Here is a 57234-nt window from a genome sequence, read left to right as displayed (position 1 = left end):
TACCCAGGGCGGGGCTCTCCGAGGACTTCGCCTAACCGCGCGCCCCATGTCAACGAGCATTTTTTCAAGATCGACGTGGTTAGCTGCTAGGCGTTCGTTTAGTTCTAGCCAAGACTTAGGCGCTTGCCAGGGAGGGGCTACTGGCATCTCAGGCAAGACAAGCCACAGGGCATCTGATGTACGTTCTTTGCTCAGCATCGAAGGCGACCATTCAGTGGTCCTGAAGATCTCGCCGTCGGCCAGTTGATATGCCGTTATGACCCGGGTGCCATCGGTCCCTTTCAACGGGCTTGTGCTTGCGTACCCCCAACTCCCTTGGCGAGGCATCCACTGCGAAAGGCCGCCGGCGATTTCTCGAAACCCCAACAGTGGAAAGAGGGTTTGTCCGGGTAGGGGCGGAAGCTCAAGTGGGTCTCCCTCAACGCTAAGGGAATCGCTTGCCGCCGCGTCAATCCAGTTCAATAAGCGCTGCAGCAACCAGGACAAGCGTTCGGCCAGGTTGCGAGGTTCGTTCGACCAGCTAGTGCGATTGAAAACTCCGATAGGTTTTTCCAAGCAAGGTTTGCCGAGCCTCCAATGACGCGGTGGATACGCTTCGCCGTTGTAATCCTGGTGAGGGAATGTGGCGGTGATGCCGTGAGTAGCATCTGGATAAACGTGAGCTGTTTCCCCGTTATGGGTTGTCCAGACCACTAGCTGCCAGATCGATTCGCTTGGCACAAAGTCAGTCGGCGGTACGGAAAGACGCGCTACGAACCGGAGCGACCATTCTCCTTCCGGATGCAGCACCCAGCTACTGTCTGTATGGGTGCGTGCACCGCTGTTGATGGCATCAACAACCGACAACAGAATGTGGGGCGTTATCACCTGACGAACAGTCAAGCGAACCGCTCAGTCTTGTCAGGCTGGGCAGAGTGGTTCGGTGCGGTAAAGCCCCCATTCGACCTGTCACCACCTTGCGGGCCGGGCAGTGGGAACTTGCGCCCCAACAAGTCTTGCCACAACTGACCGCTCTCCTGGGCATCGGTGCTGTCGAGCGCTTTCCTGGCCAGCTTGGCCGCTTCGCATACTGCCGCGTAAAAGGCCTTGAAGTCTTCTACCGACAAGCGTGCGAGAACGTTGTGCTCTGGGACACCGTGGTCGGCAAGTGTTGGGACTGAATTGAGCCGGTCATAATAGGACCAGGTATCCCTGAAACTCTCCAAGGCCTGAACCAGGCCCGTCGCCATGGAGGTGGTACCGTCGACCAGGACATGCCCGATCATGTGCTCCAGTGGGTAGCCTTTCGGGTACTTAGGAAGACTTTTTGCATTCTCCTGGCGCCACCACTTCATTGCTCGCACCAGGTTCACGTAGTGGCCATTGCACGCTCGATTCTTTGCCGCCGTCCATTGAATCTGTGCGAGTGGGTGAGTGCGCCCCCACTTGCCGGCATCCCGATCCGGAAGAAACAATGGATGGGGCTTCCACTCTTCCTGAGGCGCGTCCTGAAGAGGCGTCGCGTTGCCGAGCAGACCGCTAGGTGGTGTCCAACTGCTGTTCAATCGCCAGCTGGTCTCTTCTTCGAGCGAGTTAGTGGTCAACACGGACTGCGACCGGTAGAGCTGTTCTAGGAGACTGCGACGCGGGCCGTCGGTGGGCAGAGCCGTAATTACCAGGTCGAGATCCACATAGGAAAGCTCAATCCCGAATGAGCGCCCCTGGGGGCGCCATTTCCCCTTGTAGTAACGCTCCAGAAATGGCTCGAAGAGAACCATAGCCTCCTTCGGCGTCAGTCGGTTGTAATCCAGATTCGTCACCACCACGACATCGACGTCTGGACGTTTGTCACCCAGGGGGCGGATGGCTGTTGACCTGCGAACGCTGCCTTGCAGGAAGGTAGCTACGACGATGCCCTTGAGTTTCTCATCGGACTCGAGCCGGCTTCGCAAGGTCTTCGACCCGACTTTCCAATCTTCCTGCTGTGAAGGCGTTGGCCGAATTCCCGCTAGGAACTCCGCGAATTGAGGTTTGAGTTCCATGTCATTGAACCTTGAAGGTGGGGTGGTAGCTACCGTCGACGCGGCGGTTGAAATCGAACTCGTAGAAAACGCATGTGCCCATAGCTTCGGCGTGTTGACCCACAAAGAAATTGACCGCATTCGGTGCCGCGCTAAATACGTGGATTTGAGCGCCGAATGGAACCCGAGCCTTGGCCACTGCCTTGGCAACGTCGTCCGCCAGGCGGGCGGCATGGGCCCCTCCCGCTACGGCGTTTTGGCCTGGCCCCTCTGTAGGCGTGATGTGCAAAATCTTGCCTATCGTCGGCTGCTTGGCGACGTAGTCCCGCACATCGTCCACAGCATCTCGAGATATGCTCAACACAAGCGCAATGTCTGGACCAGCATGGAGTTGTTCAACAGTGACATCGGTTGCGCTCTTATCTTTGCCGTCATCTGCCCGCCAAACAGATGTCCCTGAGCGCCCCTTCTGAACGAGCTCAACCTCCATGCCGGATTTCAGCCCGAGGCATCGTCCTGCCAGGAATGCGATTGAGGTATGAACGTCCAGAAACAATCGAATACGGCGTTCCGATTGCTTTATTCGCGCCAGGAACGACTCAACCGCGGGTTGAACTACAGATGCCCAATCCTCGCCTGGTCTGAGGTGACGGCCGTCAAAGTGCTGCAATAGTGAAAGAGTGTTTTCCGGTAGCGCGTCTATACGGTCGGTTGGACCATCTGCAAACGAGCGAAGGGCTACGTTGAGGAGATTCTCAGGAGGATCGGAACGAACCCAACCTTCCTCTTGGCAGAGGGTTTCGAACTGCTGGCGCGTAAACTGGTACAGGCCTTTGCTCTTGAGGGACCTTGCAGCAGCGTCGAAACGGAATTCGGAACTGTCATGGCAACTGATCAGGCCAACTACTCGGAAGCGAAGGTTCACTTCTTCGCGCAGCTGAGTCAGAGACCGCTGGGCGGTTGCAATATGAAGTCCCTCCAGCACCTTCTTCAGTTCGTCGTCCGATGCGAGCTTGAGATGTTCGCGCCACAGCTTGCGAACCTTGCCCATTTTACTGGTGTCCGTTTTGCCAACCGATAGCTTGTCAAGGCGCAGGGAATAGTCCACGGCTGAAATGATCTCACCCAGTGGATCGCCATCTTTAACGCTGTCGATCGTAACAAGGTGATAAGCAGAGTTCTGAGGTGCGCTCTTTTTTGCCTGCTTCAATCTTTCCAGGAGAGACACCGATTCGGCGCCGATGAAGGCTGGATTGATGAGATCTGCGTAGCCGAATCGACCTGCGCCAGTGACATGAAACTTGATCTGGTGGTAGTCAACCGAGATGCGCACCGGCCCAGTGCTCGCCCGCGGCGGGTCATAGCGAATAATCACGTCGTCGAACGCTTTAGGACCGTCAGCCTCGTAGGAGACTTCAATGACATGTGACTGATCAGGGTCCCTTAATGCAGATGCATGAATCCAGAAAAATCGGGCTTGATAATCATGCCCGTGCCATCCGGCCGAAACCGCGTTTGCCATGCTCAATTCCTTATGCAGCGTTATGGCGAAACGCTATCGCCTCTTCAATCTGGATTCAAGCCGAAACGCTGGTTACGTGATCTCTCGATCGGCAGGCGGGAGGATGCGAAACAATCAGGGGGGCTACGAAATGATGTTGGCGCGAGAAATATAGCCTCGTTCGGTTGGCTGTAACTGACTGCTTTTGGCCGAAGTCGGTCACCGGTCTTAGTTAGCCAGGCGCGCCCGAGACTGATTTCTTAAACTGAAGCATAAAAGCCATCGCTGTTGAGGCTAAAGAACCCGCGCAGATGCTCAATGAAGAAAGACACCTTCGCAGACAGGTTTAGGCGCTCAAGGTAAACGGCGTAAATATCTGCAGGCGGGGTTTCGTAGTCTGTCAGCACTTCCACCAGGCGGCCGCTGCTCAGGTGGTTGGCGAGATTCCATTCAGCGCGCATCAAAATACCGTGTCCCTCCAATGCCCAGTTCAAAGCCACCTCCCCATCGTTTGTGCTGAGGTTGCCTCGAACCTTTATCGCTTCGCTCTGTTTCCCCCGACTGAGTCGCCACACGCCAAAAGCTGAATCATTCTGGCGCAGCACGATGCAGTTGTGCTGCATCAGATCTTTTGGGGTTAGAGGGCGACCATGGGTAGCTAGGTAAGACGGAGCAGCACACAGCTTGCGCCGGTTCGCCGCAATCTTTCGTGCGATTAGCCGGGAGTCAGGCAAGTCACCGAAGCGAATAGCGACGTCGATGGCGTCGTCCGGCAAGTTAATTGGCCGATCGCTCAAGTGGAGTTGCACCTCAACCTCCGGATAGCGCCGGACAAACGAAGAAATGGCTGGGCAGACATGCGTGCGCCCGAAACCTAGAGGTGCATTAACGCGCAGAAGGCCCTTGGGAAGGGCACGGCTGCTGGACACTTGGCGCTCCATTTCCTCGATCTCTCGAAGGATGCGCTGAGCGCTGTCCAGATACAGCTCGCCTTCAGCTGTGAGGCTAATGCTACGCGTGGTGCGATTCAGCAGCCGGACACCGAGGCGCTGCTCCAACTGTGCCAGTCGCTTTGATACCGCCGGGGGCGTCAGATTGAGCTCGCGCGCGGTTGCCGCAAGGCTGCCCAAACGGACGAGCTGTGAAAAGAAGGCGAGCTCGGATACAGGGTTCATAGTTAACTCTAAAGAAACAATGAAGTTAATTTCATTGTATTACACGCCTCAAAGAAAACCATTACTTTGTCCCCCACGCACCAGTGCTCAGCTCAATCGTTCTGCGAGCGAGGTGGGTCTCGACGTGCAGCAGGCAGTTATCGGTGCTGCCCCATTCTTGCTCAAAACAATAATTTTGGAGGAAGAGCATGGCCAGACGACTTCATGCGAATCATGCGTCCGCAGTTTCTGGGCGCGGACCGCAGATATGGAGCTTGTACGCCTTGTGAGGCCAGCCTCAACCGCGCTCCGGTGAGCTCGCCGAGCTTGCCTACTCCGAGCACGCGTTCATGGCTACGGCAAGAAGTCACACCGCGCCCCGTGCGGCGCACCACCCAGCCTTCGTGTCTAGTCCAGGCAATTCGCTTCGGATTTGTTTTGCCTAGCTACGCAACGATGCAAGCCCATTAGCCTTTGATGCAGATGAGGAAAACAAAAAATGGATAACGAATTAGCTGTCCAGTCGCTGACTGACGTGATGGCAAAGTTTACCGCTTACATTGGTAAGCGGCTGCCGACTGATGTTAAAGAAAAGACTGCCAAATTGCGTTCAGCGGAGACCAATTCGCTGGCCATCGAAATCTACGACTCGATGGCCGAGAACCAAGACTATGCGGACAAGCTAGACCGTCCCAGCTGTCAGGATACCGGGGTAATCCAATACTTCATCTCTGCCGGTGCGAAGTTCCCACTCCTTGGCGAGCTGGAGGACATCCTTCAGAACGCTACCCTGGAGGCGACGAAGAAAGGGCCGCTGCGTCACAACGCCGTAGAGACTTTCGACGAGAAGAACACCGGCACGAATACCGGCTCGAAGATTCCATGGCTAGATTGGGAAATCATCCCCGACGCCGATTACGCGCTGATTGACGTGTATATGGCAGGTGGCGGTTGCACTCTTCCAGGTTCAGCCAAGGTATTGATGCCCGGTCAGGGCTATGAGGGCGTGACCGAGTTTGTATTCGATGTAATTACCTCTCGCGGTATCAATGCTTGTCCTCCGCTGCTAGTGGGAGTCGGGGTGTCCACCTCGGTAGAGACAGCGGCTCGCCTGTCCAAGCGCGCAATTCTGCGCCCGGTTGATTCCAGCCACCCGAATGAAAATGCCGCAATGATGGAGAAGCTCCTTGAGGAAGGCCTCAATGAGATCGGCATTGGCCCGCAGGGGCTGAGTGGTAACAGCAGCGTGATGGGCGTCAACATCGAGTCCTCTGCGCGTCACCCCTCCACAATTGGCGTCGCTGTCTCAACCGGGTGCTGGGCGCATCGGCGCGGCAAGATCCGCATTAATGCCGACCTGTCTTACGACATCCTTTCTCATGAAGGAGTAGTTCTGTGAAAAAGATTCTTTCCACTCCGATCAAGGATGAAGACCTGGCGGCGCTCACCGTTGGCGACATCGTTTACCTGACAGGCCAGCTGGTAACTTGCCGCGATGTGGCGCATCGGCGACTGATCGAGCTCAAGCGCGAGCTGCCAGTCGATCTGCGTGGCGGAGCGATCTTTCACGCCGGGCCGATTGTGCGTAAGAAGGACGATGGCAGTTTTGAAATGGTATCCATCGGCCCTACCACCAGTATGCGCATGGAGAAGTTCGAGAAGGCCTTCATCGAACAGACCGGAGTCAAGCTGATTATTGGCAAAGGGGGTATGGGCCCGGAAACCACAACTGGTTGCCTGGAGAACAAGGCGGTTCATGCGGTTTTCCCTGGCGGCTGCGCGGTGCTGGCAGCAACCAAGGTGGAAGAGATCGAGCGTGCCGAATGGCAGGATCTTGGCATGCCAGAAACCCTGTGGGTAAATCGCGTGCGGGAGTTCGGCCCACTGATCATCTCTATCGACACCAAGGGCAACAACCTGTTTGAACAGAACAAGGTGCGCTTCAACGAGCGCAAGAGTTCGGTGATCGAGAAGATCAACAGCCAGGTTCGATTCATCAAGTAAACCACCCTGGCAGGGGCTTTCACGGCTGTCAGGCCGTGAAAGCCCTGGCGCCAGACCGCCGAACAGCGAATTTCATCTTCACTTATTCGTGGCATAGCCGACGGCGAACCGTTCCGGCTGCCCACACCCTTGGGCACAAGTCCTGAGGACAGTTGCCCAGCATTCGATCTGGGAAATATGACCATGAGCACCTCCAGTCACCACGAGCTGCGCAATGCGTTTCGCACGCTGCTTGCTACTCCAACATGTCATCACACTGCCTCGGTGTTCGATCCATTGTCGGCGCGTATCGCCGCTGATCTTGGTTTCGAGGTGGGAATTCTCGGTGGCTCGGTCGCGTCCCTTCAGGTTCTAGGCGCGCCTGACATCGCACTGATCAGCCTAAGCGAGTTCGCAGAGCAGGCGACGCGCATCGGCCGAGTCACACGCCTTCCAGTAATTGCCGATGCTGACCATGGCTACGGCAACGCCCTCAACACCATGCGCACGGTTGCAGAACTGGAGCGTGCGGGCGTGTCGGCGCTGACAATCGAAGACACGCTGCTACCTGCCCACTTCGGCCGCAAATCGTATGATCTGATTAGCGTTGAGGAAGGCATCGGCAAGTTGCGCGCAGCCCTGGCTGCGCGTGTGGATAGTGCTCTTGCGATAATCGGACGCACGAATGCCGATGCCCAGACGCAGGAAGAGGTAATTCATCGAACTCGCGCTTATCAAGACGCTGGCGTTGACGCCATATGCTTGGTGGGCGTGAAGGATTTCGATCAACTCGAAATGATCTCCGATGGCTTGCGTATACCTTTGATGCTGGTCACCTATGGCAATCCGGATCTACGAGACGACCGGCGCTTGGCCGAGCTAGGTGTACGTATCATCGTAAATGGCCACGCTGCATTTTTCTCGGCAGTAAAGGCGACCTATGACAGCCTTCGCGAACAACGCGGCATTGCTGTCGACAGCAACCTCACCGCTTCGCAGTTGGTGGCTCGATACACCAACCCAGATAACTACGTGACCTGGGCGCGCGAGTACCTCAACCTCAACGAATAGACTTGTGCCGGCATATACGGCCTTTGCATGCCGCGCAGTTGATCCACCAGCGCCGCACCTCGTGCGGTGCATCGTCGCCCATCTTTCAGCAAAGCCCCCGGTACAGGCCGTCTCGGTCATTGTTCTCCTGACGCTGGTTCTGCTCATCGCTGGATTCCAGCTGACTTTCCCTGCTCAACGGCATCGCCGCGCTGCTAGCCAATCCAGCGGCTGGATTCCGTCATTGCTCCTCAGTTATTGATAACCTGGATTCACTAAAGTTGTGATTTTAAGGCGATCAATCTGTTTGTTTTCACTGCTTATACTCGGCTCGTCGCAGCATCGCGGTCATCCTTCTTAATAAAAACAAGTGGAGCGCAGCATGAAGACTTACAACATCGCAGCCATCCCTGGCGATGGCATCGGCACGGAAGTAATTGCCGCTGGCTTGGAAATCCTCGAAAGCTTGGCCCAGCACTTGGGTGGCTTCAGTTTTAACTTTACGCATTATCCTTGGGACTCTGAGTTCTATATCGAGCACGGCCACTACATTCCCGAAGGTGGGCTGGCCGAAATCCGAAAGGCTGATGCGATCTTCTTCGGCGCCGTCGGTAGCCTAAAGGTTGCTGATCATGTTTCGCTTTGGGGGCTCCGTCTGCCCATCTGCCAAGGCTTCGATCAGTACGCCAATGTGCGTCCGGCGCGCGTGCTACCTGGTGTAAAGAGCCCGCTTAGCAATGGCCAGGCTATTGATTGGGTAATCGTGCGCGAGAACTCGGAGGGCGAGTACTCCGGCAGTGGCGGCCGGGTTCACCAGGGCCTGCCGATCGAGGTTGCCACTGAGGTTTCCACTTTCACCCGCGTAGGGGTCGAGCGCATCCATCGCTTTGCCTTTGAACTGGCGCGCAGTCGTCCCGCAAAGCATCTGACTCTCGTGACCAAGTCGAATGCCCAGCGTCACGGAATGGTGCTCTGGGACGAGGTATTCGCTGAAGTGGCGAAGGACTATCCGGATGTGCATACCAACCGCGAACTAGTGGATGCGGTAACTACCACAATGGTGCTGAAGCCTGAAAAGCTTGACGTCATCGTGGCCACAAACCTTCATGCCGACATCCTCTCGGATCTGGCCGCAGCCCTTTCTGGCAGCCTGGGGATAGCGCCAACGGCCAATCTCAACCCCGACCGAACCTTCCCGTCGATGTTCGAGCCCATCCACGGCTCGGCCTTCGATATCACTGGAAAGGGCATTGCCAACCCCATCGCGACTTTCTGGACTGCGGTGATGATGCTCGAGTATCTCGGTGAGAAGGAGGCCGGTGAGCACCTGATGCGCGCCATCGAAAAGGTTACTGCCAGTGGCCTGCATACCCCCGACCTGGGTGGTACTGCCACGACTCGACAGGTGACCGATGCAGTTCTAGCGGCAATAGCACGCTAATACCGCGTCCAAACGCGGCCCTTCGCCGCGCGCGAAAGTTGCCTGAAGTACTCGCTGCTCTGCTTGGCGCTTAGATGCGCCAGGCATCCATTACAAAAATAAACATATGGAGCCTCCTAACGAGGAGGGAACCGAATGAGCCCTATCGAAATAACCCTGTTCCTACTGCTTTTCGCAACCGTCATGTTCGTCTGGGAGCGAATTCCCTTAGCGCTAACCGCCATCATTGTCTGCTTGGCGCTAGTGTTGACCGGTGTGCTTGATGCGAAATCAGCGTTCAATGGTTTCATCAACACTAACGTGATTCTATTTGTCGGCATGTTTATTGTCGGTGGCGCCTTGTTTGAAACAGGAATGGCGAACCGTATCGGAGGCTTAGTTACACGTTTTGCCAAGACCGAACGGCAGCTGATCGTTGCGATCATGGTTATTGTCGGCATGCTCTCGGGCGTCCTTTCAAACACTGGCACTGCGGCCATTTTGATTCCAGTTGTCATCGGCATTGCGGCGAAATCTGGATTTTCCCGCTCGCGGCTGCTGATGCCGCTAGTGTTCGCAGCGGCGATGGGCGGCAATCTGTCGTTGATCGGCGCACCAGGTAACTTGATCGCACAGAGTGCCCTTCAAAAAGTTGGCCTGGAGTTCAGTTTCTTTGAATACGCCAAAGTCGGTTTGCCCCTCCTGGCCGGCGGCATTATCTACTTCGCCTTTTTTGGTTATCGTCTGCTGCCTGCTGGTTCGTCCAAAGCAATCGCTGGCGAAACAGAGGTTAGTCATGATTTCAGCTCGGTACCAAAATGGAAGCAAATCACCTCGCTGGTCGTGATGATTGCAGCAATACTTGGCATGGTGTTTGAAAGTGCTATAGGCGTACCGCTGCATATTACCGCCTGCGTCGGCGCGGCGTTTCTGGTGCTGGTGGGGGTGTTGACCGAAAAGCAGGCGTACCGGGCTATTGATACTCAGACGATCTTCATCTTCGGCGGCACGCTGGCCTTGGCCAGTGCTCTGGAGCAGACCGGTGCTGGCGCGGCAGTAGCCTCGACTATCATGAACTTGCTCGGCACGGAGCCGTCGCCAGTTCTGTTGCTGGTGGTGATCTTCTTTATTTCCTGCGCTCTCACTAATTTCATGTCCAACACGGCCACCACCGCGCTGCTTGTGCCGATCGGAATGTCTATCGCTGCCAATTTAGGCGCTGACCCACGCGCCGTGCTGATGGCCATTGTCATCGGCGGATCGTGCGCCTATGCCACGCCGATCGGCATGCCGGCGAATCTCATGGTTCTGTCAGCTGGGGGTTACAAGTTCGCTGATTACGTGAAGTGCGGTCTGCCATTGATCTTCGTGGCTGGGGCTATCGCGATTCCTCTGTTACTTCTGTTCTTTCCCTTCTTCCCTTCGTAAGCCGACTTTTGCCGCGCTCGTATTAACCAAGCAATGTACGGAAGCTTTAGACAGCATGGATGCTCGCTGGTCGGAGACTGATATGAAAATCGTCGTTGCCCCTGACTCGTTCAAAGATAGCCTGAGTGCAGCAGAGGTCGCTGATGCAATTCAGGCAGGCTTGGAGGAGGTATTTCCCAAGGCACAGATAATCAAGTGTCCGATGGCCGATGGCGGCGAAGGTACCCTGGATGCCGTTCTCGCTTCGGTCGACGGCGAGCGGTGCAACAGTCTGGTAACCGGGCCTCTCGGCGACATCGTAGACGCGAGCTGGGCCTGGCTTCCGGAGTCGCATACCGCGGTCATCGAAATGGCCGAGGCGAGCGGTCTGCAGCTTGTACCGACTGCAAAGCGCAATGCCGCCCGGAGCAGCAGTCGCGGTACCGGCGAGCTGATTCTGGAGGCCCTGGATATCGGTGCGCGAAACATCGTGCTCACCCTGGGTGGTAGCGCCACCAACGATGCTGGTGTCGGCATGTTGGAGGCACTCGGCGCACGGTTTCTGAACTCTGATCTATCGCCGCTGCCGCCAGGTGGGAAGGCCTTGGCAGCGTTAAGCAAAATCGATCTGAGCGGTTTGGACCCCCGCCTGGCTGAGGTGACTTTCCAGGCGATGGTCGACGTTGACAACCCGCTATGCGGTCCCTTCGGCGCTTCGCATACCTACGGACTGCAGAAAGGTGCAACTCAAACGGAGTTAGCCGCGCTGGACGCCGCTCTTGCTCACTTTGCTGATTGTTGCCAAGCGCTGCTCGGTAAGGACGAGCGTGATTATCCGGGCTCCGGCGCAGCAGGTGGCCTAGGTTTCGCAGCGCGCACGTTTCTCCAAGCTAGATTTCGTCCTGGTATCGAGATGGTGGCAGATCTGGTTCAACTAGCACGGCACATTGAGGATGCGGATTTAGTTATCACCGGAGAGGGCTGCTGTGACGCGCAGTCCCTGCGTGGGAAGACGCCCTTTGGGGTGGCGCGGATTGCGCGCCAATATCATGTTCCAGTTTTCGTTCTCGCCGGCACGCTGGGTGAGAGGTACGCCGATCTCTACTCACACGGTATCGATGCCGCTTTTTCAATTGCCTCCGGTCCTATGACCCTCGATGAAGCCTGTCAGCAAGCTCCGGTGCTTTTACAAGCGTTAGCGCGAGACATTGGCAGAGTGTTTCGGTTAACCATAGAACTGCACAAATAAAGCTTACGTTATTCAATGCTCGCTTCTGGCCGTAAGCGGAAGCGGTGCTATCTGCCCCTAAGAGGTGTGTTCAAGCTCGTCGTTTGAGCTTTAGCGAATTTCCCTAGCTCACTTTTCTAAACTGACGAGTCACCGTCGCGCGAGCCCATACAGTGGCGGGCCTGAAAGTAAAGCTCGCACTTGATTTGGGTTGTCACCAACGGTCATTGAAGCGAAATGCCTTTATACCAGCGGGCTGGGCGATCCTATTGATAAGTTCCGGCCCATCATTCCGGACGTTCCCGACGTTCTGACCCACCGGATGCCACTCGAATTCCTCTACGCATAAACCATGCGCCAGTGCGAGCTCCTCAGCCTTGAGCGGCAAAAGCTCCTGCTGCATCCAGAGCGCAGCGTACTCTGGCGATAGAACCAGAGGACGCCGATCGTGAATATCGAGCATGCCGGCAGCGCTAGATGACGTAATGACAACAAAGCCGTCGCCGTCTCGGGGTTCCAGCGAGGCGCCTCGCTGAAACCGCCCGAGCGCAGCGAAAAACATCGGCTCGCCGCTACGGAGCGTGATGTAGTAGGGCTGCTTGATCTTCGGGTTGGCCGCGTCCTTCTTCCACTCGTACCAACCATCAGCGGGCACTATTGCGCGGCCGGTTTGCCAGATATCGCGAAAGAACTTGCTAGTCGCGGCCGTTTCCACCCTGGCATTTATCGCTGGTGGTCGCTTCCCCTGTGCCCACAATGGGGCGTAACCCCACTTGACCGGCTCCATGCGCAGGCCATCATCGTCCTGGTGCAGGAGCTGAACCAGTGATTGCGGACACACGTTGTAGCGTCCGATTGGCTCAGGATTCACGCTGCCACGCAATGGCAAGGGCAGCTGCATCGCGATCTTGTCCAGGTACTCATAGGCGATTCGGTACTGAGCGAAACGTCCACACATGGGTGCCCCCGCACATCTGGTTCAATTGACCGGACTCTAGCTTCAGAATACTGTGTATGCATACAGTTATGAGGTCTGTGCCATGCCCGTCCATATGTTGGGACCTGCTGCTCCCGCCACAATTGCACTGCCGTTTTTCAGTTTCTGCGTGCCCGCCGGATTCCCGAGCCCAGCGCAGGACCACATGGAGGGGAGCATCTCGCTCGACGAGCTGATGAACATCCGAGCTCCGCATACCTACCTGGCGCGCGCAGACGGGGAGAGCATGATCCAGGTCGGCATTTTCGACCGAGACATTCTGATCATCGACCGGGGACGGGAGGCAGAAAAAGGGGAGGTGATCATCGCAGCGCTGAATAACGAGCCTCTGGTCAAGATTTTCGACCGAGCCGGCAGCCAGGTCATTCTGCGCTCGGCTAATCCGAAGTTCCCGCCGCGGTACCTCCTCGAAAGCGAAGAACTCTACGTATGGGGCGTGGTGTCATACAGCATCCGAATCCATGGCAAGTACTGAGCGGGCCATCGCCCTCATTGATTGCAACTCGTTCTACGCCAGCTGCGAGCGTGTCTTTCGACCAGACTTGCGCCGTACGCCTATCGTCGTGCTTTCGAACAATGACGGCTGCGTGATCGCGCGCTCGGCCGAGGCAAAGCAGCTCGGTATCAAAATGGGCGTGCCGTATTTTCAGATCCGGCGCGACCTGGAGCGTTGGGGCGTTGTGGTGTTTTCCAGCAATTACGCGCTGTACGGCGACATGAGCGAGCGCGTCATGACGGTCATCGAGAGCCTGGTGCCTGCGGTTGAGGTGTACTCAATCGACGAGTCGTTTGCCGACCTTACCGGTGTGCCAGACGTCGAAGTGCTCGGCAGGCGGATCCGCGCTGAGGTACTGCGCAGCACAGGTATCCCGGTCGGGGTGGGCATTGGGGGGACCAAGACGCTCGCCAAGTTGGCGAACCATTCAGCGAAGCGCTGGCAGAAGCAGACGGGTGGGGTAGTGGACCTTCTCGACCCGGTGCGGCGCGACAAGGTGCTGCGCGTGACTGACGTCGGCGATGTATGGGGTGTCGGTCGCCGGATGACCGAGCACCTGAACAGGTTGGGCATACGTACTGCTTGGGATCTAGCTAGCGCGGATGCCTGGACCCTGCGCAAAAAATTCAGCGTGGTCATCGAGAAAACCGCACGCGAACTGCGCGGGACGCCGTGCCTCGATCTGGAGGAGGTCGCGTCACCCAAACAGGAGATCTGCTGCTCGCGGATGTTCGGCAAGCGCCTGCGCGAGCTTGAGCCAATCAAGGACGCAGTGGCGGCATATGCCGCTCGGGCCAGCGAGAAGCTGAGGGCACAGCAGTCCATGTGCAAGCGCGTCCGAATCAGCATCCGTACCGGCATGTTTAATCCCGACGAGCCCAAGTTCGCGAAAGGCGTCGTGTGTGAGCTGCCGTATCCCACCAACGACACCCGCTACATCATCCGGGCGGCGATCGCTGGGTTGGAACACATCTATCGCGATGGCTTTTCGTTCAGCAAGGCAGAGGTCCTGCTGATGGACCTCTGCCAGCGCGGCGAGTACACCGACGATCTATTCGCCCAAACCCAGCCCGCCGCGTCGGAGCGCGTTATGGGCGTGCTCGATGCAATCAACGCCAAGTGGGGCCGCAATACCCTCCGGCCCGGCCGCGTAACCACCGCGCCGGACTGGGGCATGCGACGGGAGATGATGAGCCAAAGTTTCACGACCAGGCTGGATCAGTTGTGGGTGGTGCGGTGCAACTAGGCGAGTGCATGCGAGGACCGATGAATTCCAGGTACTGGTTGTAGTGCGATCGCTTGCATCCGTTGACCGCTGAAAGCGTAAAGAAAAAGCCAGGCAGTGCCTGGCTCTTGTGTTGGTCGGATAGCTTACTGAAGCCAACCCTCTACCTTTTCGGCGCCGTGCTTTTCTTTCCAAGCTTTCAAAATCTTATGATTGCCACCCTTCGTCTCTACCACCTCTCCAGTTTCTGGGTTTTTGTAAACCTTAACTTGGCGCTGCCGACGAGGCGCTTGAGACGTCGGGGTGGCGCTGATGCTGGTGCGGCTGGGCTGCGGATCCAATATTGAAATAATTTCGCGCAGGCCTACGTCATATTGCCCCATCAAATTGCGGAGTTTTTCCTCGAACTCGATTTCGCGCTTGAGTTTGTCGTCATTCTTAAGAGCATCAAGCTGCTTGAGCTGGGCTGCGAGCTGGGCTTCTAGAGCTTTGAATTCGGCGAGTTTGGACATGGGTAACCTTCGGAGAACGAAACTGCTTTGTGTGTCTCAGTCTACCGCTTGGGCACGGAGGGAGAAAACTAAGGACCGACCGATTTCGTGAGTAATTCAGTCATCGAGAAGGCTGGTACAGGGATGGCGCTGCGGAGTGTTTGTCAGCCAGAGAGGTGCGTACTTCCTGACATATGAAGTGGTGGGTTAGCAAAATGGGAGGTGACCAAGCGGCGGCCGTTGCATAGAAACGTCGCGCATCCCGTAGAGGAAGCGGACGTGAGCAGGCTTCTTCTGCTTTAGCAGAGGTAGCCATGCATAGCATCGAAATTGGAGCTAGCCATTTACCTGCGGCAAATGAAGAAAGCTGCCTTTTTTGACAACAATGGCAGCCGCTTCGCGAAGGCAGTTGATCATTTTGGTCTTATTGCTCGGTCTCGCTCCACATTCGTTTCGCTTACCTGCAAACGCCCAAAATGCTCAACTGCCCCATACTTGAAGGTTTCAAGTATGGGGCGCGGGGGCATACTTGAAGGAACGCTTCGCTGCTTCAAGTATGCCCCCGCAATTTTGTTGTCAAATCATAGCCGCCAGGCGTTGCCTGGCCGAAATGGCGATTGTGCACAGACGTGAGCTGCGCCATTCGCGGGCGCTGCCGCCCCGGCCTCAATCATAAGCCCGATCACTGCGGCACACTTGTCTTACGACCGCCATGTCACATGACTCGAGTGCTGCAGTCTCGCCGTGTCACTCGTAGGGCTTGCGGCAGTTAGTGAGTGTCGATGCGCCGGGTGACCGTGCCGTGTGTCTGTCACAGTGGCGTTATGAAGCGGTGTCCGGTCTGATGCCAAAGCGCCCACGCTTCAACTGAAATTTGTGTGGCAGCAGCCGACTGTCACGGAATTCTCGTCGCAGCGGATGCAAGTTCTTCGATGGTGGACTGTGCTCAGCGATAGGGCGTGCCAACCGTCGCCGCAAGCGATGCCCGGAGTTGCGTGAAAATTCGGTTTCTTTCCTGTTGTGTTCAGAACGAAAAAGGCCGCAGATTGGCTGCGGCCTTTTATTCATCCTGTCTCATAATCATCTCCAGGCGATGATTGTTTTGAACGCTACGCGCTAGCAAGGCTTTTGCTTAGTTCTCCTTCCTCGCTTTCCGCGTCCGGCTTGGTTTGCGAGCAGCTTTTTAAAATGCTCCCAGCGGATCTGCTCGGTCTGTGCGTTGTATGTCAGTCCCCGTTCCATCTGCTCCAGTAATCTCAGACTCAGTGGCTGCTCCAGGTAATGGTCTGCTGTGACTTCTGGTGCACCACCCTCATGGCCGAGCAGATAGGCGATCGTGGATGGAGATATGCCTGACCGTTCCAGCCGAACGGCAAACGAGCGACGGAGACTTTTAAAATTGAGCCCGCCATTAACCGCCGGCGGACAGTGCTGACCGATGTATCCTGTACCCGTGCACGGCCCGCAGAAAAACCGACTTGGGTCGCGGGAGTATAGGTGCTTTGGATCGAAGCTCAGCTCGTTGAAAAGCAGAGCGTCATTGCCATCGGCCTGGCGCCGTTCTTCTACGAAATTTAGAAAGCCCATCTCCACTAGCTTCGAGCAGATTGGAATCTGCCGAGCCGACGGCCCCGTCTTCAACGACTTGTTGTAGCCATTATCGTTGATATCGATAAGGTCTACGCCGTGGACATCCTGGATCACATCATGCACACGTAGCTGGCAGAGCTCGTTAAGCCGCGCGCCGGTATAGAGCCCAAGCGGGAGCAACCAAAACCGATAGGGCTTGGCGTCCTGGTTGATTTTCGGCAGGTCGCCTGCGAGATACTTTCTGTAGGGCCAGCCTGAGAACATCTGATTCAGATTGCTATCCAGAAATGGCTTGGTGATTTCGGCGTGTTTTGTATTGCAGGTCGCGACTTTGATCGCCTCGGTAATCAGCTTGCTCTCAAGTGCTTCGTCTAGCATTCGATTGAACAACTGATAGTAGGTCGTGAGGTTTGCGCCTTTGCTACCCGACGCAGCGTTCTGCTTGAGTAACGACGGTAGCTGATCCTTCAGACGCTGTACGTCGGCCCGATCAAGCTCAGCAACTCGGCGGGTAGGATTATCTTGCGTCAGAGCGATTTTTAGTTTCTCCATCCGCGCTCGAAGCATGTGCTCGGATTTCCCTGCGTAATTGTTTTCTCGCAGAAAGCGGGACAGCGTTATGTCCATGAACTCGGTAAGCAAAGGAGAAGACTGAAAGCGGTTTATCGCATCCGTAATCGCTGAAATGTTTGCCAACGCGATTCGCAAGTGTTCTTCATGGCCGGGTTCGACGATAAGACTCAGGCCTTTGTAAAAAGGAATGGAGAGGGGGGCAGTTACATTCATATATACCTCACAGTGGGTGAGGCTTGAGATTATTACTGGATGGATAAACAGTCAAGATAATCTATTAGGATTTACCATGCGATAGTTTTTATTGACAACTTGTCAATAATCGCAAGATGAGCAAAAGGTAAGAGCGAGCCCCTACCTTTTATTAGCTGAATATTATGCGTACGTTTTCCAGTGTCGCTTAGCAACCCGCACGCTGGGGAAGGGGGTGCCAACCGGGCGACCGACATTGAAAACGCCCTGGCGTTCTCGTAACTCTTGATAGTGCCGGTAATGGATGTGTCCCAGCCCTAGCCCGAAATCGAGCTTGTCGAGCTCGTCTTTGAGCACGTCAGACGGATAGCAGTCGCCGTACCCACCGGTGGTACTTTTATCCGAGTGGCCTACAAGCGCTTTGGCTTTCGCCAGGTCAAGGTTCTGTCTGCGAAATTGATTGATAAAGGTGTGGCGCAGACCGTGGTACGTCAGGCCGTCATCTCCCAGGCCGCAAAGCCCAAGGTAACCCCGGCTAATCTGGCTTGAGCCGAGAAACCAACGGCTCGCAACATGCCCGGGAGAAAGGTCGCCGTATACCCGAATATTGTCGAAAAGCGGAGCCTTGCCGTCTCGCTCGACAGCTTCCAGGCGTGCTTGATGAAACTCCAGGAAGCCCGACTCGATAAGCTGCCGGTGAATCGGCACCAACCTTTCCGAATCGGACGTCTTCAGCTGTTTCGACCCGCTTCGATTGATGCTGATGAGCCAGACGCCGAGTTCTTGCCGAATGTCTTCGAGCCGTAGCTGGCACAGCTCACTTAGCCTTGCGCCTGTAAAAAGGCCAAGCAGCGGCAGCCAAAACTTGTAGTCATCCAAGCGCCAGCGCGGCGGCGTGGTCAGTGTGTAGGCCGGACCGTGAAGAAGTTTCTCGATCTGGCTTGGGCTATACGTGCGCTTCCTCGGCGCCTCGGCTCCTTTGGTGCTGAATGCCAATCCGGCCGCGATATTTTCGGTGATGTAACCCTGATCATGAGCGTAGGTGACAAGGGCCCTTGCCAGCTCAAAAAACTTTTTCGCAGTGCGAGGGTTGATTGGCTCGAACTTACCGTCGCTAATGATCTTACTTAGCGGCTGGTTACGCGTGGCACGGAGGCGATGCCGGTTCTTCGGATAGCTACGCAGATGATCGCGTAGCGTGTTGAATTCAGCGCGAGTCAGCGTCTCGACTTGCCGGTGCCCGCCAAGCAGCTCGCACAGGCCTTCCAGGCGGGCCTTTGCGGTAATGCGAGTCCGCGGGTTAGCCCAGGCGCCTTCACGAATTTGCCGTTCTTCGTATTCCTTTACCAAAGCTGCGAGGCTCAACCCTGCGTTTGAACCACGCGCCGGCGAGACAATGCGATCGTTGACGGAGGGTTGCGTAAAGAGGGTTTCAAGCTTGGCTTTCTGCGCGTCGGGCAGAACGCTCCCGAGCGCATTCAGCAACGCGAGCGTGCCTGGATCCTGTGGCGGTGCCACAGCATCTGTCGGCGAGTTCAGCTCCGGAATCGTCTGCATAGGCTCGGCGGTTGCAGCAGAACCCAACATCCGCCGAACCAGGTCACCGATTTCCTGCATGGCTTGGGCGTAAGGATCTTGGTGATCGTCTTCCTGAAAGTAACGCAACAGCACCTTATCAACCTTCTGCAGCGTATACGTCAGCATGAGGACCGCAATGATGATGGAGCTAGTGAGCAGCTCAACCCGAAAGCTTTTCTTTTCTCTCAGATGCGCTTTCATGCACAGCGGATCGAGTTCGATAAGCATCACATAAAGCCCCGATCCCTCCTGCACCAAGAGCGCTCGATCAATGATGCGGAGCTTCAGATGCATCGCGTTGGCTTGCTGAAGATGAAAATGCAAAGCTTGCCGAGATTGCGGTAGTGCTGGGGGGATGTGCATGAGATTCCGACCCTGGTCTGGGCGGGCATGGCACAGGTATTCATAAAGCGTCATCGCTGCAAATGCAGGAGATTCTTTCGAATAGCGCCCTGGGGAGGGTGGGACAGTCTCAAGCACATCAAGGGCCGCATAAATGTAACGGGCAGCGTCGCTGGCGACGTTCTGGTTGCTGGTTCCGAGGGGCCAGTCAAAGCGTACGAACCCGACCCCAAGCGCTTTTACCAATGCGGGTGTTGGCGTGAGGGCGAAAAAGATTTCGCCGCCTGGCTCATGGCTATAAAGCACCACACGCTCGGCACTCTCTTTCATCATGCGAGCGTGGGCGACCGAGAGGTCTTGGTTCGCGAGCTTCATTGGCGACGGGCGTACTTTCCAAACTCGGTCGGCGAATTTGAGTGCTTCCGCTACCGCCAAGTGAAACCTTTGGAGGTCAGCCAGCAGGCGGTCAGAAAAGAGCTCGACATAGTGCTCGGTTGCCTTGGCAAGGAACTGCTCGAAAGAAGCATTCAGGTACTTAGCGAGATCGCGGGCCAGGGCTTCGTCGTGGCTGAGCGACCACCGGATTTGCGCAGGCAGTTTCGGGTTGGCCGCGAAATGCTTAGGGAATGTGAGGTAGTACTGGAAGCCAGTGTTGGCTTGATAGACCAGGTGGGGGACACCCGTTTTGCTTTGGCGCTTGGACATGATGGCATACCTTTTGGATTCACAGACGGACTGTGAGTAATCCAATGCCATCAAATCTGGGCTGAAACCCGCGTTCTAGACGGGTTTCAGTGTTGAATTGGTGGAGCCGGGGGGATTTGAACCCCCGTCCGCCAGCTCTCCGCTATCGGTTCTACATGCTTAGCCAGATCTACTGAGTTAACTCCGCGCCGCCCGATTGGCAGGGTGCTTGGAGCGAGCTGTATGAGTTTTAGCCGTTACGTCTACAGCGAACTTGGCGGCGATCCTGTTCTATCTGACGGTCATTTCGGGTTTACAGGCATCCCCTAGTGACCGCTGGCGCCGAAGCGACCAGATGAAGGTTAGGCGGCTAGCGCGTACCCTTCGTAGTTGTCGTCGTTGGCAACTATAGGTTTGCAACAGTTTATTTACGAGTTCTGTTACCAACTCGGCATGCCCCTCAAGTTTCGTTACCGGCGTCGAATCCTAATCGGCCCCTGGTGTCGCTTGTGGTGCTGGGCGCGACTATACGGCGAAGCGTTTACCGTGTCGATCACTTTTTAGCCATGCTGGTTACAAAATGTACAGTGATGGGGTGGCGGGCCGGCGTTCGCCGATCCCACCACCGATGGCTCAGTTGCCGGCGCCTGAACCCGAGCCGCTGGAGCCGCCGCTACCGGAGCTGCCGGGGCCTTTGAGTTCCTGCAGGGCCTTGGTGGAGTGAGCGATGCAACCCTCGGTGTCGCCCGCTTGCTGGGCCTGCTTGGCCTGCATGACATGTTCCTCGACCTGGCTCTTGGCCGGTTCGCCGAGTGTGGTGCTCTGGGTGGCCATGTTGTCTTCGATCTCCTGAAGATTGGTCTGGCACAGGTCCTGAGCGGCGAAGACGGCGGGGCTGGCGAGCAGTACGGCGGATGCGAGCAGTGCGTGAATTTTCATGGTGGGTCCTCCAGTCTTGTGGACTTCCCGGGCCTGCCTGAAAACTGCGGAAACGGCGGCGCCGAGTCGAATCGAACCCGTCAGGGGCTCTGAAATTCCGACTGCGATTGCGCTTGAGCGTTCATCGAAATGCCACAAACGAAACGGCCCCGGCATTGCGCACGGGGCCGTTTCGTCATTCAGACGGGCGTGGCTGCCTTGGGCCGAGTTACGCGGTCGACCAGATAGACCAGGCCGTGATAGTCGATCTCGCCATGACGCGACAGGCCGATCTCGCAGGTGCGGCTGGTGGAGATGCCTTCCTCGCAGATCTGCACGGCGTTCTTCAGGCTGCGCAGTGCGTGCTCGTTCAGCTCCGGCGTGGTGAAGCCCTTGTCCCCGGCGAAGCCGCAGCAGTGGATGCCTTCGGGCACCACGACTTCCCTGGCGCAGCGCCGGGCTATATCGATCAGAGACTGCGCCTCACCCAGGTGCTGGGTGCTGCAGGTGACGTGCACGGCGATCGGCTTATCCTGCGGGACGAAGTCCAGCCGGTCGAGCAGGTGCGTGCGGATGAAGCGCACCGGGTCGTACAGGTCGAGACGCTGATCGGTCAGGCCCTGAACCAGGCGCAGGGTGCAGGGGCTGGTGTCGCAGTAGATCGGGTCCAGCCCGCCGCGACTGGCCTTGAGCAGCGCATCGAGCATCTCCTGGCGCTTGCGTTCGCCTTGTTCGGCATAGCCCTTGGAGGCGAACGGCTGGCCGCAGCACAGGTCGTTCAGCTCATCGGGGAAGACCACCAGGTAGCCGGCCTTCTCCAGCAGGCTGCGGGTCTTGTCGAGCAGCGGCTCCTGTTCCTGATCGCGCGCCGCCGGGCCCATGGCGCGGGAGACGCAGGCGGCGAGATAGACCACGCGCGGGCGCTCGTCGCCCGTAGGCGGCTTAGGCAGGTGCAGGCGTTGCAGGGGCTGCGGTGTTGCGGGCGTCCACTGCGGCACGCGCCCTTTGCTGGCATTGGTCATGGTCGCCGACAGCTTGGCCAGATTCTTAGTGCCCATGATCAGGTGCGCGCCGTTGGCCACATGCAGCATGAAGCGGGTGCCCTGCACGGCGGTGGCGAAGTGCTCGGCCAGCCAGTTGGCGGTGCCGGTTCGGTTCGCCTCACGGCCGCGCAGCTTGCGCACCAGGTCGCCAGTGTTGATGCCCACCGGGCAGCGCTGGGCGCAGAGACCGGTGGCGGCGCAGGTTTCCACGCCATGGTAGTGGTAGAGGCGCTCGATTTCCGTGGTGTCGACGCCGGCGCGCTTGCGGGCCTGGATGTCGCGCCAGATGACGATGCGCTGGCGCGGCGTCAGGGTCAGTCCGTTGGAGGGGCAGACCGGCTCGCAGAAACCGCACTCGATGCACTTGTCGACGATTTCGTCGGCGGCCGGCATCGGTTTGAGGTTCTTCAGGTGGATGTCCGGGTCTTCGGAGAGCACTACGTCCGGGTTGAGGATGCCGGTGGGGTCGAGCAGACGCTTGATCTTCCACATCAGCGCGTAGGCTTCACTGCCCCATTCCAACTCGACGAAGGGCGCCATGTTGCGCCCGGTGCCGTGCTCGGCCTTGAGCGCGCCGCCGAATTCGACGGCAACCAGCTGCGCCACTTCGCCCATGAAGGCTTCGTAGCGGGCGACCTGTGCCGGGTCATCGAAGCCCTGGGTGAAGACGAAGTGCAGGTTGCCCTCCAGCGCGTGGCCGAAGAGGATCGCCTCGTCGTAGCGGTGCTTGTCGAGCAGCTCGATCAGCCGATTGACGCCCTCGGCCAGGCGCTCGACGGGGAACGTCACGTCTTCGATGATCACCGTGGTGCCGGTCTGGCGCACCGCGCCGACTGCCGGGAAGGTGTCCTTGCGGATCTTCCACAGCTGGTTGTAGACCACCGGGTCTTCGCTGAAGTCGACCTGCTTCTCCACCGGGAAATGCGCGATGGAGGTCATGATCAGGTTGATCTGCTCGTGCAGCAGCGACTGACTGGCTGCGCGGGATTCGATCAAGAGTGCGCAGGCGGTCGGCGACAGCTCTTTTACCCACTCGGGCATGCCGGCCTTGTGCTCGACCGAGCGCAGACTGCGGCGGTCGAGCAGCTCCACCGCCGACACCGGTTGCTGCTTGAGCACCGGCACGGCCAGGCAGCAGTTCTCCACATCGGGGAACACCACCAGCGCGCTGGCCTTGTGCGGATGATCCGGCACGGTGTCGTAGGTCACCGCGCTGATGAAGCCCAGCGTGCCTTCGGAACCGACCATCAGGTGGTTGAGGATGTCCAGCGGCTCGTCGTAGTCGACCAGCGCATTGAGCGAAAAGCCGGTGGTGTTCTTCAGCCGATACTTGTGGCGGATCTTCGCCGCCAGCTCGGCATTGGCGTGGGTCTCGCGACCCAGTTCGGCCAGCTGCTCAAGCAGCGCTGCATGGCTCTGGCGGAACGCGGCGACGCTGGCCGTATCCTCGCTGTCGACCACGGTGCCGTCGGCCAGCACCACGCGCAGGCCGGCAAGGGTCTTGTAGCTGTTCTGCGCGGTGCCGCAGCACATGCCGCTGGAATTGTTGGCGACGATGCCGCCGATCTTCGCCGCGTTGATCGAGGCCGGATCGGGGCCGATCTTGCGCTGGAAGGGTGCCAGCACGGCGTTGGCGTTGGCGCCGATTACGCCCGGTTGCAAGCGGATCTGCTCGCCGCCGTTGCGTATCTCGCGGCCGTTCCAGTTGTCGCCGAGGACGATCAACACCGAGTCGCTGATCGCCTGGCCGGAGAGGCTGGTGCCGGCGGCGCGGAAGGTCACCGGGACGTTGTCCGCGTGAGCCTGTTTGAGCAGGGCAATCACTTCGGCTTCGGATTCGACGCGCACCACCAGTTTGGGAATCAGCCGGTAGAAGCTGGCGTCAGTGCCGAAGGCGAGGGTGGAAACCGGGTCGTCGAAGCGGCGCTCGGCGGGGATCAGGCGTTCGACTTCACGGAGGAACGCGGCCGGCAGCGGCGCACGTTCGAGCTGGGCGGCCGCGTTCATGCGTCCTCCAGGATCAACACGATCAGATCCTTCGGGCCATGGGCGCCGTAGGCCAGCACCTGTTCGATGTCGGCGGTTTTCGACGGGCCGGAAACCAGCAGCGCATTGGTCGGCATGCCGGCGGCCCACTGGAACTTCTGCTGGATCTCGTAGAAGTTGTCGTGGATTTCGCTGGCCTTGAGGATGGCGAAGTGCACCGGCGGCACCAGACTCATCAGGCGCGGCTCCTCGCGGGTCGGCCACATGATCAGGCTGCCGGTGGAGGCGATGGCGCCGAGGGTGCCGGTGAGGCTGGCCGGGGTGTCGTTGAACAGCTCGTCCTTCCATTCTTCGATCGGGCGGTCGTAAGCCTTGAGCGTCGGCAGGCCGTCACGACCGGCGCAATGCTCGGCGAAACGTGCGCCGTAGGGCGTGGTCGGGGCGATCAGCAGGCTCGGCAGCTCGCGGTCGTGCAGCAGCTGTTCGAGCAGGGTGGGCCACGCGGCGTCGGTGGTCAGATGGATCTCGGTGTGCACTGCTTCCATCAGCTGGCGCAGGCGGGCGATACGCTGCTCCGGCGCGTAGCTCCACGGCTGGGTGACCAGCGACTCGTCGTAGTCATCGACGATAGGCGTGGTGCCTTCCAGGCTCTTCTTCAGCTTGGCGAGAATGTTGGCTTTGGCGCTCATGTCAGGCTCCCGGAAACGGCACGTTGGTGGAAAAAAGCTGCGCTTGTTTTCCACCCTACGGAGCCCGCAGGCCGGCGTAGGGTGGACAACGGCGCAGCCTTGTCCACGCGGGTGTTGAGGCGGCAGCGGTCGAGGCTCATCGCTTGCCCTCCAGGTGTGCCTTGGCCAGCTCGTGCAGCGAGCGGGCGGCCGGTTTCGGTGCGCTGTGGTTCTGCGTCCAGGGGCCGATGTTCGATGGCGTCAGCGCGCGCAGGCGGGTGGCGAAGAAGCCGAACAGGCGGTAGAGCATCGGGCTGGTATTGAGCAGGCGCCAGCCGGCCCAGATCAGCCGTTCCTGCCTGGAGTATTTGCTGCCCTGGCCGCGCATGACTTTGTGCGGATCGTCCGGCGCCTTGACGTTCTCCTCGCGCAGGCGCCGCAGGATGGACGGAATCGGAATCTTCACCGGGCAGACTTCGCCGCAGGCGCCACACAGCGACGAGGCGCTGGGGTGGTCCGGCACCTTGTCCAGGCCGACCATGTGCGGCGTGATGATCTTGCCGATCGGCCCGGGATAGACCTCGCCGTAGGTGTGGCCGCCGACGCGGGTGTACACCGGGCAGTGGTTCATGCAGGCGCCGCAACGGATGCAGTTGAGCGTCTGGCGCAGCTCGCTGTCGGCGAAGGCCTGGCTGCGGCCGTTGTCCAGCAGGATCAGGTGCACTTCCTGCGGGCCATCCAGCTCATGGGCCTTGCGCGGGCCGGAGATCATGTTGACGTAGGTAGTGATGGGCTGGCCCAGCGCGGAGCGGGTCAGCAAGGAGAGCAGCGGGACCACATCACGCAGATTCTCCACCACCTTCTCGATGCCGGTGACGGCGATGTGCACCGGCGGCACGGTGGTGCTCATGCGGCCGTTGCCTTCGTTCTCCACCAGCAGCAGGGTGCCGGTTTCGGCTACCGCGAAGTTCACGCCGGAGACGCCGATATCGGCCTCGAAGAACTTCTGCCGCAGGGTGCGGCGGCCGATCTGAATGAGTTGGTCGACGTCCTTGGTGTATTCCACGCCAAGTTTCTCGTGGAACAAGGACGCGACCTGGCCGGCGTTCTTGTGGATGGCCGGCATGATGATATGGGAAGGCTTCTCGTGGTCGAGCTGGACGATGTACTCGCCCATGTCCGATTCCAGGCATTCGATGCCATGGCCGTCGAGGAAATGGTTCATCTCCATCTCTTCGCTGACCATCGATTTGCCCTTGATCACTTGTCGCGCCTCGTGAGCACGGGCGATCTCGAGGACGATGTTGTTCGCCTCGTCCACCGTCTCCGCCCAGTGCACGTGCACACCGTTGCGGGTCAGGTTGGTTTCCAGCCGCTCGAGCAGTTCGGGCAGCTTGGACAGTGCGCGGGCGCGGATATGGTTGCCCATCTCGCGCAGCCGCTCGCGTTCGTCGGCATCGCTGAACGCCGCGGCGCGCTTGGTCATCAGCGAGTCCATCGCGGTGCGGAAGTTGCGCCGCAGCTGCTCGTCCTTCAGCGACTTGCGGGCACGGGCGCGGAAATCCGGGTCGCCGGCGTTCTCGATCTGTATCGCGGGAATACGTTGTTCGGCGTTCATCGGGCACCTCCGGTGCGTTGCCAGAGGAAGGTCGCCAGATGCTGACCGCGCAGGGCTTCACGCTGTTTCTCCAGCGAACCGTTGATGTTCATCAGGCAGCCACAGTCGGCGCTGACTACCTGATGCGCGCCGGATTCCTTCAGTGCGCGGGTCTTGTCCAGCACCATGGCGCCGGAGATGTCGGGCATGCGTACGCTGAAGGTACCGCCGAAGCCGCAGCATTCGCTTTCGTGGTCGTGCTCGACACGCTCGACCTGGCCCAGCTGGGCGAGCAGGGCGCGGCCGTGCAGGTGGGTGTTCATCTCGCGACGGGCCGAGCAGGAGGTGTGCAGGGCGACCTTGGTCGGTGTGCCGGCGTCCTTGAACTCGACCTGGCAGACGTTGAGCAGGAACTCGGCCAGCTCGAAGGTGCGCTCGGCCAGTGCCTGTGCCTTCTTGAGCGTTTCCGGCTCGTCCTTGAACAGCTCCAGATAATGGTGGCGCAGCATGCCGGCGCAGGAGCCGGAGGGCACCACCACCGGCCAGTCGTTAGCGAACAGCGCCAGCTGCGCGCGCGCGACCTTACGCGCTTCGTCGGTATAGCCGGTGGTGTAGGCCGGCTGGCCGCAGCAGGTCTGGCCCTGCGGGTAGTGCACGGTCAGTCCTTCGCGTTCGAGCAGACGGATGGCATCCAGGCCAGCCTCGGGATAGAACAGATCCACCACACAGGTACCGAACAGGTAAACCTGGCTCGGCTTGGCTGGGTACTCGCGTGGCTTGGGCGGCGGCGGCGCGACGCGGGTGGCGTTCGGCGCGGCGTTGTAGAAGAGTTCGCTCATCGGCTTGGTCTCCGGGTGGGCCCGGTTATCCGCAAACTGCGGGATGTTGGAAACGCTCTTGCCCCGCGTAAGGCGGGGCAAGACTTCACGGTTGAATCACACTCCGACCAGCGGGTCGGTCACGCCGATCACGTAGATCGCAATCAGCGTCAGCAGGCCCGAGACCAGAACGTAGTACAGCGTCGGCCATACCGTCTTGCGAAGCGTAGTTCCTTCGCGACCGAGCAGTCCCACTGTAGCGGAGGCAGCGACGACGTTGTGGATCGCCACCATGTTGCCCGCCGCAGCGCCTACCGCCTGAGCGGCGACGATCAGTGCGCCGGAGATGCCGAGGTTCTGCGCGACGCCAAACTGGAACTGGCTGAGCATCATGTTGCTGACGGTATTGGAGCCGGCGATGAAGGCGCCCAGAGCACCGATGCTTGGCGCCAGCAGCGGATAGACCGAGCCCACGCTATCGGCCACGTAGCGCGCCATGGTGATCGGCATGCTCGCCAGTTCTGCGGTGTTGACGCCGGAGTTGATCAGGATGCGCACCATCGGCACGGTGAACAGCAGGACGAAGCCGGCGCCGACCAGCACCTTGCTCGATTCGCCAACGGCGGCGGCCAGCTCGCGAACCTTCATGCCGTGCAGGAAGAAGGTGGCGAGAACCACGGCGACCAAGATGCCGCCCGGCAGGTACAGCGGCATGAAGTCGGCCTTGATGCCGGCCTCGCCGAGGATATCCGGGAACACCAGCACGATGGACTTCATGAAGGCGCCGACTTCCGGAATGGTGCGGCTGATCACCAGCAGCGCGCCGACCAGCACGTAAGGCAGCCAGGCGCGGAAGGTGCTCATCGGCTTGGCGGTCAGGTCCTCGAGCTTCATCTCGATGCTACCGAGCCACTCGCTCGGCCAGTCTTTGGCATCAGCGAAATCCCAGGACTTCTTCGGCACCAGGAATCCGACGCGCGCGGCGCTGGTGACGATGGCCAGGCCGATCAAGCCGCCCAGCAGGGAGGGGAACTCCGGTCCGAGAAAGAGGCCGGTGGCGACGTAGGGCAAGGTGAAGGCCAGGCCGCCGAAGATGGCGAACGGCAGTACCTCGAAGCCGGCCTTCCAGCTTTTTTCTTTGCCGAAGAAGCGGGTCAGCATCAGCACCATGATCAGCGGCATGATGGTGCCGGTCAGCGCGTGGAGAATCGCCACTTCACTGGTGATCAGTTGCAGGAACGCTGCCCAGCTGGAGCCTTGGGCAGTCAGTTGGGTGCCGAGCGTAGCGGTGTCCAGACCACCGTTGATGCCGATGATGATCGGCGTGCCGACGGCGCCGAAGGAAACCGGCGTCGATTGCACCAGCATGCCGAGGATGACCGCAGCCAGGGCTGGGAAACCGATGGCGACCAGCAGCGGTGCGGCGATGGCAGCCGGCGTACCGAAGCCGGAGGCGCCTTCGATGAAGCAGCCGAACAGCCAGGCGATGATGATGGCCTGGATGCGGCGATCAGGGCTGATAGTGGTAAAACCAGCGCGGATGGCGGTGATGCCGCCGGAGTGCTTGAGCGTATTGAGCAGCAGGATCGCGCCGAAGATGATCCACAGAACGCCCGCGGTGATCACCAGACCTTGTACGGTCGAGGCGAGTACGCGGTTGAAGCTCATGTCCCAGATATACAGTGCAATACCCGCAGTGAGCAGGTACACCAGCGGCATGGCGCGCTTGGCCGGCCAGCGCAGGCCGATCAGCAGGACGGCGGCAAGCAGAATGGGGGAGAAGGCGAAGAACGCGAGAAGACCGTTTGACATGGATTCAGACTCCCGCCGTCACGAGGCGCTGGAGGGGGCCGGCAAGCGGCAATTGGCGGATTCGATACGGCGTCATTGGAGTGCACCTCTTCTTGTTGGGATGCGCGATGTAAAGTGGTAATACCAATTTACAGTTGCGAGATGCCAGCGTAAGAGCTCGCGCGCGAGTGCGTCAATTCGCCAACTTTAGACATTGGTAGTACGCGGCAATGTTGCGGGGCCTTTCCGTGATCGTTAGGCTGAGACGATTCTTAAAGTGGTCAAACCAATCGAGAGCGAGCCGCGATGGAAGTTGGAGTGGTGCGCCAGCGGCGGCTGGCTGATGACATCGTTGCGCAACTGGAAACGATGATTCTGGAGGGCACGCTCAAGGCTGGTGAGCGGCTGCCCGCCGAACGTGCGCTGGCCGAGCAGTTCGGCGTGTCGCGGCCCTCGCTGCGCGAGGCGATTCAGAAGCTGGCGGCCAAGGGGCTGCTGATCAGTCGCCACGGCGGCGGGAACTTCGTTGCCGAGTCGTTGGGCTCAACCTTCAGCGATCCGTTGCTGCATCTACTGGAAAACAATCGTGATGCTCAGCGGGACCTGCTGGAGTTTCGTCACACGCTGGAAGGCAGTTGCGCCTACTACGCAGCCTTGCGCGCTACCGAGGTGGATCAGCAGCGTCTGACCGAAGCGTTTATGGCTCTGCAGGACTGCTATGACCGCGAGGGCACGGTGACCCGGGCCGAAGAGGGGGCTGCCGACGCGCAGTTTCATCTGGCCATTGCCGAAGCCAGCCACAACGCCGTGCTGTTGCATACGATTCGCGGCCTGTTCGATCTGCTCAAGCGCAATGTGGTGACCAACATCGGCGGCATGTACGCCTTACGGGATGAAACCCGGGACATGCTGTTGCGTCAGCATCGTGAGCTGTACGAGGCGATCATGGCCCGGCGCGCCAGCGAGGCGCGTGAAGTGATTCATCGGCACATCAACTATGTGCAGGAGGTGCTTGCGGAGGGGCAGCAGGAAGCCCAGCGCCTGGCGCGCGCGCAGCGTCGACACGGTGATCGGAGCGTGATCGGTCACAAGGCTTGAATGTTCGGCGCGCCTTCTGGGCGCGCGACGGGGGCTTCGACCGGGGAGAGGCTCAGTCGTCCTTGCCCTTGGTGCGCATCGCTCGCTGGATCTCGCGATCGGAGTCGCGCTCCTTCTCGGTGTGGCGCTTGTCGAATTCCTTCTTGCCCTTGGCGAGGGCGATTTCGCACTTGATCATGTGCTTCTTCCAGTACAGCGACAGCGCCACGCAGGCGTAGCCCTTCTGCTGTACCGCACCGAACAGCTTGCCCAGCTCGCGCTTGTTCAGCAGCAGCTTGCGGGTGCGGGTCGGATCGGCAATCACGTGGGTGCTGGCGCTGGTCAGCGGCGTTATATGCGCGCCCATCAGCCAGGCCTCGCCGTCCTTGAGCAGCACGTAGCTGTCGACCAGCTGCGCCTTGCCGGCGCGCATGCTTTTCACTTCCCAGCCAGCCAGAACGAGGCCGGCCTCGAACTTCTGCTCGATGAAGTAATCGTGTAGCGCCTTCTTGTTCAGCGCGATGGTCCCGGGGGACTGTTTCTTCTGTTTGGCCATAGGGCGCGCATTATAGGCAGTCGCATCGCGGCTGGCGACAAGCAGCGGCGGCGTTGCGGCAGGAAACTTGAGGGGCGCGTGCTTATCCCTGACAATGTATCGGTTTTTTGCGCGCGCCGTGGTGCGGGGGAGTCCGGCTTTCCTGTGTGACGGTCCGGCGGGTCGCGCTTCTGGCGCATGAAGAAGTAGAAGGTCTGCATGACGACGCATATTCAACGATCGGCGCTGTTGCCGTACCCGGCAGGCGCGCTGTTCGACATGGTCAACGACGTGGCCAGCTATCCGCAATTCCTGCCCTGGTGCTCGGCGACCGAGGTGCTGGCCAGCAGCGCCACGCAGATGCATGCCAGCATGACCGTGGCCAAGGCGGGCCTCAGCCAGAAGTTCATGACGCGCAATGAGTTGCAGGCCGGCAAGCGCATCGAGATGACGCTGGAGGAAGGGCCGTTCAGTCATCTACACGGCATCTGGGAATTCAAGGCGCTCGGCGAGAAAGCCTGCAAAATAAGCCTCGATCTGACCTTCGACTATGCCGGTCCGCTGGTGAAGGCGACGCTGGGCCCGCTGTTCAATCAGGCGGCCAATACCTTGGTCGATGCGTTCTGCGAGCGAGCTAAACAACTATATGGATAAGCCGGTAGTCGCGATCGAGGTGGTTTACGCCCTGGCCGACAAGCAGAAACTGCTGCGCCTGACCGTGCCGGCCGGAACCACCGTCCGCGACGCGGCGCTGGGGTCAGGAATGGAGGCGTTCTTTCCGGGCCTGGATTTGGCGAATGCACCGCTGGGTATATTCGGTAAAGCCGTGGCCAAGCCGGATGAGCGAGTGCTGGAGGATGGTGAGCGGGTGGAAATCTATCGGCCATTGATTGCTGATCCGAAAGAGGTGCGCAAGCAGCGCGCCGCTCGTGCGGCGAAGAGCAAAAGCGACGACGCCGAGACCGAAATGAAGGAATAAAAAAGCCCGGTATGAACCGGGCTTTTTTTATCACTCGACGTCGAGAGGCTCGGGAATCGGCACCGGCACCGGCTCGGCGGCATCGACTTCGCGCTGGATCTGTTCCAGCAGCGAGCCCGGCGCGGGTTTCTCCTGCGTCTGTTGCGGCTTGTTGTCGCGCTCGGCAGGAGTCTGGGTGGTGGTCGACGAGGTGCCCAGAATGGCTTCGTCGCGGCTGACGCCCGGCATGAAGTCGCCGGCCAGGCCGACCAGTTGGTCGCTGCCGTCGAACACCAGGCTTACGCGCTCCTGCTGCCGGACGCTGCCGCCGGGCTGGATGCTGTACAGATAGTCCCAGCGATTGGCGTGGAAGGTGTCGGTGATCAGCGGGTTGCCCATGATGAAGCGCACCTGCTTGCGGGTCATCCCGGGGCGCAACTGGTCTATCATGTCCTGCGTGACGACATTGCCCTGTTGAATATCGACCTTGTAAACCCCGGGAAAAGAACAACCGGCGATTGCGAACAAGCCCACGAGCGTGAGGCTGGTCAGCATGAGCTTGGTGTTTTGCATCGGTGGGTGACTTCCACTATCTTGGCTGGGCAACGAAACCCGGATCATACCTGCATTGAAGGAGGCTGCGAAACAGCAGCAGCGAGAAAGCCACCCATGGTTGAAAATAACGAACTACGAAAAGTTGGTCTGAAAGTCACCCTGCCTCGGGTCAAGATCCTGCAGATGCTGGATACCGCGGATCAGCGGCACATGAGTGCGGAAGATGTCTACAAGGCGCTCATGGAGGCGGGTGAAGACGTCGGATTGGCGACGGTCTATCGCGTGCTGACGCAGTTCGAGGCCGCGGGGCTGGTGGTTCGCCACAACTTCGATGGCGGGCACGCCGTATTCGAATTGGCCGATAGCGGTCACCACGACCATATGGTCTGCGTCGACAGTGGCGAGGTCATCGAATTCTTCGATCAGGAAATTGAGAAGCTGCAGAAAGAGATCGTCAAGCGTCATGGTTATGAGCTGGTCGATCATAATCTGGTGCTCTACGTACGTAAGAAGGGCTGAACTCCTTCGGCGAAGTGAAAAAGGCGACTCTCGAGTCGCCTTTTTCATGCGTGGCGTATCTGCGGTCAGGCCTGTGCTGCCGTGACCATTTGCTGTGCGTGTGCCAATGACTGCTCGGTGAGGTCGACGCCACCGAGCATGCGCGCGATTTCCTCGATGCGGCCGCGGCCATGCAGTTCGGCGACGGCGGTGCGCGTCTGTTCGCTGTCGCGGGCCTTGTGCACGAACAGATGGTGGTGGCCTTGGGCAGCGACCTGGGGCAGGTGGGTCACGGTCAGCACCTGGCCGCGCTCGCCGAGCCGACGCAGTAGGTGGCCGACGATCTCCGCGGTTGGGCCGCCGATACCGACATCCACTTCATCGAAGACCAGCGTCGGTACGCGCGAGGTCTGCGCGGTGATGACCTGAATCGCCAGGCTGATGCGCGACAGTTCGCCACCCGAGGCGACCTTGGCCAGCGGGCGTAGCGGCTGGCCGGGGTTGGCACTGACGAGAAATTCCACCTGCTCGAAGCCGTAGGGCGGGTAGTCGCCCTCGGCGACCGGTTTCAGCGTCACGCTGAAGCGTCCGCCGGGCATGCCCAGGCGCTGGATTTCGGCTTCCACGGCGAGCGACAGTTCCCCGGCCGCCGCCTGGCGGATGCGGCTCAGGTCCGTGGCTTTTTCCTCGTAGTGGCGAGCATAGGCCGCCAGCTCCTCGCCCAGCCGCTCGATGGCTTCGTCGTCCGCGTTCAGGCCTTCCAGTTCGTCCAGCAGGCGCTGCTGCAGCGCGACCAGTTCGGCAGGCTGCACGCGGTGCTTGCGGGCCAGCGTATAGATGGTATCCAGACGTTCTTCCAGCGCTTGCTGGCGCTGGGGATCGGCATCGAAATGATCGACGAAACGATTGAGTTCGCCGACCGCCTCCTCGACCTGGATCTGCGCGCTGGCCAGCAGGTTAACGGCCTCGCCGAGCGCCCCGGCGTGATTCTGGAACGCGGCCAGGCGCTGCAGGCTTGAGGTCAGTGCAGAGAGCACGTTACCGGCGTCGCTCTCGCTGCACAGTTCCGTCACCTGGCGACAGGCGTCAAGCAGCTGGCCAGCGTTGGCGAGGTTCTTGTGCTCCTGTTCCAGCTGTTCGAGTTCACCCTCGGCGAGTGCAAGGTTTTCCAGTTCTTCGAGTTGATAGCTGAGCAACTGCTGGCGCGCGCGTTGCTCGTCGCTGCTGTTGCTCAGCCGTTCGAGCGCCTGTTGCGTCTGGCGCCAGCGCTGGGCCGCGAGCTGCACCTGGCGGGCGAGTTCCTGGCTGGCGCTGTATTCGTCGAGCAGGCGTCGGTGGGTGTCGGGTTTGAGCAGCGATTGGTGCTCATGCTGGCTGTGGATGTCGATCAGCAGTTCGCCGAGCGCCTTGAGGTCGCCTTGCGGACAGGGCGAACCGTTGATGTAGCCGCGCGAGCGCCCCTCGGCGGTGATGACCCGGCGCAGGATGCATGGGCCGTCGTTGTCCAGGTCGCGTTCGGCGAGCCAGGCGCGGGCGTCGGGAATGTCGTCCAGGTCGAAGCTGGCGAGAATGTCCGCCTTGTCGGCGCCCAGGCGCACCACGCTGCTGTCGGCACGGTCGCCCAAAGCGAGACCGAGGGCGTCGAGCATGATCGATTTGCCCGCACCGGTTTCGCCGCTGATCACGCTCATACCGCGTTTCAGTTCGAGGTCCAGGTGTTCGACGATGGCGTAGTTGTGAACCGAAAGATGAACCAGCATGGTGGCGCTCCGGGTTGTGAGGCTGGCTATTTATACAGTGCTTTTTGGGGCGTCCACAATACGCCCCGACGGATTGTGGTGTGTGCGGTGCGCGATTGGTCGGCGTGCGCCATGTCGGTGTCGGCGCGACCTGCCCTTGAACCGTGCGAGGGTGCCCCCATATAGCGGCACAAGCGCGGGCGGTCGCCCGCAATCGTATCGAGATAAGGAGGACGCATGGCCGACGAGCAGAACCTGGAAAACCAGACCTTTGACGAGCAGGATCAGGCCGCTGCCAGCGACGATCTGGCGGCCCGCGTGCAGTCGCTCGAAGAGCAGTTGGCGGCCGCCCAGGATCAGTCGCTGCGGGTGGCGGCTGAACTGCAGAACATTCGCCGGCGTGCCGAGCAGGATGTGGAGAAGGCCCACAAGTTTGCGCTGGAAAAGTTCGCCGGCGATCTGCTGGCGGTCGCCGACAGTCTGGAGCGCGGCCTCGAGCTGTCGAAGCCGGACGATGAGGCGGTCAAGTCGGTGCGCGAGGGGCTGGAGCTGACGCTCAAGCTGCTGCTCGACACGCTGGCGCGCCATCAGCTGACGCAGATCGATCCGCATGGCGAGCCGTTCAATCCGGAGCACCACCAGGCAATGGCGATGGAAGAGAGCACCCATGCCGAGCCAGGCAGCGTGCTCAAGGTGTTCCAGAAGGGCTACCTGCTCAATGGCCGTTTGTTGCGCCCGGCGATGGTCGTGGTGAGCAAGGCGCCTTCGCAAGCGGTGCCTTCGATCGACGAGCAGGCTTGAATTCGGGCAGGCAACCCCCATCTGGTAGCCAAGCGTTTTTGTGTTACCGCAGCCGGTAAACAGGCGCGGACCAATCGAAATTCGGGAGAGAGATTAAATGGGCAAAATCATCGGTATCGACCTGGGGACCACCAACTCCTGCGTCTCCATTCTGGAAAACGGCAACGTCAAGGTCATCGAGAACGCCGAAGGCGGCCGTACCACTCCGTCGATCATCGCGTACACCAATGATGGCGAGACCCTCGTCGGTCAGTCCGCCAAGCGTCAAGCGGTCACCAACCCGCAGAACACCCTGTATGCAGTCAAGCGTCTGATCGGCCGTCGCTTCGAAGAAGACGTTGTGCAGAAAGACATCAAGATGGTGCCGTACAACATCGTCAAGGCCGACAACGGCGACGCCTGGGTGGAAGTGAAGGGCCAGAAGATGGCACCGCCGCAGATTTCCGCCGAAGTGCTGAAGAAGATGAAGAAGACCGCCGAGGACTACCTGGGCGAGTCGGTCACCGAGGCGGTCATCACCGTGCCGGCGTACTTCAACGACAGCCAGCGCCAGGCCACCAAGGACGCCGGTCGCATCGCCGGTCTGGACGTCAAGCGCATCATCAACGAGCCGACCGCGGCGGCGCTGGCCTACGGCATGGACAAGGCCAAGGGCGACCACACCGTGATCGTCTATGACCTGGGCGGCGGTACCTTCGACGTGTCGGTGATCGAGATCGCCGAGGTCGATGGTGAGCATCAGTTCGAAGTGCTGGCTACCAACGGTGACACCTTCCTCGGTGGTGAGGACTTCGATATCCGCCTGATCGACTACCTCGTCGAGGAGTTCAAGAAAGAAACCGGCATGAACCTCAAGGGCGATCCGCTGGCCATGCAGCGCCTGAAGGAAGCTGCCGAGAAGGCCAAGATCGAGCTGTCCTCCAGCCAGCAGACCGACGTCAACCTGCCGTATATCACCGCCGATGCGTCCGGTCCGAAGCACCTGAACGTGAAGATCTCCCGCGCCAAACTGGAGTCGCTGGTCGAAGATCTGGTCGAGCGCACCATCGAGCCGTGCCGCATCGCGCTGAAGGATGCCGGTATCGACGTGTCGAAGATCGACGACGTGATCCTGGTCGGCGGTCAGACCCGTATGCCGCTGGTGCAGCAGAAGGTCGCCGAGTTCTTCGGCAAGGAAGCACGCAAGGACGTCAACCCGGATGAAGCCGTCGCGATGGGTGCCGCCATTCAGGGCGCGGTGCTGGCCGGCGACGTCAAGGACGTGCTGCTGCTCGACGTGTCGCCGCTGACCTTGGGTATCGAAACCCTTGGTGGCGTGATGACCGCGCTGATCGAGAAGAACACCACCATCCCGACCAAGAAATCGCAGGTGTTCTCCACTGCCGACGACAACCAGAGCGCCGTGACCATTCACGTGCTGCAGGGTGAGCGTAAGCAGGCGGCGCAGAACAAGTCGCTGGGCCGCTTCGATCTGGCCGACATTCCGCCGGCACCGCGCGGCATGCCGCAGATCGAGGTCACCTTCGACATCGACGCCAACGGCATCCTGCACGTGTCCGCCAAGGACAAGGCCACCGGCAAGCAGCAGTCGATCGTGATCAAGGCCAACTCCGGTCTGTCCGAGGAAGAGATCGAGCAAATGGTGCGTGACGCCGAGGCCAACGCCGAGGAAGACCGCAAATTCGAGGAGCTGGCGACCGCTCGCAACCAGGGCGATCAGCTGGTCCACGCCACTCGCAAGATGCTGACCGAGGCCGGTGACAAGGCCAGTGCCGACGACAAGACGGCCATCGAGAAGGCCATCGGAGAACTGGAGCTGGCGATCAAGGGCGACGACAAGGCCGAGATCGAGGCCAAGATCGCGGCGGTCTCCCAGGCCTCCACGCCGCTGGCGCAGAAGATGTATGCCGAGCAGCCGCAGGGCGCCGAAGGTCAGCCGGCCGCGGACAAGGACCAGGCGGGCGACGATGTGGTCGATGCCGAGTTCGAAGAGGTCAAGGACAACAAGTAAGCCCCGGCTTGCTTCCGCTCCAGCCCGTTCTGGCTTCGGCCGGGCGGGCGTAACCGCTGCGCGGGGGCTTGCTCCCGCGTCGGCGTGTCTGGAGGGCACGAATTTGAGGGTTCAGGAAACATATGGCCAAACGTGATTTTTACGAGGTGCTGGGTGTCGAGCGCGGCGCCAGCGAGGCGGAGCTGAAGAAAGCCTACCGTCGCCTTGCGATGAAGTATCACCCAGACCGCAATCCGGGTGACAAGGCGGCCGAGGAGGCTTTCAAGGAAGCCAACGAAGCCTACGAAGTGCTCTCCGATGCGAGCAAGCGCGCGGCGTACGACCAGTACGGCCATGCCGGTGTCGATCCGCAGATGGGGGCCGGCGCAGGCGCTGGCTACGGTGGCGCCAATTTCTCCGACATCTTCGGCGACGTGTTCAGCGACTTCTTCGGCGGCGCGCGCGGCGCTTCGCGCGGCGGCGCTCAGCGTGGCAGCGACCTGCGCTACACCCTGGAGCTGGATCTGGAAGAGGCGGTGCGCGGCACCACGGTCACCATTCGCGTGCCGACGCTGGTCGAGTGCAAGACTTGCGATGGTTCCGGTGCGAAGAAGGGCACCAGTCCGGTGACCTGTACCACCTGCGGCGGTATCGGCCAGGTGCGCATGCAGCAGGGCTTCTTCTCGGTGCAGCAGACCTGCCCGCGCTGCCACGGCAGCGGCAAGATGATTTCCGATCCGTGCGGCAGCTGCCACGGTCAGGGACGGGTGGAAGAGCAGAAGACGCTGTCGGTCAAGGTGCCGGCGGGTGTCGATACCGGCGACCGTATCCGTCTGACCGGCGAAGGCGAGGCCGGCACTCAGGGCGGGCCGGCGGGCGACCTGTATGTGGTGGTCAACGTGCGTGAGCACCAGATCTTCCAGCGCGACGGCAAGCATCTGTACTGTGAAGTGCCGATCAGCTTCGCCGATGCGGCGCTCGGCGGCGAGCTGGAAGTGCCGACACTCGATGGTCGGGTCAAGCTGAAGATTCCCGAGGGCACGCAGACCGGCAAGCAGTTCCGCCTGCGCGGCAAGGGCGTGGCGCCGGTGCGTGGCGGCGGCGCCGGCGATCTGATGTGCCGGGTGGTGGTCGAGACGCCGGTCAATCTGAGCAAACGTCAGCGCGAGCTGCTCGAGGAGTTCCGCGGCACGCTGCAGGGCGATACATCCCACTCGCCGAAGGCCAGTGGCTGGTTCGAGGGCGTGAAGCGCTTTTTTGGTGATGTTTGATCGCTGCAGGCGGCAAGCGGCCTAGATGAGGTCGCCTGCCGCTTGGGGCTTGCAGCTTGGAGCTGATGCTATGCGACGTATTGCAGTGATGGGCGCCGCCGGGCGCATGGGCAAGACCCTGATCGAGGCGGTGCAGCAGACGGCGGGCGCCGCCGGACTGACGGCAGCGGTGGATCGGCCGGACAGCACCCTGGTCGGTGCCGACGCGGGAGAGCTGGCGGCGATCGGTCGTCTTGGCGTGCCGCTCAGCGGCGATCTGGCGCGGGCGGTGGACGAGTTCGATGTGGTGATCGACTTTACCCATCCTTCGGCGACGCTGAAGAATCTGGAAGTCTGTCGGCGCGCCGGCAAGGCCATGGTGATCGGCACCACCGGCTTTTCGCCGGAGGAGAAAGAGCGTCTGGCTGCCGCGGCCAAGGAGATTCCCATCGTCTTCGCTGCGAACTTCAGCGTTGGCGTAAACCTCTGCCTCAAGCTGCTGGATACCGCGGCACGGGTGCTGGGCGACGAGGTCGACATCGAGATCATCGAGGCACATCACCGGCACAAGGTGGACGCGCCGTCGGGCACCGCGCTGCGCATGGGGGAGGTGGTGGCTGAGGCGCTCGGCCGTGATCTGCAGAAGGTCGCCGTATACGGTCGCGAAGGCCAGACCGGTGCGCGTAAGCGCGAGACCATCGGCTTCGCCACGGTGCGCGCCGGTGACGTGGTGGGCGATCACACCGTGCTGTTCGCCGCCGATGGTGAGCGGGTGGAGATCACGCACAAGGCTTCCAGTCGCATGACCTTCGCCAAGGGCGCGGTACGCGCTGCGCTCTGGCTGGAGGGCCGGCCCGCAGGGCTCTACGATATGCAGGATGTGCTGGGTCTCAAGTGAGTTTCTGCGCCTACGGAAGTCGTCCTGTCTGTTCACGCTCGGCTTGCGGGCGATATTGGCTGGACCGGAAAGGGGATTTTCTGTAAGCTTCCCGCTTTAGTGTGTCCACTAAAAGTTGCGCAGAAATGAATCAAATAAAAAGCGGGATGACCTTCACACGTCATCCCGCTTTTTTACAATCTGCGTCTGCTCCAGCCTTGATCTACGGGAGGTCTCTTGACTAAGCCAGCCACTACGCCAGCCATTCTGGCCCTAGCCGATGGCAGCATCTTTCGCGGCGAATCCATCGGCGCCGATGGGCAAACCATTGGCGAGGTGGTCTTCAACACCGCCATGACCGGCTATCAGGAAATCCTCACCGATCCTTCCTACGCCAAGCAGATCGTCACGTTGACCTATCCGCATGTCGGCAACACCGGCACCACGCCGGAAGATGCCGAGGCCCGTCAGGTATGGGCGGCCGGTCTGGTCATTCGTGACCTGCCGCTGCTGGCCAGCAACTGGCGTAACAAGCAGTCGCTGCCTGACTATCTGAAGGCCAACGGCACTGTCGCCATCGCCGGCATCGATACCCGCCGGCTTACCCGCATCCTGCGCGAGAAAGGCGCCCAGGATGGCTGCATCCTGGCCGGCGCGGACGCCACCGAAGAGAAGGCGCTGGAACTGGCGCGCAGCTTCCCGGGCCTGAAGGGCATGGACCTGGCCAAGGTGGTCAGCACCACCGAGCGCTACGAGTGGCGTTCCAGCGTGTGGGAGCTGAAGACCGATAGCCACCCGGAAATTCCCGCCGCGGAGCTGCCCTACCACGTGGTGGCGTATGACTATGGCGTCAAGCTGAACATCCTGCGCATGCTGGTCGCGCGCGGTTGCCGCGTGACCGTACTGCCGGCGCAGACGCCGGCAAGCGAAGCCCTGGCGCTCAATCCGGACGGTATCTTCCTAGCCAACGGCCCGGGTGACCCCGAGCCGTGCGACTACGCGATCAAGGCGATCCAGGAAATCCTCGAGACCGATATCCCGGTGTTCGGCATCTGCCTGGGCCATCAGTTGCTGGCTCTGGCATCCGGCGCCCGGACGATGAAGATGCCGAACGGCCACCACGGCGCCAACCATCCGGTGCAGGATCTAGACAGTGGTGCGGTGATGATCACCAGCCAGAACCACGGTTTTGCGGTGGATGAGGCCAGTCTGCCGGCCAATCTGCGCGCCACCCACAAGTCGCTGTTCGACGGCACGCTGCAGGGCATCGAACGCACCGATAAGGTCGCGTTCAGCTTCCAGGGTCACCCGGAAGCCAGCCCGGGCCCGCACGATGTGGCGCCGCTGTTCGACCGCTTCATCGCGGCAATGGCCGAGCTGCGCTGAGGAGAACAGGCATGCCGACGCTGGGGATAACCGATTTCTGGACCTACGTGCTAGGTGTGGTTTTCGTCGTCCTGCTGTCCGGACCGAACTCCTTGTTTGTCCTGGCGACATCGGCCCAGCGTGGCGTGGCGACCGGCTATCGTGCCGCCTGCGGCGTGTTCCTCGGGGATGCGCTGCTGATGTTGCTGTCGGCGCTCGGCGTGGCGTCGCTGCTTAAGGCTGAGCCGATGCTGTTCCTCGGCCTCAAGTACCTAGGCGCGGCGTACCTTTGCTACCTCGGTGTCGGCATGCTGCGCGGTGCCTGGCAACGGTTGCGCCACCCCGATGCAGCCTTGGAGCATGCCGAGCGCGTGGACGTCTACCAGCCGTTTCGCAAGGCGCTGCTGCTGAGCCTGTCGAACCCGAAGGCGATCCTGTTCTTCATCTCCTTCTTCATCCAGTTCGTCGATCCCGCCTACGCCCATCCGGGACTATCGTTCCTGGTGTTGGGCGCGGTCCTCGAGCTGATCAGCGCGCTGTATCTGAGTTTCCTGATTTTTACCGGTGTGCGGCTGGCGGCCTGGTTCCGTCGGCGGCAACGGCTGGCCGCCGGCGCCACTTCGGGCGTCGGCGCCCTGTTCGTCGGCTTTGGTGTGAAGCTGGCCACCGCAACCCTGTCCTGATTATTGCAACGAGAGTCCCATGCCTAAGCGTACAGACATAAAGAGCATCCTGATCCTCGGTGCCGGCCCCATCGTCATCGGCCAGGCCTGTGAGTTCGACTATTCCGGCGCGCAGGCGTGCAAGGCGCTGAAGGAAGAAGGCTTCCGCGTCATCCTGGTGAACTCCAACCCCGCCACCATCATGACCGACCCGGCGATGGCCGACGCCACCTATATCGAGCCGATCAAGTGGGCCACCGTGGCCAAGATCATCGAGAAGGAGCGTCCCGACGCACTGCTGCCGACCATGGGTGGCCAGACTGCGCTGAACTGCGCGCTGGATCTGGAAAAGCACGGCGTGCTGGAGAAGTTCGGCGTCGAGATGATCGGTGCCAACGCCGACACCATCGACAAGGCCGAGGATCGCTCGCGCTTCGACAAGGCGATGAAGAACATCGGCCTGGCGTGCCCGGTTTCCGGCATCGCGCACAACATGGATGAAGCCTACGGCGTGCTCGACAAAGTCGGCTTCCCCTGCATCATCCGCCCGTCGTTCACCATGGGCGGCACCGGCGGCGGCATCGCCTACAACCGCGAGGAGTTCGAGGAGATCTGCGCGCGCGGTCTGGATCTGTCGCCGACCAGCGAGCTGCTGATCGACGAGTCGCTGATCGGCTGGAAGGAATACGAGATGGAGGTGGTCCGCGACAAGAAGGACAACTGCATCATCGTCTGCTCCATCGAGAACTTCGATCCGATGGGCGTGCACACCGGCGACTCGATCACCGTGGCTCCGGCACAGACGCTGACCGACAAGGAATACCAGATCATGCGCAACGCCTCGCTGGCGGTGCTGCGCGAGATTGGCGTGGAAACCGGCGGTTCCAACGTGCAGTTCGGTATCTGCCCGAACACCGGGCGCATGGTCGTCATCGAGATGAACCCGCGTGTGTCGCGTTCCTCGGCACTGGCTTCCAAGGCCACCGGCTTCCCCATCGCCAAGATTGCCGCCAAGCTGGCCGTCGGCTATACCCTCGATGAGCTGCAGAACGACATCACTGGCGGCCGCACTCCGGCCTCCTTTGAGCCGGCCATCGACTACGTGGTGACCAAGGTCCCGCGTTTTGCCTTCGAAAAATTCCCCAAGGCGGATGCCCGTCTGACGACCCAGATGAAGTCGGTGGGTGAAGTCATGGCCATCGGTCGGACCTTCCAGGAATCCATGCAGAAAGCCCTGCGTGGTCTGGAAGTTGGCGCCACCGGCTTCGATCCGAAGCTGAACCTCGCCGATGTCGAGGCCGAAAGCACGCTCAAGCGCGAGCTGACCGTGCCGGGTGCCGAGCGCATCTGGTACGTCGCCGACGCTTTCCGCGCCGGCAAGAGCGTCGAGGACGTGTTCGCCCTGACCAAGATCGACCCTTGGTTCTTGGTACAGATCGAGGATCTGGTCAAGGAAGAAGAGCAGGTCAAGACCCTGGGCCTGTCCAGCATTGATCGCGATCTGATGTACAAGCTCAAGCGCAAGGGCTTCTCCGATGCGCGCCTGGCCAAGCTGCTCGGCGTCACCGAGAAGAATCTGCGCAGCCATCGCCACAAGCTCAAGGTGCTGCCGGTCTACAAGCGCGTCGATACCTGCGCTGCGGAGTTCGCCACCGACACCGCCTACATGTACTCGACCTACGAGGAAGAGTGCGAGGCCAACCCGTCGAGTCGCGACAAGATCATGATCCTCGGTGGCGGCCCCAACCGCATCGGCCAGGGCATCGAGTTCGACTACTGCTGCGTGCACGCGGCGCTGGCTATGCGTGAAGACGGCTACGAGACCATCATGGTCAACTGCAACCCGGAAACCGTCTCCACCGACTACGACACTTCCGACCGCCTGTACTTCGAGCCGGTGACCCTGGAAGACGTGCTGGAGATCGTCCGTGTCGAGCAGCCCAAGGGTGTGATCGTGCAGTACGGCGGCCAGACGCCGCTGAAGATCTGCCGCGCCCTCGAAGAAGCCGGCGTACCGATCATCGGCACCAGCCCGGACGCCATCGACCGCGCCGAAGACCGCGAGCGCTTCCAGCAGATGGTGCAACGCCTGAACCTGCGCCAGCCGCAGAACGCCACCGCACGCAGCGAGGAGGAAGCCATCGCGGCATCCAAGGCCATCGGTTATCCGCTGGTGGTGCGTCCGTCCTACGTGCTCGGCGGCCGCGCGATGGAGATCGTCTACGAGGAAGAAGAGCTCAAGCGCTACATGCGCGAAGCCGTGCAGGTGTCCAACGACAGCCCGGTGCTGCTCGACCACTTCCTCAACTGCGCCATCGAGGTGGACGTGGATGCGGTGTGCGACGGCGAGCAGGTGGTGATCGGCGCGATCATGCAGCACATCGAACAGGCCGGCGTGCACTCCGGTGACTCCGCCTGTTCGCTGCCAGCCTATTCGCTGCCGCAGAGCATTCAGGACGAGATCCGCGAGCAGGTGCGCAAGATGGCCCTGGAACTCGACGTGGTTGGTCTGATGAATGTGCAGATGGCAGTGCAGGGCGAAGACATCTATGTGCTGGAAGTGAACCCGCGTGCTTCGCGCACCGTGCCGTTCGTTTCCAAGTGCATCGGCGAGTCGTTGGCCAAGGTCGCCGCACGCGTCATGGCCGGCAAGACCCTGGCTGAGATCGGCTTCACCAAGGAAATCATCCCGCCGTTCTTCAGCGTCAAGGAAGCGGTGTTCCCCTTCGCCAAGTTCCCTGGAGTGGACACCATCCTTGGCCCGGAAATGAAGTCCACCGGCGAAGTGATGGGTGTCGGCGACAGCTTCGCCGAGGCCTTCGCCAAGGCCCAGCTGGGTGCCAGCGAAATCCTGCCGACTTCCGGTTGCGCGTTCATCAGCGTGCGCGAAGACGACAAGCCCTACGTCGAGCAGGTCGCCCGCGATCTGATCGGGCTGGGCTTCGAAGTGGTCGCCACCGCCGGAACGGCGCGCATCATCGAAGCCGCCGGCTTGCCGGTGCGCCGCGTGAACAAGGTGACCGAAGGCCGGCCGCACGTGGTCGACATGATCAAGAATGACGAGGTCACGCTGATCATCAACACCACCGAAGGTCGGCAGTCGATTGCCGATTCGTATTCCATTCGTCGCAATGCCCTGCAGCACAAGATCTGCATCACCACCACCATCGCCGGTGGTCAGGCGATCTGTGAGGCGCTCAAGTTCGGTCCCGAGAAGACCGTGCGCCGCTTGCAGGATCTCCATGCAGGAATCCACGCATGATCAAGTTCCCTATGACCGTCCAGGGCGCCCGCGCCTTGGAAGAAGAGCTCAAACACCTGAAAACCGTACTGCGCCCGCAGATCACCCAGGCCATCGCCGAAGCGCGCGAACTGGGTGACCTCAAGGAAAACGCCGAATACCACGCCGCGCGCGAGCAGCAGGGCATGGTCGAGGCGCGGATTCGCGATATCGAAGGTCGGCTGCAGAATGCGCAGGTCATCGATATCGCCAATATCACTCCGACCGGCAAGGTGATCTTCGGTACTACTGTAGATATCGCCAACGTCGAAACCGACGAGCAGGTGACCTACCAGATCGTCGGTGACGATGAGGCGGACATCAAACAGGGCAAACTGTCGGTGAGTTCACCGATCGCCCGTGCGTTGGTCGGCAAGGAAGAAGGCGATGTGGTCGCGGTGAAGACGCCTAGCGGACTGATCGAATACGAGATCGTCGAGGTTCGTCATATCTGAGCTTCGGCCCGTACGCGGCGGCACCATAACCTGGCAGCTGGCCCAGACGTTCTGGGTCGGCGGCCTGTGGTTGCTGCACTTCGTCGTGTTGCCCGCGGTGGCCAAGGTCGGGTTGGCGCCGCTGTTGGTCGACGAGCTGGCGGCGGCGCTGCGGCCGTTGCTGGTGGGGTTCGCCGGGTTCTGCGTAGTGTTGCAGGCGGTGGTGTTGCTACCACTCACGGGGCTCGCGCGGTTCGCGGCCGAGTTGCGCGGCCAGTTGCTGCTGGCAACATTGCTACTGGCGATCAGCTTCTTCATCGAGCGCAGCGGTGTTTTCGCATCGAATTACTGGTCGCTGTTCAGCTATCTGGCAATGGCGTTTTGCGGACTGTTGCTGGTGCTGCAACCCCCACCGGGGCGTGAGGGCTGAGTATTCGCGAAGGCTAGGCCCTGTGAGAGTCAGGCCTGGAAGCGGTGAATGTTGGAGAGCTGCTTGTTGGCCTTGGGATTCTTGCGATAGACCAGGGCCATCTTGCCGATGTTCTGGACCAGTTCGCAGCGGGCGGCCTTGCAGAGTTCTTCCATCAGCGCGTGACGATCCTCGCGCTCGGCGATGCGGAACTGCACCTTGATCAGTTCGTGATCGTTCAGTGCGCGCTCCAGTTCGGCCAGCACGCCTTCACTGAGGCCGTTTTCGGCTACGATCAGAACCGGTTTCAGATGGTGGCCGATGGACTTGTAGTGTTTCTTCTGCTCGTTGGTGAGCGGCATATTTCGACCCTTGCGTCAGAACCCTTGAAAAACGGCGGCTAGTGTAACCGACACGTTCCAGGCCGCACAGATGAGGTATCAGCTTGGCACGCTCCAAGACCAGCCCGCGTTGGCTGAAAGAACATTTCGACGATCCCTACGTGAAGATGGCGCAAAGGGACGGCTACCGCTCCCGGGCCAGCTACAAACTGCTGGAAATCCAGGAGAAGGATCGCATTCTGCGCCCCGGCATGACCGTCGTCGATCTTGGCGCGGCGCCCGGCGGTTGGTCGCAGGTCACCAGCCGGGTTATCGGCGACAAGGGACGGCTGATCGCCTCCGATATCCTGCCGATGGACAGCATCGCCGATGTGACCTTCATTCAGGGCGATTTCACCGAAGACGAGGTGTTCGCGCAGATTCTCGAGGCCGTCGGCGAGCATCCGGTGGACCTTGTTATCTCCGATATGGCCCCCAACATGAGTGGAGTGAGGGCATCCGATCAGCCGCGCGCGATGTTTCTCTGCGAACTCGCACTGGATCTCGCTACGCGGGTACTGCGCCCCGGTGGTGATTTTTTGATCAAGATATTCCAAGGCGAAGGCTTCGATGCCTATCTGAAGGACGTGCGGCAGAACTTCGACAAGGTGCAGATGCGCAAGCCGCTGTCTTCCCGCGACCGTTCGCGTGAGCAGTATTTGTTGGCGCGAGGTTTCAAGGGTCCGCAGGATGAATAAGGCCGATTGAGAAAAGCCGACCGAGCGATAGTCAGTGTCTGTTTTGCCGGCCTGGCCGTTTCATATAGGGTTACAGACGAGCTGTCAGCTCGTGCGCGTTGTGTAGTAAGTTAGGCTGAGCAAGCATCCGGCCGTCATGCAGATCCCCGTCTGACGGGCCTGCTCCAGAGGGTAGTGAATTTGAACGACATGGCTAAGAACCTCATCCTGTGGCTGATCATCGCCGCTGTTCTGGTGACGGTGATGAACAATTTTTCCAGTCCGAACGAGCCGCAGACGCTCAACTATTCCGACTTCATCGAGCAGGTCAAGGATGGGCGTGTCGAGCGTGTGACCGTCGACGGCTTCGTAATCATCGGCAAACGCAGCGATGGCGAAACCTTCAAAACTGTTCGCCCGGCGATCCAGGACAACGGCCTGATCGGCGACCTGATCAACAATAACGTGATCATCGAAGGCAAGCAGCCGGAGCAGCAGAGCATCTGGACCCAGCTGTTGGTGGCGAGCTTCCCGATTCTGGTGATCATCGCGGTGTTCATGTTCTTCATGCGCCAGATGCAGGGCGGCGCAGGTGGCAAGGGCGGCCCGATGAGCTTCGGCAAGAGCAAGGCGCGCCTGCTGTCTGAAGACCAGGTCAAGACCACCTTTGCCGACGTTGCCGGTTGCGACGAGGCCAAGGAGGAAGTGCATGAGCTGGTAGAGTTCTTGCGTGATCCCGGCAAGTTCCAGCGGCTCGGTGGCCGCATCCCGCGCGGCGTGCTGATGGTCGGTCCTCCCGGTACCGGTAAGACGCTGCTGGCCAAGGCCATTGCTGGCGAGGCGAAAGTACCGTTCTTCACCATTTCCGGTTCGGACTTCGTCGAAATGTTCGTCGGTGTCGGTGCCAGCCGTGTACGCGACATGTTCGAGCAGGCCAAGAAACATGCGCCATGCATCATCTTCATCGACGAGATCGATGCGGTGGGTCGCCACCGTGGTGCCGGCCTCGGCGGTGGTCATGACGAGCGTGAGCAGACTCTCAACCAGTTGCTGGTGGAGATGGATGGTTTCGAGATGAATGACGGCATCATCGTCATCGCCGCCACCAACCGTCCGGACGTGCTCGATCCGGCCCTGCTGCGTCCCGGCCGCTTCGACCGCCAGGTAGTGGTGGGGCTGCCGGATATCCGTGGTCGCGAGCAGATTCTGAAAGTGCACATGCGCAAGGTTCCAATGGGCGACAACGTCGAACCGGCGGTGATTGCCCGTGGCACTCCAGGCTTCTCCGGCGCCGATCTGGCCAACCTGGTCAACGAGGCCTCGCTGTTCGCCGCGCGAGCCAACAAGCGCATCGTTGAAATGAAGGAATTCGAGCTGGCCAAGGACAAGATCATGATGGGCGCCGAGCGCAAATCGATGGTCATGTCTGAGAAGGAGAAGCTCAACACCGCGTACCACGAGGCAGGACACGCAATCGTCGGTCGTGTGGTGCCCGAGCATGATCCGGTCTACAAGGTGTCGATCATCCCGCGCGGTCGTGCGCTCGGCGTGACGATGTTTCTTCCGGAAGAGGATCGCTACAGCCTGTCCAAGCGAGCGCTGATCAGCCAGATCTGCTCGCTGTTCGGTGGGCGCATCGCCGAGGAAATGACGCTCGGCTTCGAGGGCGTGACCACTGGTGCGTCCAACGACATCATGCGGGCTACGCAACTCGCGCGGAACATGGTTACCAAATGGGGGCTTTCTGAAAAGCTCGGGCCGCTGATGTATGCCGAGGAAGAGGGCGAGGTGTTCCTCGGTCGCAGTGCCGGAAGCCAGCACACTAACGTGTCGGGCGAGACGGCCAAACTGATCGATCAGGAGGTGCGCAGCATCATCGATCACTGCTATGGCACTGCCAAGCAGATCCTGGCGGATAATCGCGATCGGCTGGACATGATGGCCGAGGCGCTGATGAAATACGAAACCATCGATGCTGAGCAGATCGACGACATCATGGCCGGACGGCCACCGCGCGAACCGCGTGATTGGCAGGGTGGTTCCGGGGCATCGGGTAAATCGACCCAGCCCGAGAGCGGGCGGCCAGAAACGCCGATCGGAGGTCCGGCCGGCGAACACTAAGCCTCAAGGCGTTCAAATGAGCGAAACGTTGTCTGCAGCCCGGCTATCTTGTGGTAGCCGGGTTCTTGATTTAGCCCGTCCGCAAGTGATGGGTATTCTGAATGTCACCCCTGATTCTTTTTCCGACGGCGGGCGCTACGCGCTGAAAGATGCGGCGCTGAAACATGCCGAGTCGATGGTGCGTGCTGGCGCAACGCTTCTAGATGTCGGTGGTGAGTCGACGCGCCCCGGGGCGCGTGCGGTTTCGCCGACAGAAGAGCTCGAGCGCGTGGCACCGGTGGTGGAAACCATTGCGCGCGAGCTGGACGTGGTGATTTCTGTCGACACTTCGACTCCTGCGGTGATCCGCGAGGTTGCGCGGCTGGGTGCTGGTCTGATCAATGACGTGCGCTCGCTGCGTCGCGACGGCGCTTTGGATGCGGCGCTCGATAGCGGCTTGCCAGTTTGTCTGATGCACATGCGCGGCGAGCCTGGCGATATGCAGGACGACCCGCAGTACACTGACGTAACCACCGAGGTGTGTGATTTCCTCGCGCAGCGCATGGCCGAGTGCGTGGCTGCCGGCATCAAGGCTGAGCGTGTCGTGCTGGATCCAGGATTCGGCTTTGCCAAGGCGCTCGAACACAATCTCAGTCTGTTCAGACACCTTGAGCGGCTGCATGCGCTTGGGCGGCCGCTGCTGGTCGGTGTGTCGCGCAAAACCATGATTGGTAAGGTTCTCGGACGCGAGGTGGACGCGCGTCTCTACGGCAGTCTCGCGCTGGCAGCGCTTGCAGTGGCCAAGGGTGCGCAGATTATTCGCGTGCACGACGTGGCCGAGACGGTTGATGTGGTTCGAATGATAGCTGCAGTTCAGTCTGCAGAATAAAGGGACGGTTTTCATGGGTAGAAAGTACTTCGGCACGGATGGGATTCGTGGGCACGTCGGACAGTTTCCGATCACGCCGGATTTCATGCTCAAGCTGGGTTGGGCGGCAGGCATGGCTTTTCGCAAGCAGGGCAAGTGCCGCATCCTGATCGGCAAGGACACCCGTATTTCCGGTTATATGTTCGAGTCTGCATTGCAGGCCGGGCTGTCTGCGGCGGGGGCCGATGTGTTGTTGCTGGGGCCGATGCCAACGCCGGCAGTGGCTTACCTGACGCGCACCTTCCACGCTGAAGCCGGTATCGTCATTAGCGCCTCACACAATCCGCATCACGACAATGGTATCAAGTTCTTCTCCGGTCGCGGCACCAAACTGCCGGACGAGGTCGAGCTGATGATCGAGGAATTGCTGGATGCGCCGATGACGGTCGTCGAATCGGCTCAGCTGGGCAAGGCGTCGCGGATTAACGATGCGGCCGGGCGCTACATTGAGTTCTGCAAGAGCAGCGTGCCGACCAGTACCGATTTCAGTGGTCTCAAGTTGGTTATCGATTGTGCGCATGGCGCCACCTATAAGGTGGCGCCGAGCGTATTCCGCGAACTCGGTGCTCAGGTGGTGGTGATCGGTGCGCAGCCTGACGGGCTGAATATCAACGCGGATGTCGGTTCGACCCATGTAGGCCAGTTGCAGAAGGCGGTGGTCGAGAACGGTGCCGATATGGGTATCGCCTTCGATGGCGACGGCGATCGCGTGATGATGGTCGATCACACTGGGGCAGTCGTGGATGGCGATGAGCTTCTATACATCATTGCTACCGATCTGCAGGAGCGCGAGCGCCTGAGCGGTGGCGTGGTGGGTACCTTGATGAGCAATCTCGGTCTGGAGCTGGCATTGAAGGCGCGCGAGATTCCATTCGTGCGTGCGAAGGTCGGTGACCGCTACGTCATCGCCGAGATGCTGGAGCGCAGTTGGCCGCTAGGGGGAGAGAATTCCGGGCATATCGTTTGCGCTCAGCATACGACCACCGGGGACGCCATCATCGCGGCATTGCAAGTCGTGCTGGCTCTGCGCCGGCGAGGTCAATCCCTCGCGCAGGAGCGCCTCGCCTGGCATAAATGTCCGCAAGTGCTGATAAACGTGCGCTACGCAGGCGGAACCGATCCGCTTTCGCATCCTGATGTGCAGGCAGCCTGCGACGATGTTACCGAACGCATGGCTGGGCGCGGGCGAGTATTGCTGCGCAAGTCCGGCACAGAACCGTTGGTGCGGGTCATGGTGGAGGGTGATGATGAGAAGCAGGTGCGCGCGCATGCCGAGGAGTTGGCAAAAGTAGTAGCAAAAGTTTGTGCGTGATCTGCTTGCCAGGGTGGGGGCGGTTGAGTAACATCTGCGCCCACTTTGACCGACGAGGTAAAGCATGCGCCGCAAGATGGTAGCTGGTAACTGGAAAATGAACGGTACCCGCACTAGCGTCGCAGAGCTGATTGGCTCTCTCCGGGTTGAAGAGCTTCCAAGTGATGTGGATGTAGTGGTTTTGCCTTCATCCATTCATCTTGCGCAGGTCTTGAGCGATCTCCAAGGTGGGACAATCGCGGTGGGGGCACAGGATTGTTCGACGGAGCCTGGCTTTGGGGCCTTTACAGGCGAAGAGTCAGCCACCCAGTTGCGTGATTTGGGGTGTGCGTGGGTTCTGGTTGGGCATTCCGAACGACGATCGCTGTTTGCCGAAAGTGATCAGGTTGTATGTCGAAAGTTTTCTTCGGCGCAGGTGAATGGACTGAAACCCATCCTCTGCGTTGGTGAGACGCTAGAAGAGCGTCAGCTGGGAAAGACACTTGATGCGGTGTCGCAGCAGTTAAATAGTGTGCTCGACGTGGTCGGTGTAGATGCGTTTGAGTCGGCTGTGGTTGCGTATGAGCCGGTCTGGGCGATAGGTTCCGGGCTGACTGCAACGCCGGGGCAGGCGCAAGAGGTTCATGCAGCTATCCGGGCTGTGGTGGCGCAGCGGAATCCGCGCATTGCGGGCGGTTTGCGGATTCTTTATGGTGGAAGCGTCAAATCGGAAAATGCCGTTGAGTTGTTTGCTCAGGCTGATGTAGATGGCGGACTGATCGGCGGAGCCTCTTTGAAAGCGAACGAATTTGGCGCGATCTGTCGTGCTGCGGGGAAGTGATCAGATGTTGCAGACTGTTGTGATCGTGGTGCATCTGCTGGTCGCCCTGGGTGTGGTTGTGTTGGTATTGCTGCAGCAGGGCAAGGGTGCGGATGCGGGGGCTTCATTCGGTTCGGGTGCTTCGGCTACCGTATTCGGAAGTCAAGGTAGTACTACCTTTCTGAGTCGGTTTACTGCTATACTCGCCGGCGTTTTTTTTGTGACAAGCCTGGGCTTGGCCTTTTTCGCCAAGGAGCAGGCTGACAGTATCTCGCAGGCGGGTCTGCCTGATCCGGCGGTGCTTGAGGTTCCGGCAAGCAAGCCTGCAGTGAATGATGTTCCGGTTCTGGAAGAGCGTAACCCTACGGGTGATGCACCTCCGGTGCAGGAGAAGCAGTAAAGGTTTTTGCCGAGGTGGTGGAATTGGTAGACACGCTACCTTGAGGTGGTAGTGGCCATAGGCTGTAGGGGTTCGAGTCCCCTCCTCGGTACCAAACAAGCAGGCCCGCCTAGTGCGGGCCTTCTTGTTATCAGGGTTTCGGTTGACCGATTGTCAAGATGGTCGTACAATTCGTGCCCAGTTTGTCGCGGGGTGGAGCAGTCTGGTAGCTCGTCGGGCTCATAACCCGAAGGTCGTTGGTTCAAATCCAGCCCCCGCAACCAGTGAAGTGAAGAGCCCCTGTATAGGGGCTTTTTATTGGCTTCAGGCCAGGTCGCCGGCACTTCAGGCGATCACAGGGATGGGCGTTTCGCCCATTTTTCGTTTGTACAGCATGCGCGAGGGACTTCGATGTCGAGCAAGCTAGAACAGTTGCAGGCCTTGTTGGCCCCGGTGGTAGAGGCGCTCGGGTATCAATGTTGGGGTATCGAGTTTCTCTCTCAGGGAAGACATTCGCTGCTTCGAGTCTATATCGATCACGCCAACGGTATTCTGATCGACGATTGTGAGAAGGTCAGCCGTCAGCTCAGTGGCGTGCTTGATGTCGAAGACCCCATCAGTGTCGATTACACCCTTGAGGTGTCCTCTCCCGGTATGGATCGGCCATTGTTCAGGTTGGAGCAATACGCCGCCCATGTGGGCGAGCAGGTAAAAATCAAACTGCGTTCCCCCTTCGAGGGGCGGCGCAATTTCCAAGGGCTTCTCCGCGGGGTGGAGGAGCAGGATGTGGTGATACTCGTTGATGATCATGAGTATCTATTGCCTGTCGATCTGATCGACAAGGCCAACATAGTCCCCCGTTTTGACTGAATGCGGAACCCGCGGACCCCAATGGATTGCGAAAGGCGAGGCGTACGATGAGCAAAGAAGTACTGCTGGTTGTGGAGTCGGTGTCCAACGAAAAGGGCGTGCCGGCTGGTGTCATTTTTGAAGCGTTGGAGCTGGCTCTGGCCACTGCAACCAAAAAGCGTTACGAAGACGAAGTCGACCTGCGTGTGGAGATCAACCGCCAAAACGGCAGCTATGAAACCTTCCGCCGCTGGACGGTGGTCGATGACGAGCATTTTGAGGATCCGGCTTACCAACTGGCGCTCGATCAGGCGCAAGAGCGCAAGGCGGATGCAAAACTTGGCGATGTCTTCGAGGAAAAGATCGAGTCCATCGAGTTTGGCCGTATCGCTGCGCAGACCGCCAAGCAGGTCATCGTGCAGAAGGTGCGTGAAGCCGAGCGTGCCCAGGTGGTCGAGGCCTATCGTGACCGCCTCGGCGAGATCATTTCCGGAACGGTAAAAAAAGTTACCCGCGACAGCGTGATCGTCGATCTGGGCAACAATGCCGAGGCTCTGCTGGCGCGCGAGGACATTATTGCCCGCGAGACCTTCCGCGTCGGTGCCCGCGTGCGTGCGCTGCTGAAGGAGATCCGCACGGAGAACCGCGGTCCGCAGCTGATCCTGTCGCGTACTGCGCCGCAGATGCTGATCGAGTTGTTCCGCATCGAAGTGCCGGAAATTGCCGAGGGTCTCATCGAGGTGATGGGAGCTTCGCGTGATCCGGGTTCGCGCGCCAAGATTGCGGTTCGCTCCAAGGACAAGCGCATTGATCCCCAAGGCGCCTGCATCGGCATGCGCGGCTCGCGCGTGCAAGCAGTTTCCGGCGAGATTGGCGGCGAGCCGTGGATATCGTCCTGTGGGACGACAACCCGGCTCAGTTCGTGATCAACGCGATGGCACCGGCGGAAGTGGCAGCGATCATCGTCGATGAGGATGCGCACGCGATGGATATCGCGGTCGCCGAGGACAACCTGGCGCAGGCAATCGGTCGCGGTGGGCAAAACGTCCGTCTGGCCAGCCAGCTGACTGGCTGGACGCTGAACGTGATGACCGAGGCGGATATCCAGGCCAAGCAACAGGAAGAGACCGGCGACATCCTGCGCAGCTTCATCGAAGAGCTGGACGTCGACGAGGAGCTGGCCCAGGTGCTGGTCGAAGAAGGCTTCACCTCCCTGGAGGAAGTCGCCTACGTCCCGATGGAGGAGATGCTCGGCATCGAAGGGTTTGATGAGGACATCGTCAACGAACTGCGTACACGTGCCAAGGATCGCCTGCTGACCAAGGCTATCGCCACCGAAGAGAAACTGGCGGACGCGCAACCGGCCGAGGATCTCCTCGCGCTGGATGGCATGGACAAAGAACTGGCGGTCGAGTTGGCTGTGCGGGGTGTGATTACCCGCGAAGACCTGGCCGAGCAGTCGATCGACGACTTGCTCGACATAGACGGCATCGATGAAGAGCGTGCCGGCAAGCTGATCATGGCCGCCCGAGCCCATTGGTTCGAGTAAGTAATTAGCGGCCTGAGGAGAGAGATGCATGACGCAAGTCACGGTGAAAGAACTGGCCCAAGTGGTCGACACACCGGTCGAGCGACTGCTGCAGCAGATGCGTGAGGCAGGACTGCCGCACACCAGCGCCGAGCAAGTGGTGACCGATAACGAAAAGCAGGCCCTGCTGGCTCATTTGAAAAGCAGTCACGGCGCCAAGATGGACGAGCCGCGCAAGATCACCTTGCAGCGCAAGACCACCACCAAGCTGAAGGTCGGCGGCAGCAAGACCATCAGCGTCGAGGTGCGCAAGAAGAAAACCTTCGTCAAGCGCGGCCCGGATGAGATTGAGGCCGAGAAGCAACGCGAACTGGAAGAGCAGCGCGCGGCCGAAGAAGCGGCTCGCTTGAAGGCAGAAGAAGAGGCGCGCGCGCGTGCGGAGGAAGAAGCCCGTCGCCAGAAGCAGCAAGAGCAGACTCCGGTTGCTGCAGCTCAGCCCAGTGCCGCTGAAGTTGTCGTCGAGCCGGCAGCTGTCGAAGCCGCAGTCGCGGCCGCTCCGAGCGATGAGCGCAAGAAAGAAGAAGCTCGCCGTGCCGAGAAGCCGCGCAGCGACGACGACGATCGTCGTGATCGCAAGCATGCGCAACATCGCCCGTCGCTCAAGACCAAGGCGCCGCTGACACGTACCGTGCGCAGTGGCGAGGATGACGCCGACGGCTTCCGTCGTGGCGGTCGCGGCAAGTCCAAACTCAAGAAGCGTAATGCGCATGGCTTCCAGAGCCCGACCGGACCGGTCGTACGTGAAGTTTCGATCGGCGAAACCATCACCGTGGCCGAGCTGGCCCAGCAGATGTCGGTCAAGGCTGCCGAAGTCATCAAGTTCATGTTCAAGATGGGCTCGCCGGTCACCATCAATCAGGTGCTCGACCGGGAAACCGCGCAGCTTGTGGCCGAGGAGCTCGGCCACAAGGTCAAGCTGGTCAGCGACAACGCGCTGGAAGAACAGCTGGCCGAACTGCTGAAGTTCGAAGGCGAGGAGATGACCCGCGCGCCGGTGGTGACCGTGATGGGCCACGTCGACCACGGCAAGACCTCCCTGCTCGATTACATCCGTCGTGCCAAGGTTGCCGTTGGCGAAGCGGGCGGCATTACTCAGCACATCGGCGCCTACCACGTCGAAACCGAGCGTGGCATGGTCACGTTCCTCGATACCCCCGGTCACGCGGCGTTCACCGCGATGCGTGCCCGCGGTGCGAAAGCGACCGACATCGTCATCCTGGTGGTTGCGGCGGACGACGGCGTCATGCCGCAAACCCAGGAAGCCGTGCAGCACGCGAAGGCGGCAGGTGTGCCGATCGTGGTCGCGGTGAACAAGATCGACAAGCCGGAAGCCAATCCGGACAACATCAAGAACGGCCTGGCTGCGCTCGATGTTATCCCCGAGGAGTGGGGTGGCGACACGCCGTTCATTCCTGTTTCCGCGAAGATGGGTACCGGCGTCGACGAACTGCTGGAAGCCGTTCTGCTGCAGGCCGAGATCCTCGAACTCAAGGCCACGCCTTCGGCGCCTGGTCGCGGTGTTGTGGTCGAGTCGCGCCTGGACAAGGGCCGCGGCCCGGTGGCTACCGTGCTGGTTCAGGACGGCACGCTGCGCCAAGGCGACATGGTCCTGTGCGGTGTGAACTTCGGTCGCGTGCGCGCCATGCTCGACGAGAATGGCAAGCCGGTGAAGGAAGCCGGTCCGTCCATTCCGGTGGAAATCCTCGGCCTGGATGGTACGCCCGAAGCCGGTGATGACCTTACCGTGGTCGCCGACGAGAAGAAGGCACGCGAAGTCGCCTTGTTCCGTCAGGGCAAGTTCCGCGAAGTGAAACTGGCACGTGCCCACGCTGGCAAGCTGGAGAACATCTTCGAGACGATGGGGCAGGACGAGAAGAAGACGCTCAACATCGTGCTCAAGGCCGACGTGCGCGGCTCGCTCGAAGCGCTGCAGGGTTCGCTCAACGGTCTGGGCAACGACGAGGTGCAGGTGCGCGTGGTCGGTGGCGGTGTCGGTGGTATCACTGAATCCGATGCCAACCTGGCGCTGGCATCCAGTGCGGTGATCTTCGGCTTCAACGTGCGTGCCGACGCTGGCGCGCGCAAGATCGTCGAGGCCGAAGGCCTGGATATGCGCTACTACAACGTCATTTACGACATCATCGAGGACGTCAAAAAGGCGCTCACCGGTATGCTCGGCAGCGATGTGCGCGAGAATATTCTGGGTATAGCCGAGGTGCGCGACGTGTTCCGTTCGCCGAAGTTTGGCGCGGTTGCCGGCTGCATGGTTACCGAGGGTATGGTGCACCGCAACCGTCCGATTCGCGTTCTGCGCGACGATGTGGTGATCTTCGAAGGCGAGCTGGAGTCCTTGCGTCGCTTCAAGGATGACGTCTCGGAAGTCCGTGCCGGCATGGAATGCGGTATCGGCGTGAAGAGCTATAACGACGTCAAGGTCGGCGACAAAATCGAAGTGTTCGAGAAGGTCCAAGTGGCCCGTTCACTGTAATCCGAGTTGCAAACTTCCAGCGGCAAGCGTCGAGTGTGATCACTTGGCGCTTGCCGTTTGGCTTTGCGGTATCACGAATTTTTCAAGCCTGCAGCGTGCAGCCAGAGGCAGTTTTTATGGCCAAAGAATTCAGCCGTACCCAGCGTATCGGCGATCAGATGCAGCGCGAGCTGGCCCAGTTGATCCAGCGCGAGATTAAGGATCCGCGTCTGGGACTGGTCACCATCACCGGCGTTGACGTCAGCCGGGATCTGTCCCACGCGAAGATCTTCATCACCATCATGGGGCAGGACGACAACGAGGAGGCGGTAAGGGGCAACCTGCGCATTCTCAATGAGGCCGCCGGCTTCCTGCGCATGCAGCTGGGCAAGAGCATGAAGCTGCGCAGCGTGCCGCAGCTGCATTTCAACTATGACGCGAGCATTCGCCGTGGCGTCGAGCTGAGTTCGCTGATCGAGCGCGCGGTCGCCGAAGATCGCAAGCACAGCGACGGAAGCGGAGAGTAAGCGTGGTCCAGGTCAAGCGTGTTCGACGCGATGTGAACGGCATCATCCTGCTCGACAAGCCTCGCG

At 60.2% G+C, this 57234-nt stretch carries 49 protein-coding genes, 2 tRNA genes, 1 other RNA gene and 1 pseudogene (2 of these 53 cut by a window edge); 34 read left to right on the top strand and 19 right to left on the bottom strand.

The window, feature by feature from the left end:
- The 4 genes from NAV27_RS19260 to NAV27_RS17035 all read right to left on the bottom strand — a co-directional run.
- A protein-coding gene (locus tag NAV27_RS19260) for a HesA/MoeB/ThiF family protein (protein WP_500862667.1) crosses the window boundary here: on the bottom strand, nucleotides 1-693 show its 5' end (the start). 912 nt of this gene lie to the left of the window's left edge; only the first 693 of its 1605 coding nucleotides appear in the window; it begins with the start codon at nucleotides 691-693; the stop codon falls past the left edge of the window.
- Nucleotides 694-878: 185 nt separating this feature from the next.
- Nucleotides 879-2021, bottom strand: a complete 1143-nt coding sequence (locus tag NAV27_RS17045; protein ID WP_064481020.1) for an SMODS domain-containing nucleotidyltransferase — start codon at nucleotides 2019-2021, stop codon at nucleotides 879-881.
- Between the two features lies 1 nt (nucleotide 2022).
- Nucleotides 2023-3522, bottom strand: a complete 1500-nt coding sequence (locus NAV27_RS17040; RefSeq protein WP_064481019.1) for an SAVED domain-containing protein — start codon at nucleotides 3520-3522, stop codon at nucleotides 2023-2025.
- A 239-nt stretch (nucleotides 3523-3761) separates the two neighbouring features.
- Nucleotides 3762-4676, bottom strand: a complete 915-nt coding sequence (locus tag NAV27_RS17035; protein ID WP_102829516.1) for a LysR family transcriptional regulator — start codon at nucleotides 4674-4676, stop codon at nucleotides 3762-3764.
- Nucleotides 4677-5154: 478 nt separating this feature from the next.
- Between NAV27_RS17035 and ttdA the strand changes: the two genes are divergently transcribed.
- From ttdA to NAV27_RS17005, 6 genes are all read left to right on the top strand, one after another.
- Nucleotides 5155-6054: a L(+)-tartrate dehydratase subunit alpha gene (gene ttdA / locus NAV27_RS17030; protein ID WP_014852411.1), complete on the top strand. Its 900-nt coding sequence runs from the start codon at nucleotides 5155-5157 to the stop codon at nucleotides 6052-6054.
- Nucleotides 6051-6659 (top strand): L(+)-tartrate dehydratase subunit beta, encoded by a 609-nt coding sequence (gene ttdB, locus NAV27_RS17025; protein ID WP_102829517.1) that lies wholly within the window; start codon nucleotides 6051-6053, stop codon nucleotides 6657-6659. The genes ttdA and ttdB overlap by 4 nt, the downstream gene beginning before the upstream one ends.
- 183 nt (nucleotides 6660-6842) lie before the next feature.
- Nucleotides 6843-7709 (top strand): isocitrate lyase/PEP mutase family protein, encoded by an 867-nt coding sequence (locus NAV27_RS17020; protein ID WP_102829518.1) that lies wholly within the window; start codon nucleotides 6843-6845, stop codon nucleotides 7707-7709.
- Between the two features lie 361 nt (nucleotides 7710-8070).
- Nucleotides 8071-9129, top strand: a complete 1059-nt coding sequence (locus tag NAV27_RS17015) for a tartrate dehydrogenase (RefSeq protein ID WP_102829519.1) — start codon at nucleotides 8071-8073, stop codon at nucleotides 9127-9129.
- A 135-nt stretch (nucleotides 9130-9264) separates the two neighbouring features.
- Entirely contained in the window at nucleotides 9265-10536 is a 1272-nt protein-coding gene (locus NAV27_RS17010; protein ID WP_102829520.1) for an SLC13 family permease, read from the top strand.
- An 82-nt stretch (nucleotides 10537-10618) separates the two neighbouring features.
- The gene (locus NAV27_RS17005; RefSeq protein ID WP_102829521.1) at nucleotides 10619-11764 is read left to right on the top strand and encodes a glycerate kinase; all 1146 of its coding nucleotides are present in this window, start codon (nucleotides 10619-10621) and stop codon (nucleotides 11762-11764) included.
- A 193-nt stretch (nucleotides 11765-11957) separates the two neighbouring features.
- Here NAV27_RS17005 and NAV27_RS17000 read toward each other — a convergent pair whose 3' ends face one another.
- Entirely contained in the window at nucleotides 11958-12701 is a 744-nt protein-coding gene (locus tag NAV27_RS17000; protein ID WP_102829522.1) for an SOS response-associated peptidase family protein, read from the bottom strand.
- Nucleotides 12702-12783: 82 nt separating this feature from the next.
- Between NAV27_RS17000 and NAV27_RS16995 the strand changes: the two genes are divergently transcribed.
- Together NAV27_RS16995 and umuC are read left to right on the top strand one after the other, a co-directional pair.
- Entirely contained in the window at nucleotides 12784-13215 is a 432-nt protein-coding gene (locus NAV27_RS16995) for a LexA family protein (protein WP_011914412.1), read from the top strand.
- Complete coding sequence (gene umuC, locus NAV27_RS16990; RefSeq protein WP_017243954.1) at nucleotides 13202-14482, top strand: translesion error-prone DNA polymerase V subunit UmuC; 1281 nt, start codon at nucleotides 13202-13204, stop codon at nucleotides 14480-14482. The genes NAV27_RS16995 and umuC overlap by 14 nt, the downstream gene beginning before the upstream one ends.
- A gap of 125 nt (nucleotides 14483-14607) precedes the next feature.
- Here the strand turns inward: umuC and NAV27_RS16985 are convergent, their stop codons facing one another.
- The 10 genes from NAV27_RS16985 to NAV27_RS16940 all read right to left on the bottom strand — a co-directional run bounded on the left by NAV27_RS16985 (nucleotide 14608) and on the right by NAV27_RS16940 (nucleotide 28753).
- Complete coding sequence (locus NAV27_RS16985) at nucleotides 14608-14973, bottom strand: histone-like nucleoid-structuring protein, MvaT/MvaU family (protein ID WP_017243953.1); 366 nt, start codon at nucleotides 14971-14973, stop codon at nucleotides 14608-14610.
- Between the two features lie 1095 nt (nucleotides 14974-16068).
- On the bottom strand, nucleotides 16069-17328 hold the full coding sequence (locus tag NAV27_RS16980) for a site-specific integrase (protein ID WP_011914403.1): 1260 nt from the start codon (nucleotides 17326-17328) through the stop codon (nucleotides 16069-16071).
- A 162-nt stretch (nucleotides 17329-17490) separates the two neighbouring features.
- The gene (locus NAV27_RS16975; RefSeq protein ID WP_102829523.1) at nucleotides 17491-19932 is read right to left on the bottom strand and encodes a site-specific integrase; all 2442 of its coding nucleotides are present in this window, start codon (nucleotides 19930-19932) and stop codon (nucleotides 17491-17493) included.
- A gap of 98 nt (nucleotides 19933-20030) precedes the next feature.
- Nucleotides 20031-20409, bottom strand: a transfer-messenger RNA (tmRNA) gene (gene ssrA / locus NAV27_RS16970).
- A 135-nt stretch (nucleotides 20410-20544) separates the two neighbouring features.
- Nucleotides 20545-20850, bottom strand: coding sequence for a PA2433 domain-containing protein (locus tag NAV27_RS16965; protein WP_008568977.1), 306 nt, complete (start codon nucleotides 20848-20850; stop codon nucleotides 20545-20547).
- A gap of 179 nt (nucleotides 20851-21029) precedes the next feature.
- Nucleotides 21030-23879, bottom strand: coding sequence for an FAD-binding and (Fe-S)-binding domain-containing protein (locus NAV27_RS16960; protein WP_102829524.1), 2850 nt, complete (start codon nucleotides 23877-23879; stop codon nucleotides 21030-21032).
- Complete coding sequence (locus NAV27_RS16955) at nucleotides 23876-24547, bottom strand: LutC/YkgG family protein (RefSeq protein WP_102829525.1); 672 nt, start codon at nucleotides 24545-24547, stop codon at nucleotides 23876-23878. The genes NAV27_RS16960 and NAV27_RS16955 overlap by 4 nt, the downstream gene beginning before the upstream one ends.
- A 136-nt stretch (nucleotides 24548-24683) precedes the next feature.
- The gene (locus NAV27_RS16950; protein WP_102829526.1) at nucleotides 24684-26144 is read right to left on the bottom strand and encodes a LutB/LldF family L-lactate oxidation iron-sulfur protein; all 1461 of its coding nucleotides are present in this window, start codon (nucleotides 26142-26144) and stop codon (nucleotides 24684-24686) included.
- A complete protein-coding gene (locus tag NAV27_RS16945) occupies nucleotides 26141-26962 on the bottom strand; it encodes a (Fe-S)-binding protein (RefSeq protein WP_102829527.1) in 822 nt (273 codons plus the stop codon). Before NAV27_RS16945 ends, NAV27_RS16950 begins: the two co-directional genes overlap by 4 nt.
- Nucleotides 26963-27058: 96 nt before the next feature.
- Nucleotides 27059-28753, bottom strand: coding sequence for an L-lactate permease (locus tag NAV27_RS16940; protein ID WP_102829528.1), 1695 nt, complete (start codon nucleotides 28751-28753; stop codon nucleotides 27059-27061).
- Between the two features lie 285 nt (nucleotides 28754-29038).
- On the opposite strand from NAV27_RS16940, the gene NAV27_RS16935 reads away from it, so the two are divergent.
- Entirely contained in the window at nucleotides 29039-29830 is a 792-nt protein-coding gene (locus tag NAV27_RS16935; RefSeq protein WP_037020250.1) for a GntR family transcriptional regulator, read from the top strand.
- A gap of 52 nt (nucleotides 29831-29882) precedes the next feature.
- Here the strand turns inward: NAV27_RS16935 and smpB are convergent, their stop codons facing one another.
- Nucleotides 29883-30365 carry an SsrA-binding protein SmpB gene (gene smpB / locus NAV27_RS16930; RefSeq protein ID WP_003293251.1) on the bottom strand — a complete coding sequence of 161 codons (483 nt, stop codon included), beginning with the start codon at nucleotides 30363-30365 and terminating at the stop codon, nucleotides 29883-29885.
- 198 nt (nucleotides 30366-30563) lie between these two features.
- Here smpB and NAV27_RS16925 point away from each other — a divergent pair, with 198 nt between their 5' ends.
- Nucleotides 30564-30998, top strand: a complete 435-nt coding sequence (locus NAV27_RS16925) for a type II toxin-antitoxin system RatA family toxin (protein ID WP_008568970.1) — start codon at nucleotides 30564-30566, stop codon at nucleotides 30996-30998.
- A complete protein-coding gene (locus tag NAV27_RS16920) occupies nucleotides 30991-31323 on the top strand; it encodes an RnfH family protein (RefSeq protein ID WP_077681983.1) in 333 nt (110 codons plus the stop codon). The genes NAV27_RS16925 and NAV27_RS16920 overlap by 8 nt, the downstream gene beginning before the upstream one ends.
- Nucleotides 31324-31353: 30 nt before the next feature.
- On the opposite strand, the gene NAV27_RS16915 is transcribed toward NAV27_RS16920, so the two are convergent.
- Complete coding sequence (locus tag NAV27_RS16915) at nucleotides 31354-31875, bottom strand: outer membrane protein assembly factor BamE (protein WP_043298172.1); 522 nt, start codon at nucleotides 31873-31875, stop codon at nucleotides 31354-31356.
- Between the two features lie 96 nt (nucleotides 31876-31971).
- On the opposite strand from NAV27_RS16915, the gene fur reads away from it, so the two are divergent.
- The gene (fur, locus tag NAV27_RS16910; RefSeq protein ID WP_054095283.1) at nucleotides 31972-32376 is read left to right on the top strand and encodes a ferric iron uptake transcriptional regulator; all 405 of its coding nucleotides are present in this window, start codon (nucleotides 31972-31974) and stop codon (nucleotides 32374-32376) included.
- 65 nt (nucleotides 32377-32441) lie between these two features.
- Here the strand turns inward: fur and recN are convergent, their stop codons facing one another.
- Nucleotides 32442-34115: a DNA repair protein RecN gene (gene recN / locus NAV27_RS16905; protein WP_102829529.1), complete on the bottom strand. Its 1674-nt coding sequence runs from the start codon at nucleotides 34113-34115 to the stop codon at nucleotides 32442-32444.
- Between the two features lie 216 nt (nucleotides 34116-34331).
- On the opposite strand from recN, the gene grpE reads away from it, so the two are divergent.
- The 9 genes from grpE to NAV27_RS16860 all read left to right on the top strand — a co-directional run bounded on the left by grpE (nucleotide 34332) and on the right by NAV27_RS16860 (nucleotide 45183).
- On the top strand, nucleotides 34332-34895 hold the full coding sequence (gene grpE / locus NAV27_RS16900; RefSeq protein WP_008568964.1) for a nucleotide exchange factor GrpE: 564 nt from the start codon (nucleotides 34332-34334) through the stop codon (nucleotides 34893-34895).
- A 97-nt stretch (nucleotides 34896-34992) separates the two neighbouring features.
- On the top strand, nucleotides 34993-36906 hold the full coding sequence (gene dnaK, locus NAV27_RS16895) for a molecular chaperone DnaK (protein ID WP_102829530.1): 1914 nt from the start codon (nucleotides 34993-34995) through the stop codon (nucleotides 36904-36906).
- A 122-nt stretch (nucleotides 36907-37028) separates the two neighbouring features.
- Nucleotides 37029-38156: a molecular chaperone DnaJ gene (gene dnaJ, locus NAV27_RS16890; protein WP_102829531.1), complete on the top strand. Its 1128-nt coding sequence runs from the start codon at nucleotides 37029-37031 to the stop codon at nucleotides 38154-38156.
- A gap of 70 nt (nucleotides 38157-38226) precedes the next feature.
- A complete protein-coding gene (gene dapB / locus NAV27_RS16885) occupies nucleotides 38227-39033 on the top strand; it encodes a 4-hydroxy-tetrahydrodipicolinate reductase (RefSeq protein ID WP_102829532.1) in 807 nt (268 codons plus the stop codon).
- A gap of 216 nt (nucleotides 39034-39249) precedes the next feature.
- A complete protein-coding gene (gene carA, locus NAV27_RS16880; protein WP_102829533.1) occupies nucleotides 39250-40398 on the top strand; it encodes a glutamine-hydrolyzing carbamoyl-phosphate synthase small subunit in 1149 nt (382 codons plus the stop codon).
- A gap of 11 nt (nucleotides 40399-40409) precedes the next feature.
- The gene (leuE, locus tag NAV27_RS16875) at nucleotides 40410-41060 is read left to right on the top strand and encodes a leucine efflux protein LeuE (protein ID WP_102829534.1); all 651 of its coding nucleotides are present in this window, start codon (nucleotides 40410-40412) and stop codon (nucleotides 41058-41060) included.
- A gap of 19 nt (nucleotides 41061-41079) precedes the next feature.
- A complete protein-coding gene (gene carB / locus NAV27_RS16870; protein WP_102829535.1) occupies nucleotides 41080-44301 on the top strand; it encodes a carbamoyl-phosphate synthase large subunit in 3222 nt (1073 codons plus the stop codon).
- The gene (gene greA, locus NAV27_RS16865) at nucleotides 44298-44774 is read left to right on the top strand and encodes a transcription elongation factor GreA (protein WP_008568955.1); all 477 of its coding nucleotides are present in this window, start codon (nucleotides 44298-44300) and stop codon (nucleotides 44772-44774) included. The genes carB and greA overlap by 4 nt, the downstream gene beginning before the upstream one ends.
- Entirely contained in the window at nucleotides 44767-45183 is a 417-nt protein-coding gene (locus tag NAV27_RS16860) for a DUF4149 domain-containing protein (RefSeq protein WP_102829536.1), read from the top strand. The genes greA and NAV27_RS16860 overlap by 8 nt, the downstream gene beginning before the upstream one ends.
- Nucleotides 45184-45212: 29 nt before the next feature.
- On the opposite strand, the gene yhbY is transcribed toward NAV27_RS16860, so the two are convergent.
- On the bottom strand, nucleotides 45213-45524 hold the full coding sequence (gene yhbY, locus NAV27_RS16855) for a ribosome assembly RNA-binding protein YhbY (RefSeq protein ID WP_008568953.1): 312 nt from the start codon (nucleotides 45522-45524) through the stop codon (nucleotides 45213-45215).
- 83 nt (nucleotides 45525-45607) lie between these two features.
- Here yhbY and rlmE point away from each other — a divergent pair, with 83 nt between their 5' ends.
- The 13 genes and pseudogenes from rlmE to truB all read left to right on the top strand — a co-directional run.
- The gene (rlmE, locus tag NAV27_RS16850) at nucleotides 45608-46240 is read left to right on the top strand and encodes a 23S rRNA (uridine(2552)-2'-O)-methyltransferase RlmE (protein WP_102829537.1); all 633 of its coding nucleotides are present in this window, start codon (nucleotides 45608-45610) and stop codon (nucleotides 46238-46240) included.
- 189 nt (nucleotides 46241-46429) lie between these two features.
- Nucleotides 46430-48340: an ATP-dependent zinc metalloprotease FtsH gene (ftsH, locus tag NAV27_RS16845; protein ID WP_102829538.1), complete on the top strand. Its 1911-nt coding sequence runs from the start codon at nucleotides 46430-46432 to the stop codon at nucleotides 48338-48340.
- Between the two features lie 16 nt (nucleotides 48341-48356).
- Entirely contained in the window at nucleotides 48357-49208 is an 852-nt protein-coding gene (gene folP, locus NAV27_RS16840) for a dihydropteroate synthase (protein WP_102829539.1), read from the top strand.
- 13 nt (nucleotides 49209-49221) lie between these two features.
- Complete coding sequence (glmM, locus tag NAV27_RS16835; protein ID WP_102829540.1) at nucleotides 49222-50559, top strand: phosphoglucosamine mutase; 1338 nt, start codon at nucleotides 49222-49224, stop codon at nucleotides 50557-50559.
- Nucleotides 50560-50623: 64 nt separating this feature from the next.
- Complete coding sequence (tpiA, locus tag NAV27_RS16830; protein WP_102829541.1) at nucleotides 50624-51379, top strand: triose-phosphate isomerase; 756 nt, start codon at nucleotides 50624-50626, stop codon at nucleotides 51377-51379.
- A gap of 4 nt (nucleotides 51380-51383) precedes the next feature.
- Nucleotides 51384-51758, top strand: coding sequence for a preprotein translocase subunit SecG (gene secG, locus NAV27_RS16825; protein ID WP_102829542.1), 375 nt, complete (start codon nucleotides 51384-51386; stop codon nucleotides 51756-51758).
- 8 nt (nucleotides 51759-51766) lie between these two features.
- Nucleotides 51767-51852, top strand: a tRNA-Leu gene (locus tag NAV27_RS16820).
- A 92-nt stretch (nucleotides 51853-51944) separates the two neighbouring features.
- A tRNA-Met gene (locus tag NAV27_RS16815) sits at nucleotides 51945-52021 on the top strand.
- A gap of 127 nt (nucleotides 52022-52148) precedes the next feature.
- A complete protein-coding gene (gene rimP / locus NAV27_RS16810; RefSeq protein ID WP_102829543.1) occupies nucleotides 52149-52607 on the top strand; it encodes a ribosome maturation factor RimP in 459 nt (152 codons plus the stop codon).
- Between the two features lie 47 nt (nucleotides 52608-52654).
- Nucleotides 52655-54135, top strand: a pseudogene (gene nusA, locus NAV27_RS16805) (transcription termination factor NusA).
- A gap of 28 nt (nucleotides 54136-54163) precedes the next feature.
- Nucleotides 54164-56662: a translation initiation factor IF-2 gene (gene infB / locus NAV27_RS16800; protein ID WP_102829544.1), complete on the top strand. Its 2499-nt coding sequence runs from the start codon at nucleotides 54164-54166 to the stop codon at nucleotides 56660-56662.
- A 116-nt stretch (nucleotides 56663-56778) separates the two neighbouring features.
- Nucleotides 56779-57168: a 30S ribosome-binding factor RbfA gene (gene rbfA / locus NAV27_RS16795; RefSeq protein ID WP_008568941.1), complete on the top strand. Its 390-nt coding sequence runs from the start codon at nucleotides 56779-56781 to the stop codon at nucleotides 57166-57168.
- A gap of 2 nt (nucleotides 57169-57170) precedes the next feature.
- Nucleotides 57171-57234, top strand: the start of a protein-coding gene (truB, locus tag NAV27_RS16790; RefSeq protein WP_102829545.1) for a tRNA pseudouridine(55) synthase TruB. Its footprint extends 854 nt past the window's final position; only the first 64 of its 918 coding nucleotides appear in the window; its start codon is at nucleotides 57171-57173; its stop codon lies off the right edge, out of view.

Source organism: Stutzerimonas degradans, assembly GCF_024448505.1.
In the GTDB taxonomy this organism is placed as follows: Bacteria; Pseudomonadota; Gammaproteobacteria; order Pseudomonadales; family Pseudomonadaceae; genus Stutzerimonas; species Stutzerimonas degradans.
The sequence above is the reverse complement of the archived record's forward strand: the minus strand, read 5'-3'. Positions and strand labels throughout refer to the sequence as shown.

Excerpts from the sequence above, each read along its gene's own strand:
- ftsH (WP_102829538.1), top strand. The coding sequence starts at position 46,430 with ATGGCTAAGAACCTCATCCTGTGGCTGATCATCGCCGCTGTTCTGGTG.
- NAV27_RS16980 (WP_011914403.1), bottom strand. The coding sequence starts at position 17,328 with ATGAATGTAACTGCCCCCCTCTCCATTCCTTTTTACAAAGGCCTGAGT.
- folP (WP_102829539.1), top strand. The coding sequence starts at position 48,357 with ATGAGCGAAACGTTGTCTGCAGCCCGGCTATCTTGTGGTAGCCGGGTT.
- NAV27_RS16940 (WP_102829528.1), bottom strand. The coding sequence starts at position 28,753 with ATGTCAAACGGTCTTCTCGCGTTCTTCGCCTTCTCCCCCATTCTGCTT.
- NAV27_RS16925 (WP_008568970.1), top strand. The coding sequence starts at position 30,564 with ATGACGACGCATATTCAACGATCGGCGCTGTTGCCGTACCCGGCAGGC.
- NAV27_RS16960 (WP_102829524.1), bottom strand. The coding sequence starts at position 23,879 with ATGAACGCGGCCGCCCAGCTCGAACGTGCGCCGCTGCCGGCCGCGTTC.
- NAV27_RS17000 (WP_102829522.1), bottom strand. The coding sequence starts at position 12,701 with ATGTGTGGACGTTTCGCTCAGTACCGAATCGCCTATGAGTACCTGGAC.
- NAV27_RS16935 (WP_037020250.1), top strand. The coding sequence starts at position 29,039 with ATGGAAGTTGGAGTGGTGCGCCAGCGGCGGCTGGCTGATGACATCGTT.
- NAV27_RS16915 (WP_043298172.1), bottom strand. The coding sequence starts at position 31,875 with ATGCAAAACACCAAGCTCATGCTGACCAGCCTCACGCTCGTGGGCTTG.
- NAV27_RS16920 (WP_077681983.1), top strand. The coding sequence starts at position 30,991 with ATGGATAAGCCGGTAGTCGCGATCGAGGTGGTTTACGCCCTGGCCGAC.
- NAV27_RS17045 (WP_064481020.1), bottom strand. The coding sequence starts at position 2,021 with ATGGAACTCAAACCTCAATTCGCGGAGTTCCTAGCGGGAATTCGGCCA.
- NAV27_RS16985 (WP_017243953.1), bottom strand. The coding sequence starts at position 14,973 with ATGTCCAAACTCGCCGAATTCAAAGCTCTAGAAGCCCAGCTCGCAGCC.
- NAV27_RS17005 (WP_102829521.1), top strand. The coding sequence starts at position 10,619 with ATGAAAATCGTCGTTGCCCCTGACTCGTTCAAAGATAGCCTGAGTGCA.
- yhbY (WP_008568953.1), bottom strand. The coding sequence starts at position 45,524 with ATGCCGCTCACCAACGAGCAGAAGAAACACTACAAGTCCATCGGCCAC.
- NAV27_RS17035 (WP_102829516.1), bottom strand. The coding sequence starts at position 4,676 with ATGAACCCTGTATCCGAGCTCGCCTTCTTTTCACAGCTCGTCCGTTTG.
- rbfA (WP_008568941.1), top strand. The coding sequence starts at position 56,779 with ATGGCCAAAGAATTCAGCCGTACCCAGCGTATCGGCGATCAGATGCAG.
- fur (WP_054095283.1), top strand. The coding sequence starts at position 31,972 with ATGGTTGAAAATAACGAACTACGAAAAGTTGGTCTGAAAGTCACCCTG.
- leuE (WP_102829534.1), top strand. The coding sequence starts at position 40,410 with ATGCCGACGCTGGGGATAACCGATTTCTGGACCTACGTGCTAGGTGTG.
- secG (WP_102829542.1), top strand. The coding sequence starts at position 51,384 with ATGTTGCAGACTGTTGTGATCGTGGTGCATCTGCTGGTCGCCCTGGGT.
- grpE (WP_008568964.1), top strand. The coding sequence starts at position 34,332 with ATGGCCGACGAGCAGAACCTGGAAAACCAGACCTTTGACGAGCAGGAT.
- NAV27_RS16965 (WP_008568977.1), bottom strand. The coding sequence starts at position 20,850 with ATGAAAATTCACGCACTGCTCGCATCCGCCGTACTGCTCGCCAGCCCC.
- dnaJ (WP_102829531.1), top strand. The coding sequence starts at position 37,029 with ATGGCCAAACGTGATTTTTACGAGGTGCTGGGTGTCGAGCGCGGCGCC.
- NAV27_RS17020 (WP_102829518.1), top strand. The coding sequence starts at position 6,843 with ATGAGCACCTCCAGTCACCACGAGCTGCGCAATGCGTTTCGCACGCTG.
- glmM (WP_102829540.1), top strand. The coding sequence starts at position 49,222 with ATGGGTAGAAAGTACTTCGGCACGGATGGGATTCGTGGGCACGTCGGA.
- rimP (WP_102829543.1), top strand. The coding sequence starts at position 52,149 with ATGTCGAGCAAGCTAGAACAGTTGCAGGCCTTGTTGGCCCCGGTGGTA.
- dapB (WP_102829532.1), top strand. The coding sequence starts at position 38,227 with ATGCGACGTATTGCAGTGATGGGCGCCGCCGGGCGCATGGGCAAGACC.
- greA (WP_008568955.1), top strand. The coding sequence starts at position 44,298 with ATGATCAAGTTCCCTATGACCGTCCAGGGCGCCCGCGCCTTGGAAGAA.
- infB (WP_102829544.1), top strand. The coding sequence starts at position 54,164 with ATGACGCAAGTCACGGTGAAAGAACTGGCCCAAGTGGTCGACACACCG.
- umuC (WP_017243954.1), top strand. The coding sequence starts at position 13,202 with ATGGCAAGTACTGAGCGGGCCATCGCCCTCATTGATTGCAACTCGTTC.
- NAV27_RS17010 (WP_102829520.1), top strand. The coding sequence starts at position 9,265 with ATGAGCCCTATCGAAATAACCCTGTTCCTACTGCTTTTCGCAACCGTC.
- carB (WP_102829535.1), top strand. The coding sequence starts at position 41,080 with ATGCCTAAGCGTACAGACATAAAGAGCATCCTGATCCTCGGTGCCGGC.
- ttdA (WP_014852411.1), top strand. The coding sequence starts at position 5,155 with ATGGATAACGAATTAGCTGTCCAGTCGCTGACTGACGTGATGGCAAAG.
- NAV27_RS16995 (WP_011914412.1), top strand. The coding sequence starts at position 12,784 with ATGCCCGTCCATATGTTGGGACCTGCTGCTCCCGCCACAATTGCACTG.
- dnaK (WP_102829530.1), top strand. The coding sequence starts at position 34,993 with ATGGGCAAAATCATCGGTATCGACCTGGGGACCACCAACTCCTGCGTC.
- recN (WP_102829529.1), bottom strand. The coding sequence starts at position 34,115 with ATGCTGGTTCATCTTTCGGTTCACAACTACGCCATCGTCGAACACCTG.
- NAV27_RS17040 (WP_064481019.1), bottom strand. The coding sequence starts at position 3,522 with ATGGCAAACGCGGTTTCGGCCGGATGGCACGGGCATGATTATCAAGCC.
- tpiA (WP_102829541.1), top strand. The coding sequence starts at position 50,624 with ATGCGCCGCAAGATGGTAGCTGGTAACTGGAAAATGAACGGTACCCGC.
- NAV27_RS17015 (WP_102829519.1), top strand. The coding sequence starts at position 8,071 with ATGAAGACTTACAACATCGCAGCCATCCCTGGCGATGGCATCGGCACG.
- NAV27_RS16950 (WP_102829526.1), bottom strand. The coding sequence starts at position 26,144 with ATGAACGCCGAACAACGTATTCCCGCGATACAGATCGAGAACGCCGGC.
- NAV27_RS16955 (WP_102829525.1), bottom strand. The coding sequence starts at position 24,547 with ATGAGCGCCAAAGCCAACATTCTCGCCAAGCTGAAGAAGAGCCTGGAA.
- NAV27_RS16945 (WP_102829527.1), bottom strand. The coding sequence starts at position 26,962 with ATGAGCGAACTCTTCTACAACGCCGCGCCGAACGCCACCCGCGTCGCG.
- smpB (WP_003293251.1), bottom strand. The coding sequence starts at position 30,365 with ATGGCCAAACAGAAGAAACAGTCCCCCGGGACCATCGCGCTGAACAAG.
- NAV27_RS16975 (WP_102829523.1), bottom strand. The coding sequence starts at position 19,932 with ATGTCCAAGCGCCAAAGCAAAACGGGTGTCCCCCACCTGGTCTATCAA.